This is a genomic window from Frigoribacterium sp. PhB116, from assembly GCF_004364285.1.
GTDB lineage: Bacteria > Actinomycetota > Actinomycetes > Actinomycetales > Microbacteriaceae > Frigoribacterium.
Genome location: NZ_SOBE01000002.1, coordinates 563288 through 619685, shown reverse-complemented (window position 1 = coordinate 619685; position 56398 = coordinate 563288). Strand labels below are relative to the sequence as shown.

Below are 56398 nucleotides of genomic sequence, written 5' to 3'. Positions count from 1 at the left end.
GGAGTCGAAGTCGATGTCGAGCTCGTCGTGCACGACGATCAGCCGCGACACGTCGAGGTCGTAGTACTTCAGCAGCGCGGCGACGGGCCCGCCCGACAGGTTCATGAAGCTGCGGGGAGCGGCGAGGACGAAGCGGGGGCCGCCCGGCTGGGGGCGGCCCTCCGCGACGCTCGCGTTGGTGCGGTGGTTCTTAAAGCTCGCCGACAGGCGGTGCGCCAGCTCGGCGAGCACCATCTGTCCGACGTTGTGCCGGGTGCCGGCGTAGTCGGGCCCGGGGTTGCCGAGCCCGACCACGAGCCACTGCGAGTCGTCCACGGGATGGTCCTCCTCGGGAGACACGCGGGGCTGTCAGGCGGTCGGCGTCGCAGACGACGCCGTGGTGCGGTGGTGCGGTGGTGCGGTGGTGCTGGTGGTGCTGGTGGTGCGGGTGCTCGGACCGGTCGTTACTCGGAGCGCTCTTCGTCCTCGATCGAGGGCACGTCGCCCTCGGCCTCGGCGGCCTCGCCCGACTCGTCGTCGACGGCGTCGGTGGTGAGGTCGAGCTGCGGGACGGAGACGCTCGTGATGAGCACCTCGGCGTCGGTGACGAGCGAGGCGCCCTCGGGGAGGACGACGTCGGAGGCGTGCACCTGCGCGCCGTCCTCGAGGCCCTCGATCGAGACGACGACCGACTGCGGGATCGCGGTGGCCGAGACCTCGAGCGTGATGGCGTTGAGCTCGACGACGTGGATCGTGCCAGGAGCGGACTCGCCCTCGATGTGCACGGGGACGTCGACCTCGACCTTCTCGCCCTGGCGGACGACGATGAGGTCGATGTGCTCGATGACCTGCTTGACCGGGTCGCGCTGGATGTCCTTGACGAGGGCGAGCTGCTGGGCGCCCTCGATGTCGAGGGTGATGAGCGCGTTCGAGCGACGCGTGATGAGCATCGTCTCGTGGCCGGGCAGCGTGACGTGCTGGGGGTCGGTGCCGTGGCCGTAGATGACCGCGGGGATCTGGTCGTTCGCGCGGATCTTGCGGGCCGCGCCCTTGCCGAAGCTGGTGCGGACGAGAGCGGACAGGGTGTTGTCGTCAGCCATGGATGTCTCCGTTTCTGCGGGCCTGGCGGCCCGGGATGTGTGGGTCGATGTCAACTCGAACGCAGATCGCGTGAGGAGGGACCTCGCAGCCGTGGGGACGATGTCACGAGACCGAGTGCCTGCCTACCGCGTCGATAACGGGTGCCGGAGCACCCCTCGCCGAAGTCGACACCCAGGCTACAGGCCACCCGGGCGTGTCGCCAACCCCGGCGCCGTCACGGGTCGTCAGCGTCCCGTGCCGACGGACGTCAGCGTCCGTCGAGACGAGCCAGCGCCTCCGCGACGATCTCGTCGGGACCCGCGGACACGTCGACGCCGAAGCCCGGCTCGTCGTCGCCGAGCGGCTCGAGGGTCGCGAACTGCGACTCCATCAGCCCGGGCGGCATGAAGTGCCCCTTGCGTGCCTTCTGCCGCTCGGCGACGAGCTCGCGCACGCCGGTGAGGTGCACGAACCGGAGGCGCGGGTCGCCGCCGCGGAGCACGTCCCGGTAGCGGCGCTTCAGTGCCGAGCAGGCGACGACCACGCCGTCCTCCCCGGCGTCGCGGATGCGCTGCGCGACGATCTCGAGCCAGGGCGCACGGTCGTCGTCGTCGAGCGCGTGGCCGGCGGCCATCTTGTCGCGGTTGGCCTGAGGGTGGAGGTCGTCGGCGTCGACGAAGGGGACGCCGGCCGTCCGCGCGAGGAGCTCGCCGACGGTGGACTTGCCGGAGCCGGACACCCCCATCACGACGACGGGCGGGATCGGGGCGGGCAGCTGGGTCTCAGGCACGGGGACCTCTCGGTGTCGGGGACGGCGGCGTCCGGACCAGCGTAGACGCGCCTCCTCGTGTCGTCCGCGCCCCGGAGGGCACCGACGGTGCCTGTCGGGGGCGCAGGACGGAGGAATAGTGTGCGGGGGTCATCGACCGCAAGGAGGCACCGTGACCGACCACGGAGAACAGTCCACCCCCACCGCCCAGGCGAACATCGGAGTCGTCGGCCTGGCCGTCATGGGATCGAACCTGGCCCGCAACCTCGCCAGCCGCGAGGGCAACACCGTCGCCGTCTACAACCGCTCCCCCGGGCGCACGGACACCCTGATGGACGAGCACGGCGACGCCGGCTTCGTCGCCTCGAAGTCGATCGAGGACTTCGCCGCGTCGCTGCAGAAGCCGCGCACCGCGATCATCATGGTCCAGGCCGGCAAGGGCACCGACGCCGTCATCGACCAGCTCGCCGACCTCTTCGAGGAGGGCGACATCATCGTCGACGGCGGCAACGCGAACTTCCAGGACACGAGGAGGCGCGAGGCAGCCCTGAAGGAGCGCGGGCTGAACTTCGTCGGCGCCGGCATCTCCGGGGGCGAGGAGGGCGCCCTCAAGGGCCCGTCGATCATGCCCGGCGGCTCGAAGGAGGCGTACGAGACCCTCGGCCCGATCCTCGCGTCGATCGCCGCGGTCGCCGAGGGCGAGCCGTGCGTCACGCACATCGGCTCCGACGGCGCGGGCCACTTCGTCAAGATGATCCACAACGGCATCGAGTACGCCGACATGCAGCTCATCGCCGAGTCGTACGACCTGCTCCGCCGCGTCGGCGGGCACGAGCCGGCCGACATCGCCGCCGTGTTCGAGGAGTGGAACAAGGGCGAGCTGGAGTCGTACCTGATCGAGATCACCGCCGAGGTGCTGCGCCAGGTCGACTCCAAGACCGGCGGACCGCTGGTCGACTCGATCGTCGACGCAGCCGGCTCGAAGGGGACCGGCGTCTGGACCGTGCAGAACAGCGTCGGCCTGGGCGTGCCCGTCGGCGGCATCGCCGAGGCCGTCTTCGCCCGGGCCGTCTCGTCGAAGCCCGACCAGCGCGCCGCGGTGCAGGCGACCCTGCAGGGTCGCCCCGAGGTGCAGGAGGCGGGCGACGGCTTCGAGGACGACGTGCAGAAGGCGCTCTACGCCTCGAAGATCGTGGCCTACGCCCAGGGCTTCGACGCGATCATCGCGGGCGCGCTCGAGTACGACTGGGACATCGACAAGGGCGCCGTGGCGAAGATCTGGCGCGGCGGCTGCATCATCCGTGCGCAGTTCCTCAACCGCATCGTCGAGGCGTACGAGAAGGACAGCACCATCGCGACGCTGCTCGAGGACGACTACTTCGCCGCCGCCGTCCGCGACGGCGAGCAGGCCTGGCGCCGCATCGTCGCCAAGGCGGCCCTGTCGGGCATCCCCGTGCCCGGGTTCGCGTCGGCGCTGTCGTACTACGACTCGCTCGCGTCGGAGCGCCTCCCCGCCGCCCTCATCCAGGGCCAGCGCGACTTCTTCGGCGCGCACACCTACGAGCGGGTCGGCGAGGACGGCGTGTTCCACACGCTGTGGTCGGGCGACCGCTCGGAGATCGAGACGGAGCCGTCGACGCACTGAGACGGTGACATCGAGGCGTCTAGACGACCGGGCGTCGACAGGCAGAACGGCCGTGGCCGGGTCCAACCCGGTCACGGCCGTTCTGTTCGCGCAGGTGCCGCGGTGCTCGGGGCGCCATCGGCTGTGCCGTCTGGTTCGACGGGTCGGCTACGCCGCCCCGTCGAACATCGACGTGACCGAGCCGTTGTCGAAGACCTCGTGGATCGCGCGGGCGATCAGCGGGGCGATCGGCAGGATCTCGAGCTTGTCGAACTTCTGGTGGTCGGTCAGCGGCAGGGTGTCCGTGACGACGACCGAGTCGATGAAGTCGCTGCTCAGGATCTCGGGAGCCGGGTCGCTGAAGACCGCGTGGGTGGCGGCGACGACGACGCCGATCGCGCCGGCGGCCTTGAGCGCCTCGGCGGCCTTGACGATGGTGCGGCCCGTGTCGATCAGGTCGTCGACGAGCAGGCAGACGCGACCCTCCACCTCGCCGACGATCTCGTGCACCGTGACCTGGTTCGGCACCAGGGGGTCGCGGCGCTTGTGGATGATGGCGAGGGGCGCGTCGAGCTTCTCGCTCCAGATGTCGGCGACGCGGACGCGGCCCATGTCGGGCGACACCACGGTCAGTGTGCTGTTGTCGAGCTTGGTGCGGAAGTGCTCGAGCAGCACCGGCATGGCGAAGAGGTGGTCGACCGGGCCGTCGAAGAAGCCCTGGATCTGCGGGGCGTGCAGGTCGACGCTCATGATGCGGTGGGCACCCGCGGCCTTGAACAGGTCGGCGACGAGACGGGCCGAGATCGGCTCGCGACCGCGCCCCTTCTTGTCCTGGCGGGCGTACGGGTAGAACGGCGCGACCACCGTGATGCGCTTCGCCGAGGCGCGCTTGAGGGCGTCGACCATGATGAGCTGCTCCACGAGCCACTCGTTGATCGGGGCCGAGTGCGACTGGATGACGAACGCGTCGGCGCCGCGGACGCTCTCGTCGTAGCGCGCGTAGAGCTCGCCGTTGGCGAAGGTGCGGGCGTCGGTCGGGATCAGCTCGGAGCCGAGCTCCGACGCGATCTGGTTCGCCAGCTCGGGGTGCGCACGCCCCGAGACCAGAACGAGTCGGTTCTCGCCGGTGATCTTGATTCCGGACACGTCACTCGCTCTCCGGCCCCGGGGGGCCAACCCGACAGGGGTCAGTCGGTCGTTCGTTCGGCGCGGGCGGCGGCCTCGGCCGCCGCGGAGCCGGGGCGGTTCGCCTCGACCCATCCGCTCGCATTGCGCTGTGGGGCGATGCTCAACGCCAGCGCGCCGGCCGGCACGTCCTTGCGGACGACCGTCCCTGCGCCTGAGTACGCTCCGTCGCCAATCCTAACGGGGGCGACGAACACGTTGTGCGACCCGGTGCGCACGTTCGACCCGACCTCGGTGCGGTGCTTGTGCACGCCGTCGTAGTTGGCCGTGATGGTGCCGGCGCCGATGTTGCTGTCGATGCCGACCTCGGTGTCGCCGATGTAGCTGAGGTGCGGCACCTTCGAGCCCGCGCCGATCTCGGCGTTCTTGGTCTCGACGAAGGTGCCGATCTTGCCGCCCTCGCCGAGGACGGTGCCGGGACGCAGGTACGAGAACGGCCCCACGGAGGCGTGGGCCCCGATCACCGCGAGGGTCGCGTCGGTGCGCTTCACGACCGCGCCCTCGCCGACCTCGGTGTCGACGAGCGTCGTGTCGGGCCCGACGACGGCGCCCGCCGCGACGTACGTGGCGCCCTTCAGCTGCGTGCCGGGCAGCAGCTCGACATCGGGGCTGAGGGAGACGTCGCGGTCGATCCAGGTGGCCTGCGGGTCGACGATGCTGACGCCCTCGCGCTGCCAGTGCTCGACGATGCGGTCGTTCAGGCGGCGGGCCGCGGCGGCCAGCTGGACGCGGTCGTTGATGCCCTCGAGGCGCCAGGTCTCGTCGACCGCGCGCGCCGAGACGCGCTCGCCGGCCGCCGTCAACAGCCCGACCACGTCGGTCACGTACTTCTCGTTCTGCGCGTTGGCCGAGCCGACGCGGGGCAGGTGCGTGCGCAGGGCCGCGACGGTGAAGGCGTAGGTGCCGGAGTTGATCTCGCGCAGCTGCCGCTCCTCCTCGCTGGCGTCCTTGTGCTCGACGATGCGGTCGACGTCTCCCGACGAGCGCCGGACCACGCGGCCGTAGCCGTGGGCGTCGGGGAGGACGGCCGACAGCAACGTCGCAGCCGCCGCCTCCTCGCGGTGCTGCTCGAGGAGCGCGCCCAGGGTGGCGTGGTCGAGGAACGGCACGTCGGCGCTGACGACGACGACGTCGCCCTCGAAGTCGGCGGGCAGCGCCTCGACGGCCTGCTCGACGGCGCGGCCGGTGCCGGGCACGTCGTCCTGGTCGACGATCACGGCGCCGGGCGTCGTCTCGACGATGCTCGTGACGACGAGGTCACGCTCGTGCCGCACGACGGCGACGAGGTGCTCGGGCTGCAGCGCCCCGGCGGTCTCGAGCACGTGCTGGATCAGCGGCAGGCCGGCCAGCCGGTGCAGCACTTTCGGCGTCGAGGACTTCATGCGCGTGCCCTGTCCTGCGGCGAGGACGACGACGGCGAGGCTGCGTTCGGGCATGGGGCTCCTAGGGGTGGGGGCGTGCGGCGATCATCGGCGATCCTCCCACGGGCGCCGGAGGAGGCGCGGGTCGAGCACGCGTGTCCGGTGCGGCGGGCGGGTCGGCCGGGCCCTGTGGAGGGCAGACGTCAGCTGCGGGCGGCGCGCACGACGGCGGCGGTGCCGCCGACCGCGACGGCGTCCTCGAGCAGGGCGACGACGAGGTCGGGGAGCCCGGTCTTCTCGACGAGCGCCTTGCGGCCCAGGTAGCCCGCGAAGCTGCCGACGACGGCCCCCGCGGCGCCGATCAGCGCGCCTTGCACGCCGCGGTCGGCGCGGAGGTCGGTGGTGCCCATCGCGAAGCCGACGACGGCACCGGCGGCGACGCGTCCGAAGATCGCGCCGCCCGAGATGCGGCTGGGCGTCGAGGGCAGCTTGTCCCCGACGAGCTCGCCCGCGCCGGCGGCGACGAACACGGCACGGCCGATCGACGAGCGGACCACCGCCCACTCCTGCCAGCTGCCGGTGAGGGTGCGACTGTCGCGGCTGAGGGCCAGGGCCGCGAGGGGCGTCGCCGAGCGGGAGCCGGTGAGGACGCCGAGCAGGGCGGCACGGGCGAGCGGGGAGAGCGTGGTGGTCGACATGGCCGCAGGCTATCGAGAGCCGAGGCCGCCGGTCCGGATCGGGCGCCGGACGGACGCCTCCGTCGGCTCTCAGCTCGTCAGCTCCGCCACCAGGACGGGCGGACGCGCCCCGGAGTGTCTTTGCTCGCGGAATCGTCGCCTTTCGTCACTCCAGGAGAGCGGCGGTCCGTTCCTGAAGCCGGACGGAGACCAGATGGCGCTGACACAAGTCGAGGCTGTTCGCGACACCCGTCGCTGGCTCATCACACGGTGCCCCTAGGGTGCCTGGCCCGTAGCAGCCGAGTGAACCGCGGACAGCCAGCTGCTTGGCGACATCCCGACCGGCCACCCTGCGATCTTTCGTCCGCCTCTTGGGTGTCTTGCTGGATCCGGGGCTCGTACGGGCACGATTCTTCGGGTGCCAGAGACCCCACAACGGAGAGCGGTCATCGCTGCCCCAAGTCGAGAGCTGAGTACCGACGATGGCTTCGATCTCCTCGCGGTCTCGAAAGCCGTTCGCCCAACCGTAGGCGATCCTGATCTGCGGCCCGCCGTCCTGTCGGGACGCGATGACGTATCCCGTGGTCTGCTCGTAATGGTCGATGCCGATCGCGGCCGTGTACGCCTCCACCGTTCGCCTGTTCTCCACAGGCATGCGCAGGACACGGAAGACTTCTGCCAGCGACTCGAGCCGCTGGAACCGACCCTGCCCCTGGGGCGTCATCGGAGGCCGCCCTCGACAGCGTCCCGAGCTCGACCGAGGACTTCGGCGTAGGTCACATCTTCGATCCCGTACACGGGACGACCCGTCTGAGGATCCGATCTGAATCGCCACGACGCCACGAACCCGACCTTCCGTCCCTTTCGCGATGACCATGACAACGCGCCGGGGATCTCACGGGCATTGGCGAGACTCAGCTCGCTCACGATCTCGTCCGCGGCGACCATCCGAGGGGCGGCGACAATCCACATGTTCCAGATCTCACGCTCCTTGGGACGGAGGAGCTTCCAGAACTCGACGGCAGCGAGGAAGACGTCCTTCTCGCTGTCCGGAGAGACCTCGCCTTGCCCAGGACCCGAAGCGCCCCTCTCGCTCAGGCGTCCATCGCTCCAATCTGCGAACCATCGGTAGAAATCCGTCAACCGATCCGGTGAAACCAGCACTTTCACTTCTTCCATCAACTGTCGTCCCGTCGCTCGTCGTCCTCGCATTACTATAGATAGCTAAACGCTACCTATAACGATTTCTGCCGAGATGGCTCAGGTCGATGCCTGATCGCCGACGATGCACCAGGGACGGGCCGGCCAAGTCAGGTGGCGGCGAAGGCGCCGCCCCCGGCACACCTCACCCTGGCGTGATGAACCGGTGAGCGAGGGCCAGCGCTGCGATATCGACCCGGGCCCGAACGTGAGCGCAGGCGAAGCCAGATCGTGCCAGGAACCGGCCACTGAGCTGTCGCGCAACGGCATCGTTGAGGAAGTCGGCTCCGCCACCAGGATTCGAACCTGGACCTAACAGCTCCAAAGGCTGTCGTGCTGCCGTTACACCATGGCGGACCGCGCCCGAGGCGCAGGGTCGATTCTGTCAGACGCCACCTCGGCCGTGGCTGCCGCTCCCGCCGTTGCTGGCCCTGCCGCCGTCGCCGTCGCCCCGTGGCCGCGCCTCTTCAGGTCGAGGGCGGGTCAGCGTCGTCCAGGGCGGGTCGACGCGGACCCGCCCTCGACCACGCTGACCCGCCCTCGGCCGACGGGGAGGAGGTGCGCTGCCATGATGAGCAGATGCCCGAGGCCGATCAGGACGACGAGCGCGACCAGCGCGACTCCGGCGAGCGCAAGCTCGAGCGAGGGCCGCAGGGCGGGACCGAGCCGCGCGACGAGGTCGACCGGATCGTCGCGGCCTGGTCGCACGAGCGTCCCGACCTCGACTTCGCCCCTCTGCACGTGCTCTCGCGCGTCGGCCGCCTCGCGAAGCACCTCGACCGCGCCCGACGCGATGCCTTCGTCGCCAGCGATCTCGAGCAGTGGGAGTTCGACGTCCTCTCCGCGCTCCGCCGGGCGGGCGGGCCCTACGAGCTGAGCCCGAAGGCCCTGCTGCAGCAGACGCTCGTCTCGAGCGGCGCCATGACCAACCGCATCGATCGGCTCGTCGCGCGCGGGCTCGTCGAGCGGCGCACCGACCCGAACGACGGTCGTGGCGTGCGGGCACGGCTGACCCAAGCAGGGGGCGACGCCGTCGACGTCGCGATCGAGCGCCTCCTCGCTGCCGAGCGCCGCCTCCTCGCGGACCTCGGCCCGGTCGATGAGCAGCGGCTCGGCGACCTGCTGCGCCGTCTCAGCCTGACGCTCGGCGACTGATGGGAGCTGATCGCTTGCCCACGAAGGGGCCGACCTCGTCGTTCGAGAGGCTGGCCGATTCCTGGCGACTCGAGCCGCTGCCATCGGGACGGCTTGGGGTCAATGAGGCCCTCAGAGCTCCAGTGGTGTGGATGTCGGGGCTCCTCGTCATCTTTGCAGTGGCGGGTGCATGCGTTTCCAGCATCACTACTGACAGGTTCGGGTTCATAACGGGAGCCCTGATCGCCGTCGCCGCGGGAGCTGCACTCGTTCTGACCGCCAACATGAGACGGCGGACTTTCGCGAGGACGTTCAGAGCGATGACGGCGGTTACGAAAGGAGCGTTCATCACCTTTGTCCTCACCTCCATTGCTTCGACTAGCGCACTAACCGTCATCGGCGTGGCTGCGAGCTCATGGAATCTCGACGGGCAACAAGCCAACCTTCTGGTCCTCAGCCTGAGTGTTCTGTCAGTCACGCTCACTGCCGGGTACGTGACAGCCATGCCGCCGGCTGTCTCCTTGGATTGGCGGGGTAGCCGCCTTCCACGGCTCATCGCTGTGTCAGCCGGCGTCGTTCAAGCCTCAGCCATTCTGGTCCTCGTCACCTCTTATGCGAGCGCTTCGCCCGTAGCCGCCGTCGCCGGGCTTCCCGTGGCGCTCGGCCTAGCAGGCCTCACAGCAGCGTTCGGCCTGGCCAGTCGTTCGCGGAGGCAGCGCGCAGAACTTGCCGATCTGCTGCAGGACCCACAGCGGCTGCTGGCGCGTGCGCCGACTGAGGACGGTTCGAGATCGTGGGCAGAGGTCGAGACGTCCCTGCTCGTCAGCGCCTTCTCATTCCATCCCGTATCGGTGGATGTTTTCCTCCGCGACGCACTCTTCGCGCTCCACGATGTCCTGAGCGACACCGACAGGACCTTCGTCTCGCCGGGTGCGGAACGCCACTTCGCGCGAATGCTCGAGGACTTGGACGAGTCCGAAATTCTGGCCTTGTTTGAGGACGGCTGCGCGTACATCCGTGGACGCCTCCTGCGTGCCATGCCCCGTGTCCGCGACCAGATGCTTCAACGTTCTCCGCCGAGTACTCAGGACTGAGATCACGACGGTAGGGCGAAATACGAGTCGAGCCTCACGACCAGAGCTGCATGACTGCGCGGCGCAGGGCTCTGCGCGACTGCACCGGGTTTCGAACACTGCACCGGGTCTAGACGCGGTGCAGTGTACGAAAGCCGATGCAGTGAACGCGGCGGGCCGCAGGCCGGCGACCCCGCGGCGCCCTACGCCAGCAGCTCGCTGAGCTCGAGCCAGCGCACCTCGAGCTCGGCCGTCTTGTGGTCGAGCGCGGTGAGCTTCGCCTGCAGCGCCGCGAGGCCGTCGAAGTCGGACTGGTCGAAGCCCGCGAACTGCTCGAGCAGGCCGCTGCGCTCGGTCGCCGACTTCGCGAGCTTGCGGTCGATCGACCCCAGCTCCTTCTCGGCGTTGCGCTTCTCGGCGCCCGAGAGGCCCGACGCGGCCGCCGCGGCGGCGACCGACGACTGGGCGCCCTGCACCGCGGTCGGGCGGTCGGTGGCGCCGCCCTGAGTGTCGGTGGCCTGCTTGCGCAGGGCGAGGTACTGGTCGACGCCGCCGGGCAGGTGACGGAACTGCCCGTCGAGCACCGCGTACTGCTGGTCGGTGACGCGCTCGAGCAGGTACCGGTCGTGCGAGACGACGAGCAGCGTGCCGGGCCAGCCGTCGAGCAGGTCCTCCATGGCGGCGAGCATGTCGGTGTCGAGGTCGTTCGTGGGCTCGTCGAGGATGAGGACGTTCGGCTCGTTGAGCAGGATCAGCAGGAACTGCAGGCGGCGCTTCTGCCCGCCCGACAGGTCTTTGATGGGCGTCTGCAGCTGCGCGCTGGTGAAGCCCAGGCGCTCGAGCAGCTGCCCGGGCGTCATCTCCTTGCCGGCCGTGACGTAGGAGGTGCGCTGCCGGCCGATGAGGTCGTTCACCTTCTCGTTCGCCACCTCGTGCAGGTCGGCGAGCTGCTGGTCCAGGATCGCGAACTTGACCGTCTTGCCCTGCTTGACCCGCCCCTCCGTCGGCTGCACCTCGCCCGTGACGACCTTGAGCAGCGTCGACTTGCCGGCCCCGTTGACGCCCAGCACGCCGGTGCGCTCGCCGGGGGCGATGCGCCACTCGACGCCGTGCAGCACCCGCTTGTCGCCGAACGAGACGCCGACCTCGACGAGGTCGACCACGTCCTTGCCGAGCCGGGCCGTCGCCATCTGCGACAGCTCGACGGCGTTGCGGGCGGGCGGCTCGTCGGCGATCAGCTCGTTCGCCGCGTCGATGCGGAACTTGGGCTTGGTCGAACGGGCGGGCGCACCACGACGGAGCCACGCCAGCTCTTTCCGCATCAGGTTCTGGCGCTTCGACTCGGACGCCGCGGCCGAGCGGTCGCGCTCGACGCGCTGCAGCACGTAGGCCGCGTACCCGCCCTCGAAGGGCTCGACGATGCCGTCGTGCACCTCCCACGTGTCGGTCGAGACCTCGTCGAGGAACCACCGGTCGTGGGTCACGACTACGAGCGCGCCCGACGAGGGCGACCAGCGGCGACGGAGGTGCTCGGCCAGCCAGGCCACGCCCTCGACGTCGAGGTGGTTGGTGGGCTCGTCGAGGAACAGCACGTCCCAGTCGCCGACGAGGAGGCGCGCGAGGGCCACCCGACGACGCTGGCCGCCCGAGAGGTCGCCGAGCCGCGCCTCCCACGGGATGTCGGTCGCGAGGCCCGAGATGACGTCGCGGATGCGGGCGTCGCCCGCCCACTCGTGCTCGTCGCGGTCGCCGACGATCATGCGGCCGACCGTGTCGTCGTCGGGCAGCACGTCGCGCTGGTCGAGCATGCCGATCGTGAGGCCGCGGCGGGTCGTGACCCGGCCGTCGTCGGGCTCGAGGCGGCCGGCGAGCACGGACATCAGGGTCGACTTGCCGTCGCCGTTGCGGCCGACGACGCCGATGCGGGAGCCCTCGTCGATGCCGAGCGTCACCCCGTCGAGGACGACCTTGGTCGGGAATTCGAGCTTCAAGTTTTCTGCGCCGAGGAGATGTGCCACGTCAGAAGGGTAGGCGACGGCGGCTGACCGGGCGGACCGCGTCAGCAGCGCCGCCCGGCTGCACTCAGCCCAGCGACGCCGTCCACTCGTCGGGGCCGTCCGTGAACGCCTGGCGCTTCCAGATCGGCAGTCGCTCCTTGACGAGGTCGACGAGCGCCGAGCAGGCGGCGAAGGCCTCGGCGCGGTGGGGCGAGGCGACGGCGCAGGCGAGCGCGACGTCGCCGATCTCGAGGTCCCCGACGCGGTGCTGCACCGCGATCGTGACCGCGGGGTGCTCCGCCGCGATCTGCTCGGCGACGGCGCCCATCACGTCGCCCGCCGACGGGTGCTGCTCGTAGTGCAGCGCGGCCACGTCGCGGCCGCCGTCGTGGTCGCGGACGACGCCCTCGAACGTCACGATCGCCCCGGAGGCGCGGCTCTCGACGATCACGGAGCACTCGGCGGCCGAGAGCACCGTCTCGACCACCTCGGCGAGCAGCACCCGCCCGCTTGGGCCGGTCGGGGTCGCCACCGCGTCGGGGTCCCCTCCCTCGGCCTCGAGGACGGCGTCGGCGGCTGCCTCTTCTCCCGCGGCGCTGAGGGCAGGGCCCTCGACGGGTCGTGCGCTGTCGAGGGAGTCAGTCATGAGCGCCTCCGGAGAGCTGGTCGAGCAGGTGGCCGATCAGGGGGTCGAGGACGGCGAGGCCGTCGCGCACTCCCCCGCGGGAGCCGGGCAGGTTGACGACGACCGTGCGGCCGGCGACGCCGGCCAGCCCCCTCGAGAGCAGGGCCGTGGGGGTGGCGGCCGTGCCGCGCCTCCTCAGCTCCTCGGCGATGCCGGGGATCTCGCGGTCGAGCAGCGGGGCGGTCTGCTCGGGGGTGAGGTCGGTGGGCGTGAGGCCGGTGCCGCCGGTGGTGAGCACGACGTCGACTCCCTGTGCCAGGGCCGCGGCGAGCGCCTCGCCCACAGGGGCGCCGTCGGCGACGACGACCGGCTCGTCGGCGAGCCAGCCGCGCGCGGCGAACCAGTCGCGGATCACCGGGCCGGTGAGGTCGGGCGACGTCCCGGCGGCGGCTCGGGTAGAAGCGACTACCACGACGGCGCGACGCGGGACGTCGGCAGGCCCGTCCCCGGCGGACGGCTCGGCGGCGGGCGACGACGTCATCGTGACCAGGCCCCGCTCTTGCCGCCCGACTTCTCGAGCACCTTGACGTCGCCGATCACGGCGAGGTGGTCGACGGCCTTGACCATGTCGAAGAGGGTGAGGGCCGCCACGGTCGCCGCGGTCAGCGCCTCCATCTCGACGCCCGTGACGCCTCGGGTCCGGACGCGGGCGACGACGGTGACCGACGCCTCCTCGGCACCGGTGTCGGCCCCATCGGTCTCGAAGTCGACCGTGATCGCGCCGAGCGGCAGGGGGTGACAGAGCGGGATGAGGGCCGGGGTCTGCTTCGCGGCCATGATGCCGGCGATGCGCGCGGTGCCGAGCGCCTCGCCCTTGGGCAGCGTGCCGTCGACCAGGCGGGCGACGACGTCGGGCCGGGTCGTGAGCACGGCCTGCGCGGCGGCCTCGCGGCTGGTCTCGGCCTTGCCGGTGACGTCGACCATGTGGGCCGATCCGTCGGGGCGGACGTGGGTCAGGTCGCCGACCGGCTGCTGCCCGGTCGACGCGGGCGGGTCGCCGTGCGCGTCGTCACTCATCGAGCGTCCAGACTACGACCTCGTCGCCCACGTCCAGCCGGTCGACGCCGACCGGGACGTGCACGAGCACGGTCGCCTCGGCGTGCGCGGCGAGGAGGTGCGAGCTCGGCCCGCCGACGAGCACGACCCTGCCGTCGACGTCGAGTCGTCCGCGCCTCAGCTGGTGCTTGCCGACGGGCGAGTCGGCGGCCTCCCCCATCGGCGCCCTGCGGTGCAGCCGTGCCGGGCCGACGCCGGTCGCGTCGTGCAGCACCGGCCGGAGGAACGCCTCGAACGAGACGAGCGCGCTGACCGGGTTCCCCGGGAAGCAGACGACGGGCAGGTCGTGGTCGCGGAGGGCGAGCGTGCCCCAGCCCTGCGGGCCGCCGGGCTGCATCGCCACGTGCCCGAAGACGACGCCGGCCGGCTCGAAGGCGTCGCGGACCACCTCGTAGGCGCCTGCGCTGACGCCTCCGGTCGTGAGCACGAGGTCGACGGACCCACCGTGCCGGGCCACCACGGCGAGCAGGGCGTCCGCGTCGTCGGAGACGCGCTCGACGACGACGTCGGCGCCGACGTCGACGAGGGCCGCGGCGAGGCCCGCGCCGTTGGCGTCGTGGATCGTGCCGGGGGCGAGCGCGGCACCGGGCGCGCTCAGCTCTTCGCCGGTCGAGACCAGCAGGACGCGCGGGCGGCGGACGACCTCGACGGTCACCAGCCCGGAGGCGGCCAGCACCCCCCAGCGCGCCGGGGTCAGCACCGTGCCGGCGCGCAGCAGGACGCTGCCGACGGAGACGTCGCTGCCGGCGGCGCGGACGAAGGTCCCCTCGGCCACGGGGCCCTGGAGGCCGACGCGGGCCGTGCTCCCGGCGGCGGGGAACGCGGGCGGGTCGGCCCGCTCGATCGGGACCACCGCGACGGCGCCCTCGGGGACGGCGGCGCCGGTCATGATCGGCGCGGCGGTGCCGGGGCGGAGCGCCGGACCGGTGCGGCCGGCCGGGATCGGGTCGACCACCACCAGGTCGAGGTCGCCGGAGCGGGCGGCGTCGGGGGCGGCGAGGGCGTAGCCGTCCATCTGCGAGTTGGCGAAGGGGGGCAGGTCGAGCGGGGCGACGACGTCGGCCGTGAGCACCCGGCGGCGGTGCCGGTCGGGCTCGGCCGCGATGCGGACCGGGTCGACGAGGAGGGCCTCCCCAGGACGCCGCGCCAACGCCTCCTCCACCAGCGCCCGGACGGCGATCTGGTGCTGCTCGACTGTGCGCACGGGTTCCTCTCACGGCGGTCGTCGATAGCGTAGCGAGCGTGACCGACACCTCCTCCTCCTCCTCCTCGTCCCCCGGCCTCCCCCGCGTCGACGTCGCCGTCATCGGCGGCTCCGGCCTGTACTCGCTCTTCGCGCCCGGCACGGCGACGAGCCACGTCGTCGAGACGCCCTACGGGCCGACGTCGAGCGAGGTGACGATCGGCGAGATGGGCGGCAAGACCGTCGCGTTCCTCACCCGGCACGGCAAGGGTCACTCCGTGCCGCCGCACCGCATCGACTTCCGCGCGAACGTCTGGGCCCTCGCCTCGCTCGGCGCGAAGGCGGTCGTCTCGTCGTCCGCGGTGGGCGGGGTCAGCCCCGAGTACCCGCCGGGCACCATGGTCGTCACCGACCAGTTCATCGACCGCACGTGGGGGCGTCCCGACACCTTCTTCGACGTCGAGGGCGGGGTGCAGCACCTCGTCGCCGCCGACCCGTTCGACCCGGTGCTGCGGGCCGCCGCCGTCTCGGCCCTCGAAGCACAGGGCGAGCCGTTCGCCCCGACCGGTACCTGCGTCGTCATCCAGGGCCCGCGCTTCTCGACCCGGGCCGAGTCGCTCTGGTTCCGCGCGGCCGGGGCGCACACGATCAACATGACGATGTACCCGGAGGTGCCCCTCACGCTCGAGCTCGGCATGGGCGCCGTCAACATCTCGTTCGTCACCGACAGCGACGCCGGCCTCGCGCCCGAGGAGGGCGAGGAGGGCACCGACGACGACGCGGTCAGCCACCAGCTCGTGATGGACCGCCTCGCCGCGGCCCAGCCGCGAATCGTCGCCGCCATCGAGGCGATCGTCGCGGGGCTGCCGGCCGACTACGCGCCGCGCGAGCTCGTCCCGGCAGCCGCGACAGCGGCGGTGCTCGCGCGCCCCGTGCGGTCGGCGACGTCGTGAGCGACGCGACGGGCGCCTCCGGGGCGACGATTCCCTCCGACCCGACGAGCGCCTCCTCGTCGCCCGGGCTGCTGCTCGTGACGGGCGGCGCCGGCTTCATCGGCTCGGCCGTCGTCGAGCAGGCGCTGGGCCGCGGCTGGTCCGTGCGGGTGCTCGACTCGCTGCGGCCCGACGTGCACGGTGGTCCCCCGACGCTCGACCCCCGGGTCGACTTCGTCCACGGCGACGTGCGCGACGCGGCGGTCGTCGACGCGGCGCTCGTGGGCGTCGACGCGGTCTGCCACCAGGCGGCCAAGGTCGGCCTCGGCGTCGACTTCCAGGACGCGCCGGACTACGTCGACAGCAACGAGCACGGCACGGCCGTGCTGCTCGCCGCGATGGACCGGGCGGGCGTCGACCGGCTCGTCGTCGCCTCGTCGATGGTCGTCTACGGCGAGGGCAGCTACCGCACGGGCGCGGGCGAGACCGAGCGACCGGCCCCCCGTCGCGTCGCCGACCTCGACGCCGGCGTCTTCGACCCGCGCGACGCCGAGGGCGAACTGCTCGAGCCGCAGCTCATTGCGGAGGACGCCCCGCTCGACCCGCGCAACGTCTACGCGATCACGAAGCTGACGCAGGAGCACCTGTCGACCTCGTGGGCCCGCAGCACCGGTGGTCGCGCCGCCGCCCTGCGCTACCACAACGTCTACGGGCCGGGCATGCCGCAGAACACCCCCTACGCCGGGGTGGCGTCGTTGTTCCGCTCGGCGCTCGAGCGCGGCGAGGCGCCCCGCGTCTACGAGGACGGTGCCCAGCGGCGCGACTTCGTGCACGTGCGCGACATCGCCTCGGCCAACCTCGCGGCCCTCGACTGGACGGGCACGCAGCAGCCCGACTCGTTCCGGGCGTTCAACGTCGGCAGCGGCACCGTGCACACGATCGGCGAGATGGCGGAGGCGCTGGCCCGTGAGGCCGGCGGGCCCGCCCCCGTGGTCACCGGCCAGTACCGCGCGGGCGACGTGCGGCACGTCACCGCGTCGTCAGCCCGCCTCCGGGACGAGCTCGGCTGGAGCCCGGGGGTCTCGTTCGAGGAGGGCATGCGCGAGTTCGCCACGGCGCCGCTGCGGGCGGCCGTCGGCGGCTGACGCCGCACCGCACCGCGCCTTCACGTCCAGAGGCAGCACGGGCGAGTTCGTCACCGACGGTCCGTCGACACGGACCGAGCCCGACGGACCCGCCCGTGTTCCCGGCCCGGGCCGGTCGGGCGGACCGAGCAGGGCCGGCGACCCCCCGTCCGGGGCGGGCACGGCCCCTCCCAAGGCGGTGTCCGTATCGTCGACAGGATGAGCAGTCCCCAGGTCGACGTCGTGCTCCCCTGTCTCGACGAGGCGGGGGCTCTGCCGTGGGTGCTCGGACGCCTGCCCGAGGGCTGGCGCGCGATCGTCGTCGACAACGGCTCGACCGACGGCTCGGCCGACGTCGCGCGCGAGCACGGCGCCCTCGTCGTCGAGGAGGCGCGTCGCGGCTTCGGCGCGGCCGCCCACGCCGGTCTCGAGGCCGCCACGGCCCCGTTCGTGGCCTTCTGCGACGCGGACGCGTCGATGGACCCCGCCGACCTGCCGACGCTCGCCGCCCCGGTGCTGGCGGGCGAGGCCGAGCTCGTGCTCGGCCGACGCCGTCCGACCACCCGCGGCGCCTGGCCGTTCCACGCCCGCGTCGCGAACCGGGTGCTGGCCCACCTGATGCGCCGCGCCTCCGGCGTCGCCCTGCACGACCTCGGCCCGATGCGCGTCGCCAGCCGCGAGGGGCTGCTCGGCCTCGGGCTGCTCGACCGCCGGAGCGGCTACCCGCTCGAGATGGTGCTGCGCGCCTCCGAGGCGGGCTGGCGCATCCACGAGCTCGACGTGCCGTACTCGCCGCGCGTCGGCCGCAGCAAGGTGACCGGCACCATCCGCGGCACCGCACGGGCCGTCGAGGACATGTCGCGGCTCCTGAGGGAGGCAGGCCGATGACGACCGTCGTGGTGATCTGCAAGGAGACCCTGCCGGGCAAGGTCAAGACGCGCCTGCACCCTCCCCTGACCCTCGAGCAGGCCGCCGAGGTGGCGGCCGCGGCGATCCAGGACACCCTCGCGGTGGTGCGCCGGCTGCCCGCAAGCCGACGCGTCCTGCTCTTCGACGGCAACCGAATGCCCCCCGGCTCCGAAGACTTCGATGTGATCCACCAGATCGGCGGCGGCCTCGACGCACGGCTCGGAGCCCTCTTCGACGAGGTCGACGGCCGTACCGTGCTCGTCGGCATGGACACCCCGCAGCTCACGGTGGCGGATCTCGCCCCTGCCTTCGACGAGCCAGCCGACGACGTCGACGCCTGGTTCGGCCCGGCGAACGACGGCGGCTTCTGGGCGCTCGGCCTCGAGCGGCCCACCGGCGACCTTCTCCGCGGCGTCCCGATGTCGCAGGACGACACCGGAGCCCACCAGCTGCGCCGCCTCGCCGAGGCCGGGCTGCGTGTCCGCACCCTGCCCGAGCTCGTCGACGTCGACACGATCGACGACGCGCGCCTCGCCGCGGCCTCCGGCCCCGACACCCTCTTCGCGCAGGCCCTGCGCCGACTCGACCCCATCACCGCAGGCGGTCCCGACGCCTCCCCGCCCACCCCCGAGGAGACCCTCTCGTGACCATGACCGCCGACCCCCAGCCCACCTTCGGCTCCGGAGGCGCGGAGCCGTACGCCCGCGCCCTCCGCCGCGAGGGGCGGCTCCAGCTCGTCCGCTCGGACGCCCCCGACGTCGCCGATCTCGCCGCAGCGGATCTCGACGCGTTCGACGTCGCCCGCTGGAGCCGCGGCGCGGACGTCGCCGACCTCAGCACCATCCTCGACGCGTCCTCCGTGCTCGACATCGGCTGCGGCCCCGCCCGGATGGTGCGCGCCGCCGTCGACCGCGGGCTCGGCGCCCTCGGCGTCGACGTCTCCGTCACCGCGGTCGCCATGGCGGTCGACGCCGGGCTCCCCGTCGTGGCCGGCTCGGTCTTCGACGCGCTGCCCGGCGAGGGGACGTGGGACGTCGCCCTCCTGCTCGACGGCAACATCGGGATCGGCGGCGACCCGACCGCGCTCGTAGCCCGCGCCTCCTCGGTGGTCGCCCCCTCGGGGTCCGTGGTCGTCGAGACCGCGACCGACCCGGCTGTCGACGTCGCCTACGACGCCCAGGTCGTCGACGAGCAGGGCCGCGCGAGCGCGACGTTCCCGTGGGCCGAGGTCGGCCGCGAGGCGCTCGGCCGGCACGCGGCCGCCGCGGGGCTGCGCGTGTCGCAGACCTGGTCGGTCGGCCGCCGCACGTTCTGCCGGCTCGTCCGCGCCTCCTAGGCCAGGAACCGACCCGGGAGCGACGAACCGACGCGCGAGATCACGTCGGTTCGTCACTTCGGCGTCGCCTGAGCGAAGCGCAGGCGGAGGCGGAGGCCGTAGTCGCGGGCCGGGTCAGGCCGCGCGGCGCGCCTCGCGTCGGCGCGCGAGCACGGTCCACGCGACCACGGCGAGCGCCGTGAGCACGACGACGACCAGCCAGGCCACTCCGAGCCGCGCGCCGTAGTCGAACGGCAGCACGGTGTCGTTCTTCGGCCCGCGTGCCTTCGCGATGATCTCGGGCACGACGACCAGCGTCAGCACGACCCCGACGACGATCCCGACCTGCACGATCGCGAGCACCGCCGGGCTGATGCGCCGCCCCGTCCGCCCGACGAGCAGGGCGATCCCGGCGACGACCGGGGCGATGATCGCGTCGTGCGCGATCACCGCGCCGATCAGCCAGACGAGCAGCCCGCCGTATCGGGTGGGCGAGACGGTCTCGGTGAGCACCCAGCCGCCGAGGCCGATCAGGGCGACGCCGAGGACGACCAGCACGGCCCGGGCGACGCGGACGCCGCGCCCGGAGGCGCCGGACCCGGAGGCGGCGGAGGAAGGGACGGCGGGGACGGCCGACGAGCGCGTCATCAGATCACCTCGATCAGGCTGAGCCACTTGGTCTGCAGGACGCCGGGACGCCCGGGGGCGATCATCCGGGCAGGGTAGCCGTGCTCGATGTCGAGCCGGCCGCCGTTCACCTCGAGGGCGACGAGCGTGGTGGGGTCGTTCGCGTACTCGGGGCCCATGAGCATGACGCGGTAGCCGCCCTTCTCCTCGAGGCTCGTGACGCGCAGCGATCGGTCGGACGGCGCCCCCACGAGCGCCATGAGCTCGACGAGCCGAGGGCCGCGCCAGTGCGCGGTCTGGCTCCAGCCCTCGACGCACGAGATCGGGAGGCGCTCGTCGCCCTGGGCCATCGCCTCCAGGTCCGAGGCCGTGAAGGCCATCGTCCGCTCGCCGTGGGCGATCGTGAGGGTCCAGTCGGGGTCCATCGCGGTCTCGAGCACCTTGGCGGCCGAGGCCGTCCGGTTAACCGGCAGGTCGTTCGGCCCGATGCCGCGCTGCCGGGGGCCGAAGGCGTTGAGCGGCTCGAGCGGCGTGAAGGACTGGCCGGCGGTGAGCGCGACGACGCCGACGGTCGAGGCGCCGACCGCGCCGAAGAAGCCTCGGCGCGACACGCGGCTGCGGGCCGGGTCGCGCTCGGGCTCGCGGGCGTCGTCGATCCAGCGCGTGACGCGGCCGACCAGCCCGCGGGGCTGCGGGGCCGAGTGCACGGCCGCGGCGGGCTGCGAGGTCGAGGTCGAGGTCGAGGTCGAGGTCGGAGCGTCGTCGCGGCGCATGCGGGCGAGCTCGCGCACGGCCTCGTGCTCGGCCCGCGCGGGGTCGAGCCCGCCGGACGGCTCGACGAACCGGCCGTCGGCGTCGTAGCTGTCGCGGGCCCGCCAGAACCGGGTGATCAGCGGGAGCTTCACCGCGATGTGGACGGCGAGCGAGCCGATGATCACGAACGACAGGGCGAAGTGCACCTGCTTGAACGGGAACGGCCACGGGTACCACTGGTACGTGTTGAGCAGGCCCGTGACGAGCTGCAGCACCGACGTCGAGATGAACAGGGCGATGGAGGCGCGCTCGAGCGCCTGCACCGGGTGCCGCACCGGGGGGTGCTGGAACAGCTGCGGGAACACGGCGTGCAGCTTGCCGAGCAGCAGCGGGATCGAGGCGATGCCGGCCGTGATGTGGATGCCCTGCGTCACCTGGTAGAGCCAGACGGGCGAGGTGGGGAACCGCATCCACGATGCGGGCTCCTGCAGGAAGTGGCTGTAGAGGCCGGTCAGCAGGCAGACCAGGAACGCGGCGGCGAGCAGCCGGCCGAGGACGGTCGCCGAGCGCGCGTTCCGCACCGGCGACGACGCCGCGGTGCGGAGGGTGAGGAGCAGGCGTCTCATGGGCTTCATCTCGGCTCGGCCGTGCGTGGTCGCGGACTCCCAGGCCGGTGTCGACCAGACTGGACAGGTGCGTACTCTATTCGCGGCCGTCGCCGTCACCGGATTGGCGGCGTCCGTGGCGTGGGGCGTTCTCGAGCTGGAATTCCTGCGGGAGGAGCTCCGCGCCTCCTACGTCGTGTGGACGGCGGTGTGCTGGGCCGTCTTCGTCGTGGCCCTGCTGCTGCTGCGCCGGGTGCCTGCCCGGGCGGTCACGGCCCTCGTGCTCGCGGGCACGGCCCTCGTCGGCGGCGCGGCCCTGACGGGCGACCCGAACACGAGCACGGACCCCGCCCGGTACGCCTGGGACGGCATCGTGCAGGTGAACGGCATCTCGCCCTACGCGCACACCCCGGACTCTGGCGAGCTGCGTGACCTGCGCCCCGACTGGATCTTCCCGGAGGCGGCGCCCTTCACCCGAGACGACGGCACGATCGGCGAGCGGTGCAGCCAGCCCGACCGGCAGATCCACCGCGCCTACGACACCGAGACCGGCGACGTCGTCTGCACGGCGATCAACCGGCCGGAGGTCCCGACGATCTACCCGCCCGCCGCCGAGCTGTACTTCGCGGGCGTACGGGCCCTCGTCGGCCCCGAGGTCGGGTTCTTCCCCCTGCAGCTCACCGGGGCCCTGCTCGTGTTCGGCACGACCGCCGCACTGCTCGTGACGCTGCGCCGTCGCGGGCTCGACCCGCGCTGGGCGGCGCTCTGGGGCTGGTGCCCGCTCGTCGTCGGCGAGGGGATCACCAACTCGCACGTCGACCTGCTGGGGGCCGTGCTCGTCGTCGCCGCCACCCTGCTCGTCGCGACCGGCCGGCGCTGGCGGGGCGGCATCGCGCTCGGCGCCGCCGTCGCGACGAAGCTCATCCCGGCGATCGCCGCCCCTGCCCTGCTGCGCCGCCAGCCGGCGAAGGTCGTCGTCGCCTCGATCGTCACCTTCGCCCTGCTCTACGTGCCGTACGTCGCCACGACCGGCTGGCAGGTGCTCGGCTACCTGCCCGGCTACCTCACGGAGGAGGGCTACGAGGACGGCTCCCGGTTCGTCTTCATGTCGGCGTTCCTGCCCGACGCGTGGACGACGCCCGTCGTCGCCCTGCTGCTGGCCGTGACGGCCGCCCTCGTCTGGGTGAAGACCCCGGTCGACAGCCCCTGGCTCGGCCAGCTCGTGATGATCGGCGTCGTGCTCGTGGCCGTCAGCCCGCGCTATCCCTGGTACGCGCTGCTGCTCGTGCCGTTCGTCGCGCTGACGGGGCGGTGGGAGTGGCTCGCGATCCCGCTCGCCCTGCTCGTGCGGCAGCTCGAGCCGTACATGGCCCTGCAGCGGGCGTCGCTGGCGACGGCGGTGCTCGTCATCCTGCTCGTGTCGATCTGGCGGGCCGGGCCGGGCTGGTCCGAGCGGCTGGGGGACGTCGTCGTCTCCGACGCCCGTCGACTGCGACGACTCGTCAGCCGTGGACCCGCACGTGCGGCGGCGACTGTCGACTGAGGCCGCACGTGCGGTACGGGGACGCTAGGCTCGACGCATGCCAGAGACCCTGTACCGCGTCAGCGAGGCCGCCGCGCTGGTCGGCGTCTCGGACGACACCGTCCGCCGCTGGGCCGAGGCCGGACGCCTCGTGCTCGTCCCCGGCCCCGGCGGACGCCTCGCGGTCGTCGGCTCGGAGCTGGCCCGCGTCGCGAGCGAGCAGGCGGCGCACGCCGCGCCTCCTCGCGGCGGTTCCGGGAGCGACGCCTCGGGCGTGGTCGTCAGCGAGCGCAACCGGTTCACGGGCATCGTCACGGCGATCGTCCGGGACACGGTCATGGCGCAGGTCGACGTCCAGGCCGGACCGTTCCGGGTCGTGTCGCTGATCAGCAGGGAGGCGGCCGACGATCTGGGGCTGGAGGTCGGCAGCCCCGTGGTCGCGAGCGCGAAGGCGACGAACGTGAGCGTGACGCTCGGGCGGCTGGGCGAGACGGCGCCCGCGCCCGCCGAGACCGAGGGCGAGACCGCTCGATGAGGAGTGCATGCCGCACCCGCGCCTCCTCCGCAGGCACGCCCTCTGCCCGCACGCCCTCCGCCCGCGTGCCCCTCGCCCTCGCCGCCGGCGCTGCCGCTCTGCTCCTGCTGAGCGCGTGCTCCTCCGGGAGCGCGGCCGAGGACCCGACCGCCTCGGGCACCCCCGTCGCGAGCCCCGCCGCCGCGCCGACCGGCGAGATCACGGTGCTCGCCGCCGCCTCCCTGACGGAGACCTTCGACGCCCTCGCCGCCGACTTCGAGGCCGCGAACCCCGGCACCACCGTCACGATCAGCTACGGCGGCAGCTCGGTACTCGCCCAGCAGATCGTCGCCGGGTCGCCCGTCGACGACTTCTTCAGCGCCAGCGCCGCGACCATGCAGACCGTGACCGACGCGGGCCTCGCCGAGGGCGAGCCCGCCACGTTCGCGCGCAACGCCCTGCAGATCGCCGTCCCCGTGGGCAACCCCGGCGACGTGACGTCGCTGGCCGACCTCGCCTCGCCCGACGTGAAGGTCGCCCTGTGCGCCGCCGAGGTGCCCTGCGGCGCGCTGGCCACGACGGTGCTCGAGGCCGAGGGCGTCAGCGTGACCCCGGCGACGCTCGAGCCCGACGTGAAGAGCGCCCTCACGAAGGTCGAGCTCGGCGAGGTCGACGCGGCGCTCGTCTACGAGACCGACGTCGCGACAGCCGGCGACTCGGTCGAGGGGATCGCGGTGGGCGACGCGTCGACCCCGACCACCTCGTACCTCGCCGCTCGCCTCGCCGACGCCCCGGACCCCGACCTCGCGGAGGCGTTCCTCGCCTTCGTGCTGTCGTCGACCGGTCAGGACGCGCTCGCCGACGCCGGCTTCCGGGTCGGCTGACCCGGTCGCCGTGCAGCTGCTCCCCGACCGGCGCGACCGTACCGGTCGACGCGACCGCCGCCTCCCCCGTGATCCGCGCCCGCCCCGCGGTGCGCGTCGACCGCAGGGCCGCGACGCGCTGCGCGACCGGCGCCTGCCCGTCGCCGTGCTCGTGCCGGCGCTCGTCGGGCTGGCGCTTCTCGTGCTGCCGGCCGTGGCGCTGCTCGTGCGTGCCCCGTGGTCGACCCTCGGTCAGCGGCTCGCGAGCGAGACCGTGCTCGACGCCCTGCGGGTGTCGGTCACGAGCGCGCTGCTCGCGACCGCGATCAGCCTGCTGCTGGGCGTCCCGCTGGCGTGGCTGCTCACGGCCAGCGACACCTGGCCGGTCGTCTGGCGGCGGCTCCTGCGAGCGGTCGTCACGGTGCCGCTCGTGCTGCCGCCGGTCGTCGGCGGCATCGCGCTGCTCTACCTGCTCGGGCGCAACGGCCTGCTCGGCCGCCCGCTCGACGCGGCCCTCGGCATCACGATCCCGTTCACGCTCGCCGCCGTCGTGATCGCGCAGACGTTCGTCGCGATGCCGTTCCTCGTGCTCAGCGTCGAGGGGGCGCTGCGCGGCGTCGACCGCGGGCTCGACGACGCGGCCGCCTCGCTCGGGGCGTCGCGCTGGTACGCGTTCCGGCGGGTGACGGTGCCCCTGGTCGCCCCCGGCGTCACCGCGGGAGCCGTGCTCTGCTTCGCCCGGGCCCTCGGCGAGTTCGGCGCGACCATCACCTTCGCGGGGACGTTCCCCGGACGCACCCAGACCCTCCCGACGAGCGTCTACCTGGCCCAGCAGAGCGATCCCGAGACGGCGGTCGCGATCTCGCTGCTGCTGCTGGCGGTCGGGGTCGGGGTCCTGTTGCTGCTGCGCGACCGGTGGCTGACGACGGGGGCGCGGTGAGCGAGGGCGGGCTGAGCGCTCGGCTGCGGGTGGCCCGCGGCTCGTTCGCGCTCGAGCTCGACCTCGACGTGGCCCCCGGCGAGGTCGTCGCCCTGCTCGGCCCGAACGGCGCGGGCAAGTCGTCCGCGCTCGGGGCGCTCGCGGGCCTGCTGCCCGCCGACGGGTCGCGGGTGGTCGTCGACGGACACGTCCTGGACGGGTACGGCCTCGACGGGCCCGGCCTCGACGGGCCCGGCCTGGACGGGCCCGGTGCCGACGACGGGCCGGCCGCCCGGGTCCCTGCCCGCGACCGCCGCGTCGGCACCGTCTTCCAGGACCACCGCCTGTTCCCGCATCTCACCGCCCTCGAGAACGTCGCCTTCGGTCCCCGCAGCCGCGGCGTCCCCGCCCGTGCGGCCCGCGAGCTGGCCCAGGTCGAGCTCCGCAGGGTCGGTCTCGCGTCGCTCGCCGGTCGCCGGCCCTCGGAGCTCTCCGGCGGCCAGTCGCAGCGCGTGGCGGTGGCGCGGGCGCTGGCGGCCGACCCGCGCCTCCTGCTGCTCGACGAGCCGCTCGCGGCCCTCGACGCCGAGCAGCGCCCGGCCGTGCGCACGGCGCTCGCCGACGTGCTGCAGGAGGTGCGGGTCGCGACGCTGCTCGTCACGCACGACCCCGTGGACGCCGTCGCGCTCGCCGACCGCGTCGTCGTGCTCGAGGGAGGGGTCGTCGTCCAGCGCGGGATCCCGACCGAGGTGCTCACCGACCCCCACACCTCGTACGTGGCCTCGCTGACCGGGGCCACCGTGTGGACGCCGACGGACTCATCGGCGACGAGCCTCGGAGCTCGCGCCCTGCTGCCGGGCGGGCTCACCGTGTCGTCGACACGGCCGCCGGCGGACGGGCCCGCGCGGGTGTCGGTGCCGGTCGAGGCCGTGACGCTGGTGGGGCTCGGCGGGCCCGGCGATCAGGCAGGGGACGCCGGGCGGGCCGGGCAGTCCGGCCAGGCCTGGGACGACGGACCTGGTGAGCCTGCAGGAGGCGCCCTGCACGTCCCGATCCCGGCACGCGTCGTGAGCGTCGAGCAACGCCTCTCGCGGCTGGCCGTGACCGTCGTCACCGACCAGGGGTCGCTCTCGGCCGTCGCCGAGCTGCCCCTCGCGACCGCCGACGGGGCCCGGCTCCGGCGCGGCGACCCGGTCGGGCTGCTGCTCGACCCGGGGCGCGTCACGATCGCGTGAGCGTGAGCGCGAGCCCGCCGGGCCCGCACGGTGCGATGAACCCCGGAGTGGACGATGCACCGACACGACGGGGTGCATCGTCCACTCCGAGGTTCGTGACGCCCGCACCTCCTGCGGAATCGACCTGCGGAGCGCAGCGGCGCGCGCCGGCGTCGCCTACTCTCAGGGGATGACGGTCTCGCTCGGTCTGCCCACGATCCCCCGCCGTCTCGCGGCGGGCGAGACGGGCGCCGCGTTGCCGCCGCGTCCCGGGCCGGACTCGGCCCCCGGCCTGCTCGACCGCTTCGGCCGGACGGCGACCGACCTGCGCGTGTCGCTCACCGACCGCTGCAACCTCCGCTGCACCTACTGCATGCCGGCCGACGGCCTGCCCTGGCTGCCCAAGGACCAGGCCCTCAGCGCCGACGAGATCGTCCGCCTGGTGAGCATCGGCGTCCGTGACCTCGGCGTCCGCCAGGTGCGGTTCACCGGCGGAGAGCCGCTGCTGCGCGCCGATCTCGTCGACATCGTGCGGCGGGTCGCCGCCCTCGAGCCGCGACCCGACATCTCGCTGACGACCAACGCCATCGGCCTCGCGCAGCGTGCGCGCGCACTCAGCGACGCCGGCCTCGACCGCATCAACGTGTCGCTCGACTCGCTGCACGCCGAGACGTTCGAGACGCTCACCCGCCGCCCGTTCCTCGACAAGGTGCTCGCCGGAGTCGACGCCGCGGCGGCCGCGGGGCTCACCCCGATCAAGATCAACGCGGTGCTGCTGCCCGGGGTCAACGACCACGAGGCGGCCGACCTGCTGGCCTGGTCTCTCGACCGGGGGCACGAGCTGCGCTTCATCGAGCAGATGCCGCTCGACGCGGACCGGACCTGGCACCGCGCCTCCTTCGTGACGGCCGACGACATCCGGGGACGACTCGCCGAGCGCTTCGTGCTGAGCCCGCATGCGGCTCCCCGCGACGGTGCGCCCGCCGAGAGGTTCGACGTGGTCGGCCTCGGCGCTGAGGCCCACCTCGTCGGCACCGTCGGCATCATCGCGTCGGTCAGCGAGCCCTTCTGCGGCGACTGCCGTCGCACCCGCCTCACCGCCGAGGGAGGCGTGCGCAGCTGCCTGTTCGGCGACGCCGAGACCGGCCTGCGCGACCCGCTGCGGACCGGGGCGAGCGACGCCGAGCTCGCCGACCTGTGGCGCGGCGCGATGTGGGCGAAGCCGGCCTCGCACGGCATCGACCGCGACGACTTCGTCCAGCCCGTCCGCACCATGAGCGCCATCGGAGGCTGACCGTGACCCGCACGACCCTGAGGTTCTTCGCCGCCGCGCGCGCCGCCGTCGGCCGGGACGAGCAGGTCGTCGACGTGCCGGACGGCGAGAGCGCGACGATCGGGCGGCTGCTCACCGAGGTGCGGCCCGTCGAGGGCACGTCGGCGGCCGACTGGCGCGACGTGCTGCTGCGCTGCTCGTTCCTCGTCGACGGGCTGACGACGCGCGACCGCGAGCAGGTCGTGGGCGACGGCGACGTGGTCGACGTCATGCCGCCCTTCGCCGGCGGCTGAGCCCGCAGTCCGAGACAGATCCACGATCATGGCGCCGCTCTGCCGCGCCTCGGCACTCGTGTGAGGCGGATCACTCTCAAATTACGGGCCTCACCCGGCGAAACGGCGCGGTCAGGGGCGGGCGGCCGAGGAGGCGCGCAGCTGCCAGCCGAGCATGCCCCCGTCGAGCACGGCCACGTCGAACCCGTCGGCGACGAGCAGCTCCGCGGCCGCCCGGGCGCGCGGGCCGCGGGCGCAGTACGCGATGACGGGGCGCTCCGGGTCGAGCTCGGGCCTCTGACGGGTGCGGACCCCGAGGCCCGCCGCGAGCACGTCGCCCGGCAGGTGCGCGAAGTCGTGCTCGTCGGGCTCGCGCACGTCGAGCAGGGTGAACGCCGCCTCGCCGACGTCCCGCGCGGCGAGCAGCTCGGCGAGCTCGTCGGCGGACACGTCGGGGCTGCGGGTGCCGCGGGGCTGGTCGGCGAGCGGTGTCGGCGAGCCGGCCCGCGCCTCCTCGTGTCCGCCGTGCGACGCCCCGGAGACCCTGGCCGTCCGCACCTCGTTCGCCGCCGCCCGCTCCCGGGCCCGGTGCGGAGCGCGCCGGAGGCGGCTCTCGCGCCACGAGGCGGAGCCCGCGTCGATCGTCACGACGCGGCCGAGCAGGGGCTCGCCGACGCCCGTGACGAGCTTGACGACCTCGCTGGCCATGACCGCGCCGACGGTGCCGCAGAGCGGTCCGAGCACCCCGACGTCGGCGCAGGACTCGTCCCAGCCGCCCGACGGCGGCGACGGGTGCAGGTCGCGGTAGTCGACGTCGCGACCGTCGGGCGCGGCGTCCCAGAAGACGCTGACCTGGCCGTCGAGCCGGGCGACGCTGCCCCAGACGACGGGCAGCCCCCGAGCCGCGGCCTCGTCGGCGACGACGTAGCAGGTGTCGAACGAGTCGCTGCCGTCGACGACGACGTCGTACCCGTCGAGGATCGAAGCGGTGTCGGCCGAGAGCCGGACGGGGTGCACGACGACGTGCGTGTCGGGGGCGGTCGCCCGCACGCGCTCGGCGGCGATCCGCGCCTTCGGCAGGCCCACGTCCCCAGGTCCGAAGAGCACCTGACGCTGTAGGTTCGACCGGTCGACGACGTCGTCGTCGACCACTCCCAGCGTCCCCACACCCGAGGCTGCGAGATATTGGACAGCCGGAGATCCCAGACCGCCGGCGCCGACGACCAGCACGCGAGCCGCGCGCAGTCGGGCCTGGGCCTCGAGGCCGAAGCCCGGCAGCCGCACGGTGCGCGACCAGCGCTCGTCGGTCTCGTCCCCGGCCACCGGCCCCGACGAGCCCGACGCGACCGAGACGAGAGGGGGCAGTGACGACATGGCAGACCTCCGGAGAACGGCCGCGGACGACACGACCCCGCCCACAGTAACCCGCGACGCGGAGCCCGAGCAGCCGCGGACGCCTTCGTCGCCCGCGCGCCTCCTGGGCCGTCGCCACACCGACGCGGTGCTGATCGGCGTGCTCGCGACGCTGGTCTCCGGTGCCTTCCTGTGGGTCCCGTCGGTCTGGTACGACGAGGCCGCGACGGTCGTCTCGGCCACCCGCACCTGGGGCCAGCTCTGGGCCATGATCCACACCGTCGATCTCGTGCACGCCGCCTACTACGCGTTCATGCACCTGTGGTTCGACGTGTTCCCGTACTCGCCCACGTCGCTCCGGGTGCCGAGCGCCCTCGCCACCGGCGTCGCGGCCGGCCTCACGGTGTCGTTGACCCGCATCCTCGTCGACCGGCGCACCGCCGTCGTCGCGGGCCTGCTCTTCGTCCTGCTGCCGCGCGTGACCTGGATGGGCGGCGAAGGTCGCTCGTACGCCCTCTCGGCGCTCTTCGCCGTCGCGCTCACGCTCGTGCTCGTCGTGGCCGCCCGGCGCACCGCCGAGGACGGCCACGCCCGCACCCGCCGGTCGATCACGCTCTGGTGGGTCGGCTACGCCCTGCTCGCCGTCGTCGCCTGCGCCTTCTTCCTCTACATCGCGCTGCTCGTCGTGGGGCACGCCCTGACCATGCTCGTCCGCGTGCTGCGCGACCGGCGCGACCACGCCGCCGAGCGCTCGGCCGTCGACGAGTGGGCACGCACGGGCGCCGTCGCCGTCGTGCCCGCCTCGGGCGCCACCTCGGTGCGGTCCTCGCGCCGGGCGCTGCTCGGCTGGTTCGCCGGGGCGGGGGTCGCCGGCCTGGCGAGCCTGCCGCTCGCCTGGTTCATCGCCTCGCAGAACAGCCAGGTCAGCTGGATCGAACGGCCGAGCTTCAGCACGCTCCGCGGCGTGCTCGTGACGCAGTGGTTCCAGGGCAACGAGAACTTCGCGGTCTTCGCCCTCGTCTGCGCCGGCGCGACCCTCGTCGTGCTGTCGCTCCGCCTCGTGCCCGCCGCCCGCGGCTTCGCCGAGGTGGTGCTGCCGTGGATGGTCGTGCCGACCGTCGGCCTCGTGGGCGTCTCGCTCGTCGTCGACCCGCTCTACTCGCCGCGCTACCTGACCTTCGGCACGCCCGCCATCGCGATGACGATGGCCGTCGCCGTCGCGGCGATCCCATGGCGTCGCGTGATCGCGCTGGTGCTGCTCGTCGCCGTCGTGCTGACCTCGCCCACGTACGTCGAGCAGCGACAGCCCGAGGCGAAGGACTCGTCCGCGTGGGACCAGGTCGCCGACCTCGTCGCCGGCGAGCGGGCGGCCGAGGCCCCCGGCACCCGCGAGGGAGTCGTCTTCGGGCCCGTCCGACGCCACCCCAAGGCGACGTCGCGCATCATCCAGGACACCTACCCCGAGGCCTTCCGCGGGATGTCCGACTTCACGCTCGAGACTCCCGGCTACGAGACCGACGGCCTCTGGGAGACCCAGTACCCGCTCGGCGACGTGCTCGACCGCACCGACGACCTCGACGTCGTCTGGCTGATCACGAGCGACAAGCAGGACTGGCGGCCGCGCGTCACCGAGCAGCTCGGCTCGGTCGGCTTCACGCTCGACGAGGAGTGGGGCCTCACCCGCACCAACGTGCTCAAGTTCACGCGCTGAGCCGACGCGAGCCGAGGAGGCGCGGGTCGGCCGTCCGGACCAGGCGGGCCCTCCGAGGGCGCGAGCGTCGTGCGGTGCCCCGCCCGCGCCTCCTAGTCGGTGATGACGCGGGCGCCGTGCACGGGCCCCGTCGCCCGCACGACGGTGAGGCGGGCGGCGCTGAGCGCGATCTGCAGCTCGAGGGCGCCGTCGAGGTCGGGTGCGAGAAAGGCGACGGTCGGCCCGGAGCCCGAGACGATCCCGGCGAGGGCGCCGTTGCCCTCGCCGAGCTCGAGCACGCGGCCGAGCCCTGGCTCGAGGTGCAGGGCGGGCGCCTGGAGGTCGTTGTGCATCACGTCGGCGAGCAGCTCGGCGTCGCCGGCCCGCAGCGCCTGCAGCACGCCGGTGTCGACGACGGGCTGGCGCACGGGCGAGATGTCGCTCGAGTGGCGCAGCCGGTGCTCGTCCAGCTCGCGGTAGACGGTCGGCGTCGACAGCCCGAAGTCGGCCAGTGCCAGCACCCACTGGAACTGCCCCTTCGCGAGCGCGGGGCTGAGCTCGTCGCCGCGGCCGGTGCCGACGGCGGTGCCGCCCGCGAAGGCGAAGGGCACGTCGGCCCCCAGCTCGGCCGACAGCTTGAGCAGGTCGTCCCGGCCGAGGCCCGTGCCCCAGAGGGCGTCGCAGGCCAGCAGCGTCGCGGCCGCGTCGGCCGAGCCGCCGCCCATGCCGCCCGCGACGGGCACGGCCTTCTCGATGCTGAGGTCGACGCCGCCCCGGTAGCCGGTGGTCGTCGCGAGGAGGCGGGCGGCACGGACCGCGAGGTTGCTCTCGTCGGTGGGCACCCCCGAGACGTCGACGCCGGGGCCCGCGGTCACCCGGACGGTGAAGTCGTCCGCCTTGCGTGCCCGCACGTCCTCGTAGAGGGACACCGCCTGGTAGGCCGTCGCGAGCTCGTGGTAGCCGTCGTCCTGCAGGTCGCCGACGGCGAGGAACACGTTGATCTTGCCCGGGGCACGGGTGTGGACCACGGTCGGGCCGGCCACGGAGCTCATGGTCCCAACCTAGTCAGTTCTGTCGGTCCCCCATGACCCGGAATGCACGGGTCATGGCTTCGCGAGCGGGCTCGACCCGCTCGGGCAGCCGGAGACGGCTCTGGGTGAGGCTGACGCTGCACTTGCCGCCCGCGCCGGGCGAGACCATCAACTGCAGGCGTACGTCGCCGTCGAGGCGCCACCGGGCGGTCGGGTGCGCCGCGGCACGACTGGTCGAGTGGGGTTCTCCCCCCGCGAACTCTGCGAACCGTTCGACGCTGAGGTCGAGCAGCTCGAGGGGCTCGCCGCGGAGGCTGCGGCTCACGGCCACCGTGAAGGTGCCGTCGGGCTGTTGCCCGGGCAGTCGCATGCCCCGTGCCTGCTCGTAACGGACGGTGATCGACTGAGCCCACCACCCGGGCACCTCGTGCTCGTCGACGAGGAGGCGCGCGATCTGTGCATGGGACAGGCGCGTCGCGCCCGCCCCGTCGAGCAACGCCAACCACTGCTCGCTGCTGCGTCCGGTCCCCGACGCCAACCGGGCGTCGCTGATGACAGGACGTCGCCGTCGGTCGTCGCCGCCCTGCCCGTCCATCCGCCTCCCCTGTCCGGTCAGCGCGTCGCCCGTGCCAGCGCCAAGAAGTCGTCGACGGTCAGCTGCTCGCCGCGCTCGGTCGGCGGCAGGCCGGCGGCGACGAGGGCGTCGGAGGCGGCGGCCGACGAGCCGTAGACGCCCGACAACGACTGCCGCAGCATCTTGCGGCGCTGCTGGAACGCGGCGTCGACCAGCTCGAAGACGGCGAGGCGTTCTTCTTCGGTGCCCCGCGCCTCCTTGCGGTCGAAGGCGACGAGGATGCTGTCGACGTTCGGCACGGGCCAGAAGACCTGGCGGCTGACCTGGCCTGCCGTGGAGAACTCGCCGTACCAGGCCGCCTTGATGCTCGGCGAGCCGTAGATCTTGGAGCCGGGCTCGGCGGCGAGCCGCAGGCCGACCTCGGCCTGGACCATGACGAGGCCGCGCGTCAGCGTCGGGAAGTGCTCGAGGAAGTGCAGCAGCACCGGCACGCTGATGTTGTAGGGCAGGTTGGCGACGAGGTGCGTCGGCGCCGAGGGGAGCTCGACGACGCGCATGGCGTCGTCGACGACCACGGAGAGGTCGGCCGCGGGCTGCAACAGCGACACGGTCGTCGGCAGCTGCGCGGCGAGGCGCTTGTCGATCTCGACGGCGACGACGTCCGCGCCCGCCTCGAGCAGGCCGAGCGTGAGCGAGCCGAGGCCGGGCCCGATCTCGACGACGGAGGTGCCGGCCGACACGCCAGACGCGGCGACGATGCGCCGCACCGTGTTGGCGTCGTGGACGAAGTTCTGGCCGAGCTTCTTCGTCGGCTGGATGCCCAGCAGGTCGGCGAGGTCGCGGATCTCGGCGGGGCCGAGCAGGGTCGAGCGCGACATCAGCCCTCGACCGTCACGGGCTCGTCGGTCCACGAGCCGTAGACCAGCTCGGTGTTCGACGAGATCTGCGCCGCGAGCATCGAGACGTCGGTGCCGATGGTCTCGGCCATCGACCGGAGCGTGTGCGGGATGAGGTACGGCGCGTTCGGCCGGCCGCGGAACGGCGTCGGCGTGAGGTAGGGCGCATCCGTCTCGACCATGACCAGGTGGCGGGGCAGCTGCACGAGCGCCTCGCGCAGCGGCGCGGCGTTCTTGAAGGTGACGGTGCCGGCGAAGGAGGCGTACCAGCCGTTCTCGGCCAGGATGCTCGCCAGCTCCGGACCGCCGCTGAAGCAGTGGAAGACCGTGCGCGCCGGGGCGCCGACCTCGAGCAGCAGGTCGACGACCTCGTCGTGCGCATCGCGGTCGTGGATCTGCAGGGCCAGGTCGTGCTTCTTCGCGATCTCGACGTGCCGGGCGAACGACTCGAGCTGCGCGTCGCGGCCCTCGGCCCCCGTGCGGAAGAAGTCGAGGCCCGTCTCGCCGACGGCGCGGACGCGGGGGCGGGCGGCCAGCTCGTCGATCTCGTCGAGGGCGTCGGCGAGCTCGCCGCGGGCCGCCAGGAGGGGCGCCTCGTTCGGGTGGATCGCCACGGCCGCGAGCACTCGGGGCTCACGGGCGGCGATGTCGGCCGACCAGCGCGACGTCTCGAGGTCGGTGCCGACCTGCACGACGCCGCGGACGCCGACGCTCGACGCGCGGTCGAGGTGCTCGCGGTAGTCGAGCGCGTTCTGCCCGTCGGCGATCTCGAGGTGCGTGTGGTTGTCGTACACGGGCACGACGAGCGCCTGCGGGCTCGGCGGGTAGGTCAGGTCGCGGGCCTGCCCGCCCGACTCGGTGGACGAGCGGTGCCGGACGTGCGCGGGCGTCGCATCGCTGCCCTGGCCGTCGACGCTGCCGCCGCTGCGCTCGTCGGTCATGCGGCCGGCTCGGGCTGCTCGATGCGGGGGAAGAGCCCCGCGGCGAGGGGCTGCACGGTCGGGGCGCTCGACCACTCGGCGGCACGGTCGACGGGCTGGCTGGTCAGCTCGCCCTGGCCGATCGCCTCCCACAGGGTACGGGTCGCCGTGGGCATGAACGGCGACAGCAGCACCGTGAGCGTGCCGAGGCCGCGGAGCGCGGTGGCGAGCACGGTCGCGAGGCGCTCGCGCTGGTCGTCCTTCTTGGCGAGAGCCCAGGGCTCCTGTTCGGTGATGTAGCCGTTGAGCACGTCGACGAGCTCCCAGATCGACGAGAGCGCCTCGTTGATCGCGAAGCGGTCCATAGCGCCGTCGGCGGCGGCCGTGACGCGCAGCTCGGTCTCGCGGACGGCGAGGTCGGCAGAGGTCAGCTCGCCCGCGACGGGGACGGTGCCGTCGAAGTAGCGCGTGATCATCGCGATGACGCGGGAGGCCAGGTTGCCGAAGCCGTTGGCGAGCTCGGCCTGGTAGCGGGCCGAGATGTCCTCCCACGAGAAGTTGCCGTCCTGGCCGAAGGTGATGGCGCGCATGAAGTAGTAGCGGAACGCGTCGGCGCCGAAGACGTCGGTGATCTGCTGCGGCGCGATGCCGGTCAGCTTCGACTTGGACATCTTCTCGCCGCCGACGAGCAGCCAGCCGTGGCCGAAGACGGCCTTCGGCACGGGCAGGCCCGCGGCCATCAGCATGGCGGGCCAAATGACGGCGTGGAACCGCGCGATGTCCTTGCCGACGAGCTGCACGGCCGGCCAGCGACGGTCGAACTGCTCGTCGTCGACGCCGTAGCCGATGGCCGTGACGTAGTTGAGCAGCGCGTCGAACCAGACGTAGACGACGTGCTTCTCGTCCCACGGGACCTTGACGCCCCAGTCGAACGTCTGACGCGAGATCGACAGGTCGCGGAGGCCCTGCTTGACGAACTGCACGATCTCGTTGCGGACGTTCTCGGGCTGGACGAAGTCGGGCTGCGACTCGTACAGGTCGAGCAGGCGCTGCTCGAAGTCGCTCATGCGGAAGAAGTAGTTGCTCTCCTTCAGCAGCTCGACGGGCTTCGAGTGGATCGCGCAGACCTGCTCGCCCTCGAACGCCCCGGTGCCGTCGACGAGATCGCCCGGCTGCTTGTATTCTTCGCAGCCGACGCAGTAGTAGCCCTCGAACTCGCCCTGGTAGATGTAGCCGTCGTCGTGGAGCTTCTGCAGGAACTGCTGCACGCCCTTCTCGTGGCGCTCGTCGGTGGTGCGGATGAAGTCGTCGTTGCTGATGTCGACCGTCTCGAGCAGCGGCTTCCAGGACTCGGTGACGAGCTTGTCGGCCCACGCCTGCGGCGTCACGTCGTGGCTGGTCGCGGTGCGGAGGATCTTCTGGCCGTGCTCGTCCGTGCCGGTGAGCAGCCACGTGTCGTCGCCGCGCTGGCGGTGCCAGCGGGCGAGCACGTCGGCCGCGACCTCGGTGTAGGCGTGGCCGATGTGCGGCACGTCGTTGACGTAGAAGATGGGCGTTGCGATGAAGAAGGAGTCGCCGGCGGGCATGGGGACCATCTTAGGTGCGGCCGCCGACGCCGTGACGCGGCCCGCGCCTCCTCGGCTGACGCCCGTCTGCCGGGCTCAGGGCCCCGTCGCTCCCTGCTCTGGGTTCGGCGGGTTCCTGTCGCCCGCGGCGGGTCCGCGGCCACCCGCCTAGGGCGACGGCGACCCACCGAACCTCTGTCCTCGTCGCTCCACCCCACGTCCGTTCGCGCACGGATCCTCCACAGCTGCGCAGCCGACGGCCCACGTCGCACCTGAGGGCCGCGACGATCGCTCCGTGGACCCTTCCGAACTCCTCGTCTCGACCTCGCGCCAGCTCGCCCGGCGCGGGGTCGACCGTTCCGCACTCTCACGGCTGGCCGCTCGCGGCGACGTGGTCCGCGTGTCTCCCGGTGCCTACGCCGAACGCCGCGCCTGGGACGAACTGGACGACAGGCAGCGGTTCGTCGCCGCAGCGCGGGGCATCGTCGCGACGAGGCCGGGCGAGCTGCTCATCAGCCACCGGTCGGCGGCCGTGCTGCACGGACTCCCCGTCGTCGGCGGCCTGCCCAGGCGGCTCGACTCGCTGCGGTCGGACGTCGGCGGCGGCCGGTCGGAGGCAAGCATCAGCGCGCACCGCTCGACTGTGCCGTGCGAGCCCGTCGAGCTCGGCGACTTCTACCTCACCTCGCTCGAGCGGACCCTCGCCGACGTCGCGCTCGCGCACCCGCTCGTTGTCTCGGTCCCCATGCTCGACCACGCGTTGTTCCGCAGGACGACGACGCTCGATGCGGTCGAGGCCGAGCTCGAGCCGAGGAGGCGGCACCCGGGCTCGAAGAGGGCCCTCGCCGCGCTCGGTCTCGCCACCACCGCGTCGCAGTCTCCGCTGGAGTCGCTGGTGCAGGTGCGGTGCTTCGAGGGCGGGTGGGAACGACCCGAGCAGCAGGCCCGTCTCCCGCTCCTCAGCGGGAGGCGAGCGTTCGTGGACTGCTTGTGGCGCTGGCGGGCGCGGAGAGCAGGGCCCGGCCTCATCGTCGAGGCAGACGGCCGGTACAAGTACGGGCCCGTCGCTCAGCTCATGACCGGTGAGGAGCACTGGAAGGAGAAGGTCCGCGAGGACGACCTCCGCGAGCAGGGTTTCGAGTTCCGCCGTCCCACGTGGGACCGGGCCTGGAGCCGCACACAGTTCGAGGCCATGATGCGCGGAACCGGAGTGCGCCGCACGTGCTGATCAGGAGCCGCCCCGGGCCGGTCCCGGGAGCGGTGCGTGCACGCAGGTAGTCGGCGGGTTCCCGTCGCGTGCGGCGGATCCCAGTCCGAGCCGGCGGGTTCCCGTGGTCGGCGGCGGGTCACAGTCGGGGTCGGCGGCTTCCTGTCACCGGCGGCGGGTGGGCGGTGACCCGCCGCGAACTGCAGCAACCCGCCGACTTCGATCCATGCGGTAGGGATTGCCGGGCTCGAAGCGGGGCGGGTTCGCGTGGCCGGCGGCGGGTCACAGTCGGGGTCGGCGGGTTCCTGTCGCCGGCGGCGGGTGGGCGCTGACCTGCCGCGGGCTACGAGAACCCGCCGACATGGCAGCAGGGGCACCAAGCAGCAAGGGCAGCGGGCGCCGGGGGCTCAGGAGGGGCGGGGCGCCTTGGCCGCGAGGGCCGCCTGGTAGAGGTCGCGACGGGAGAGGCCGGTGGCGGCGGCCACGTCGGTCGAGGCCTCCTTGAGCCGGGCCCCGTCGGCGACGAGGGCCTGGACCTGCGCGAGGCCCGCCGCGAGGTCGAACTCGCGCTCGGGGGCGCCCTCGACCACGACGCAGATCTCGCCGCGCACGCCCTCGGCCGCCCAGGAGGCGAGCTCGGAGGCGGAGCCGCGCCGCACCTCCTCGTGCAGCTTGGTCAGCTCGCGGCACACGACGACGCGACGGTCTGCGCCGAGCGCCGTGACCACGTCGCCGAGCGAGTCGCCGAGACGGTGCGGCGACTCGAAGAAGACCATCGTGCGGCGCTCGTCGGCGAGGGCCCCGAGCACCCGGAGGCGGTCGCCCTGCTTGCGCGGCAGGAACCCCTCGAAGCTGAACCGGTCGGTGGGCAGGCCGGAGACGGCGAGCGCGGTGAGCACGGCGGACGGACCGGGGATCGCCGTGACGGTGACGCCCGCGGCCGCGGCCGCCTCGACGAGGGGGAACCCCGGGTCGCTGATCGCGGGCATGCCCGCGTCCGTGAGGACGATCAGGTCGGCCGTCCGGGCCAGCTCGACGAGCTCCGCCGCCTTCTCGCGCTCGTTGTGCTCGTGCAGGGCGATCAGGCGGGGACGGTTCTCGACCCCCAGGGCGCGCATGAGGTGGATGGCGGTGCGGGTGTCCTCCGCCGCGACGACCTCGGCGTTCGTCAGGGCCTCGACCAGCCGCCGGGAGGCGTCGCCGAGGTTTCCGATGGGAGTGGCGGCGAGGACGATCACCGGCCCATTGTCCCCTGACCGGGCGGCCGCCGCCGACGAGCCCGATGCGGGCCGAATACGATGGCCGGATGAGCAGCCAGGGCGATCGGGAGTTCGACGCCCTGCTCGACACCGGGACGGCCGCAGGGCGCGTCGCCCCGGCTGAGCCCGACGAGCGGGTCGACCTCGATGCTGCCACCGGAGGCGCGACGAGCGACGCGGCCGCAGCTCCGGTCGCCCCCCGCCCGCTGCTCGGGATCGACGCGTGGTGGGGCCGCCTCCTCTCGACGCCGGCCCGACGCCGGGCCTGGGCCTGGGGCGGGCCGCTGGTCGTCACCCTGCTCGCCGCCGCACTGCGCCTCTGGGACCTCGGCCGGCCCGGCACCCTCGTGTTCGACGAGACCTACTACGTCAAGGACGCCTGGAGCCTCTGGAACCTGGGCTATGAGGGCTCGTGGCCGAGCGACTACGACGCCGCCTTCGCGGCCGGCGGGGCGGACGGCTACCTGGCCGCCCCCTCCTTCGTGGCCCACCCTCCCCTCGGCAAGTGGCTGATCGGCCTCGGCATGTGGGCCTTCGGGCCCGACGACCCGGCCGGCTGGCGGATCAGCACGGCGGTCGCGGGCATCGTCGCCGTGGCGCTCGTCGCCGTGATCGGCACGTACCTGTCGCGCTCGACGCTGGTCGGCACGCTGGCCGGCTTCTTCATGGCGATCGACGGGCACGCGATCGTCATGTCGCGGGTGGCGCTGCTCGACAACTTCGTGATGCTGTTCGGCCTGCTCGCCTTCGGCGCCGTGCTGCTCGACCGGAGGCAGAGCGCGACGGCGCTCGACGGCTGGCTCGCGAGGAGGCGGGCCGCCGGCCGCGACACCGCCTGGGGCCCGTCGCTCTGGGGCCGCCCCTGGCTGGTGATGGCCGGGCTGCTGTGCGGCCTCGCGACGGGCGTGAAGTGGAACGGCCTCTACTTCCTGGCCGTGTTCGCCGTCTACACGGTCGTCGTCGACGTGCTCGCGCGTCGCCGGGCGGGCGTCGAGTTCTGGCTCTCGGGCACGCTGTTCCGCCAGGCGCCGGTGAGCTTCCTGCTCACGGTGCCGATCGCCGTCGTCGCCTACGTCGCGAGCTGGACGGGCTGGTTCGTCACCGGCGGCGGCTACTACCGCGCCTGGGTCTCCGAAGGAGGCGAGCGCTGGTCGGGCGTGCTCGCCTGGGTCCCCGACACGCTGCAGAACTGGTGGCACTACGAGGCCGGCGTCTACGCGTTCAACGTGGGGCTGCACACACCGCACTCGTACGCGGCGAACCCGTTCGGCTGGCTGCTCATGCTGCGGCCCACGAGCATGTACTACCAGGGTCTCGACCAGGGCCAGGGGGCCTGCGAGGTCGCCCGCTGCGGCATGGCGATCACCTCGATCGCGAACCCGTTCATCTGGTACGCGGCCGTCGCGGCCTGCGCGTACCTCGTGTACCGCCTCGTCCGCCGCCGCGAGTGGCAGGTCGGGGCCGTGCTGGTCGGCATCGCCGCGGGCTACCTGCCCTGGCTGGCGTTCTCGGGCCGGACGGTCTTCCAGTTCTACACGATCGCCTTCGAGCCCTACCTGCTGCTCGGGCTGGCCGGGGTGCTCGGCATCGTCCTCGGCCGACGGACGGACCACCCCGACCGACGGCTGAGCGGGATCGTCGTGACGGGCATCGTGGTCGTCGTCTCGATCGCCGTCACCGTGTTCTTCTACCCGCTCTGGACGGCGCAGCTCGAGGACTGGGAGTTCATCCGGCTGCACTACTGGATCCCCAGCTGGAAGTAGCGTCGCCCTCGGTCGTCCCTCCCCGCCGAGGAGGCGCGGCTCGTTCTGTGTAGCTGCGTTACGCACCGAGGCGTCCTGTGACGACCAGCGGCTAGCGTGGCCCGCATGGCAGATCGTGACTACGGCTTCCGCACGCGTGCGATCCACGCGGGCAACGTCCCCGACTCGGCGACCGGGGCGCGTGCGCTCCCGATCTACCAGTCGAGCGCCTTCGTGTTCGACGACACGGAAGACGCGGCGGCGCGGTTCGCGTTGCAGAAGTACGGGAACATCTACAGCCGCCTGGCCAACCCGACCACCGCCTCCTTCGAGGAACGCGTGGCGAGCCTCGAGGGCGGCCTCGGCGCGGTCGCGACGTCGAGCGGGCTGAGCGCGCAGTTCATCACCTTCGCCTCGCTGGCCGGCGCGGGCGACCACATCGTCGCTAGCGCCGCCCTCTACGGCGGGTCGGTCACACAGCTCGACGTGACCCTGCGGCGCTTCGGCGTCGAGACGACCTTCGTGCAGTCGAGCGAGCCCGCCGACTACGCCGCGGCGATCACCCCCGCGACCAAGCTGCTCTTCGTCGAGACCGTCGCGAACCCCTCCGGCGAGATCGCCGACCTCGAGGGCCTGGCCGAGGTCGCGCACGCCGCCGGCATCCCCCTGATCGTCGACTCGACCATCGCGACCCCGTACCTGAACCGACCGATCGAGTGGGGTGCCGACGTCGTGATCCACTCGGCGACGAAGTTCCTCGGCGGGCACGGCACCACCCTCGGCGGCGTGGTCGTCGAGTCGGGCCGCTTCGGCTGGGACAGCGAGCGCTTCCCGCTCTTCGACCAGCCCGTGCCGAGCTACGGCGGGCTCAACTGGTCGGGCAACTTCGGCGAGTACGCGTTCCTCACCCGGCTGCGGGCCGAGCAGCTGCGCGACATCGGCCCCGCGCTGGCGCCGCACTCGGCGTTCCTGCTCGCGCAGGGCGTCGAGACCCTGCCGTTCCGGATGCGCGCGCACGTCGAGAACGCGCGCGAGGTCGCCGAGTGGCTCGACGCCGACCCGCGGATCGACCGTGTGCGCTGGGCCGGGCTGCCCGGCCACCCGCACCACGAGCGCGCACAGAAGTACCTGCCGGAGGGCCCCGGGTCGGTCTTCACCTTCGAGCTGGCCGGCGGCCGCGCCGCAGGCAAGACGTTCATCGAGTCGGTCGAGCTCGCGAGCCACCTGGCCAACATCGGCGACGCGAAGACGCTCGTCATCCACCCGGGCTCGACGACGCACGCCCAGCTCAGCGAGCAGCAGCTCGTCGACGCCGGAGTGCTGCCGGGCTCGGTCCGCATCAGCGTCGGCATCGAGGACGCCGCCGACATCATCGACGACCTCGACCAGGCGCTCCGCGCCGCGACGAAGGAGGCGTGACGTGAGCACCAGCGACACGGTCACCACCCAGCTGGCCAACGGGCGCACCTGCGAGCTGCCGTCGAGCTCGCCTCTCGCCAAGCTGCTGAAGTCGCAGCGCACCTGGGTCGGGCCGGACGCCCGCGCGCGGCAGGCCATCCTCCGTTCCGCGAAGAGCGTCGCGATCGTGGGTGCCTCGCCGAACTCGACCCGCTCCTCCTATTTCGTCGGCACCTACCTGCAGCAGTCGAGCGACCTGCGCGTGTACTTCGTGAACCCGCGGGCCGACGTGATCCTCGGCGAGAAGGCCTACCCCGACCTGGCCTCGCTGCCCGAGGTGCCCGACATCGTCGACGTGTTCCGCAAGGCGAGCGACATCCCGTCGGTCGTCGACGACGTGCTCGCGAGCGGGGCCCGCACCATCTGGGTCCAGCTCGGCATCTGGAACGAGGAGGCGGCACGCCACGCCGAGGAGAAGGGCCTGACCGTCGTCATGGACCGCTGCATCAAGGTCGAGCACGCTCGGTTCAACGGAGGCCTCAACCTGATGGGCTTCGACACCGGCGTCATCTCGTCGCGGCGATCAGGGCGCTGAGCCCGGAGCGACCCTGGCGAGACGCGGCCTGACGCACGGCCGCGTGACGGATGCTCATGACGCGGTGTGAACGTGTCGCAGGCTCGATGACGGGGGCGGGCGCTACGGTGGCCCGCATGTCCCCCGTCATCACCTCCCCGCTCGTCTCCAGCCAGTGGGTGGCCGACCACCTCGGCGCCGACGACATGGTCGTGGTCGACGTGTCGGTGCTGCCCGTCCGCGACCGCGACGGGGCGGCGACCGGGCGGTTCACGACGGGCCGCGGCGACTACCTCGAGCAGGGGCACGTGCCCGGGGCCGTCTTCGGCGACCTGATCCACGACCTCAGCGACGACCGCGCGGCGCTCCCGTTCACCCGGCCCGACGTCGAGCGCTTCGCCGAGGCCGCCGGCGCGCTGGGCATCACGACCGGCACCACCGTCGTCGCGTACGACTCGGCGGGCGGCCCCTGGGCTGCACGGCTCTGGTGGCTGCTGCGCGCGGCCGGCCACGACGACGCGGCCGTCCTCGACGGCGGCTTCACCGCCTGGGCCGCCGAGGGCCGCCCCGTCGACGTCGGCGGTGTCGAGCCCGAGCCGTCGGTGTTCGTCGCGCACGAGCGTCCCGGGGTGTGGGTCGACAAGCCCTTCGTCGAGGCCGTCGTGCGCGGCGACGAGCGGGCGGCGCTGGTGTGCGGCTCGCCCCGTGCCGAGTTCGACGGCGTCGCGGGCGCGCGTCCCCGGCTGGGCCACATCCCCGGCAGCGTCAACGTGCCGTCGACCGAGCTCGTCGACGACGACCTGCACTTCGCCGAGGTCGACCAGCTCGAGGCGGCGTTCGCTCCGGTGCTCGAGGCCGAGAAGGTCGTCGTCTACTGCGGCCAGGGCATCGCGGCCAGCGCTGACGCCCTCGCGCTGGTGCTCGTGGGGCACGACGACGTCGCGCTCTACGACGGCTCGCTCGACGAGTGGACGGGCGACGACGATGCACCGCTCGAGTCGCTCGCGGCCTGACGACACGCTGCGGCAGTGCACGGCACAGCACGGCACAGCACGGCGCCGCACGGCGCCGCACGGCGCCGCACCACCGTCGAGGGCGGGCATTCCGGGTCGAGGGCGGGTCGGGTGGGACCCGCCCTCGACCCGGAAGACCCGCCCTCGACAAGATCTGCAGGCGAAGGCGCCTAGTCGTCCCGAGCCTGCGAGCGGGCCTGCTCGGCGAGGTCGCGATCGAGCTCCTCGACGCCCGTGACGGGCAGGCGGCAGACGAAGTCGTGACAGAGGTACGCGGTGGCGTGCCCCCGCACGGCGGTGCGCCCCGCGAAGAGCTCGAAGCCGGCGTCGGCCAGCGCGACCGCGGAGTCCTCGTCGACCACGCCGACGAGCACGCCGGGGCCGAGGGTCCGCCGAGCTCTCGCGCCGAGGTCGGCCACGACCGACTGCACCTCGGTCGCCGCAGGCGCAGCCGCAGCCGCAGCCGAGAGCTCGTCCTCGACCAGAGCTTCCGCGATCGACGGCTCCACGACGAGCAGCTGCGTCGACGGCGCCGCGAGCTCGGCGAGCAGGGAGAACGTCGTGCCGTACGCGACGGGCGAGTCGAGGGCCGCGTCGGCGACCGGCCCGACGGCTCGCTCGGCGGCCCGACGCCACCGCGCGTCTCCTGTGAGCCGGTGCAGCGTGAGCGCGGCGGCGGCCGCCGCCGCGACCCCGGACGGGTAGGCGCCCTCGGACGGGTCCGCCGCGAGGGCCGTCCCCTGCGCCCGCAGCACGGGATCCGGCCCGGCCGGCGCCGCGAAGGGCGCAGCCGTCTCGTCGTCCGTCAGGCACGACTCCAGCAGCGACCGCGCGGCCACCGCGTACCGGGGCAGGCCGGTCGCCAGCGTCAGCTGGAGCAGTCCCTCGGCGAACATGCCGTGGTCCTCGAGCGTGGCCACCGCCTCCGACACCCCGGTCGACGAGGAGGCGCGCAGCAGCCGCCCGTCGGAGGTCACGTGCTCGTCGAGCAGCACGTCCGCGGCCCCACGTGCGGCCGCCACCCAGTCCGGGCGGTCGTGTCGAGCCCCGGCCTCGGCGAGCGCCGCGATCGCCAGGCCGTTCCAGCCCGTCAGCACCTTGTCGTCGACGGGCGGCGCCTCGTGCCGAGCGCGCTCGGCGGCGTCCAGTGCGTAGAACCCGCCCTCCACACGGCGTCCGTCGATCGTGCTCTCCGAGTCCTGCGCCGAGCCGAAGGCGCCGCGCGGCGTCCGGAGGCGCGTGAGCAAGAACCCCGCGATGCCCGCCGCGACCTCGAGCGGTGCGAGCCCGGTCACCGGGACGGGGGCACCGCCTCCTTCGCCCTCGCCCGAACGGGGACGCGCAGGCTCAGCGCGCACGTCCGGCTCGAGCAGGGCCAGCCGCGAGTACGCGGTGAGCAGCAGCGCGTTGTCGTAGAGCATCCGCTCGAAGTGCGGGTCGCCCCAGTCGCGCCGTGTCGAGTAGCGGAAGAAGCCGCCCTCGACCGGGTCGCGCAGCGGGGACGACGCCATGCGCCGCAGGGTCCGGGAGGCGAGGGCGAGCGCGGCGCGGTCTCCCCCGGCCCCGAGCCCGAGCAGTGCCAGCTGGGCCGGCGCGACGGGGAACTTGGGCGCACCTCCGAAGCCGCCGTGCTCGACGTCCTCGGCGGCGGCGACGCGGGCGGCCGCGTGCGACAGTGCCGAGGCCGCGGGCAGCTCGACCGAGCCGGTCGCAGGAGGCATGGGCTGGGCCGCGAGCGCCGCCGCCACTCCGCGGGCGGTCGCGTCCACCTCGCCGCGTCGGCTCGTCCACGCCTCGGTGACGGCGTCGAGCACCTGCCGGAACGCCGGGTGGTCCTGGACCGGCTGCGGCGGGAAGTACGTGCCGGCGAAGAACGCCTGGCCGGCAAGCGTCGTGAAGACGGTGAGCGGCCAGCCGAGCTGGGGGGTAAAGGCCGAGGCGGCGGCCAGGTAGCTGGAGTCGACGTCGGGGTGCTCCTCGCGGTCGACCTTGATCGCGACGAACCGCTCGTTCAGGTGCGCCGCGAGCTCGGGGTCGCTGAAGCTCTCACGGGCCATGACGTGGCACCAGTGACAGGTCGAGTAGCCGATCGAGACGAGCACGGGGACGTCGCGCCGGGCTGCCTCGGCGAAGGCCTCCGGGCACCACGGCCACCAGTCGACGGGGTTGTCGGCGTGCGAGCGCAGGTAGGGGCTGACGGCGTCGGCGAGTCGGTTCGTCATGCCTCCACGCTAGGCGCGTGCCGGCCGTGCGGCGCGGGCCCGTCTTCCTCCACGATGAACGGTGTTCCGAACCATGAACCGCGATAAAACGCGGTTCATGGTTCGGAACGCGGTTCGCCGGAGCAGCCGCAGCCGCAGCAGCAGCAGCAGCGTGCGGCGGTAGCAGCAGCGTGCGGCCGTAGCGGCAGCGGCCGCGTGCGGCGGCAGCGGCCGCGTGCGGCTTGCGGCGTGCTGCTACGCGCGCGACGGCACGTCGCGCAGCGCCGGGCCGTCGTAGTGCGACAGCGGCCGGATCAGCGAGTTCGCCTCGCGCTGCTCGATCACGTGGGCACTCCAGCCGAGCACCCGCGACGCGACGAAGAGCGGCGTGAACACCGCCGTGTCGAAGCCCATCAGGTGGTACGCGAAGCCCGACGGCCAGTCGACGTTCGGCTTCAGCCCCTTGCGCTCGAGCACGCCCGCGGCCAGCGCGTCGTAGACGGCGGCGAGCTGGTCGACCCGGGAGTCGCCGGAGGCGCGGGCCCGGTCGACGAGGCCGGCCAGCGCCTCCTCCATGGTCGGCACGCGGCTGTCGCCGTTCTTGTAGACGCGGTGCCCGAAGCCCATGATCTTCTCGCGGCGCGAGAAGGCGCCGTCGAGCCAGGCGGCGGCGCCGTCGGCACCGCCCTCGTCGGCGACCCGGACGAGCAGCTCGAGAGCGGCCTCGTTGGCACCGCCGTGCAGCGGGCCCTTGAGGGCGCCGACCGCGGCCACGATCGACGAGTGCAGGTCGCTCAGCGTCGACGCGACGACCCTCGCCGTGAAGGTCGACGCGTTGAACGAGTGCTCGGCGTACAGCACCATCGACGTGTCGAACGCCCGCACGTCGAGGTCGTCGGCCTCGCGCCCGAACACCTGCCGGAGGAAGTCGGCGCTGTAGCCCAGGTCGTCGCGGGGCGCCACGGGAGGCAGGTCGCGCCTCCTGCGCTGGTCGTAGGCGATGACCGCGGGCAGGGCGCCGAACAGCCGCGTCGCGAGGCGCCGGGTGTCGGCGGGGTCGTGCTCGCCCGGGGCGCTGCTCGGCTCGGGCTCCGCGGCGCCGAGGGCGCTGATGGCCGTGCGGACGACGTCCATCGGGTGCGCCGACGTGGGGATCAGGTCGATGACGTGCTGCAGCCCCGGCGCGAGCGGACGCGCCGCCCGCAGCTCGGCGTCGAACACGGACCGCTGCTCGGGCGTCGGCAGCTCGCCGTGCAGCAGGAGGTACGCGACGTCCTCGATCTCGCACGAGGCGGCGAGCTGCTGCACCGGGTAGCCGCGGTAGAGCAGGGAGTTGCTGGCCGCGTCGACCGACGAGACCGCGGTCCGGTCGACGACGACGCCGGCCAGCCCCTTGTGCAGCTCGGGCGCGGGAGGTGCGGTGAGGGTGTCGCTCATGGTCACTCCTTCGTGAGGTGAGGCGAGGTGCGCCGGCGGCGGTGCCGGCAGGTGGTGCGGGTCGTGCTGCGGCTCAGCGCTCGACCGTGAAGTCGAAAACGCCGCCGTCGAAGGCAGAGTAGCCCTCGTAGTCGACGAGGTCGTAGAGGTCGGCGCGGTGCTGCATGCGGTCGAGGAGGGGCACCTGGGTGCCGGTCGCGGCGAGCTCGTCGAGCCCGCGCCCGGCCTCGCCCATCGCGAGGCGCAGCAGCGTCACCGGCCAGATGACCATCCGCACCCCCGCGCTCCGCAGCTGCTCGGTCGTGTGCAGCTCGCCCTTGCCGAACTCGGTCATGTTCGCGAGGACCGGCACGTCGACCGCCTCGGCCACGGCCTCGAACTCGGCCAGGCCGGTCAGCGCCTCCGGGAAGATCGCGTCGGCGCCCGCGTCCACGAGCGCCTTCGCCCGGTCGACCGCGACGTCGAAGCCCTCGACCGCGCGGACGTCGGTGCGGGCCATCACGAGGAAGTCGGGGTCGCGGCGGCCCTCGACGGCGGCGCGGACCCGCTTGACGGCCGTGTCGAGGCCGACGACCTGCTTGCCGTCGAGGTGGCCGCAGCGCTTGGGGTTCACCTGGTCCTCGACGTGCAGGCCGGCGAGCCCGGCGTCCTCCATCGTCTGCACGGTGCGGGCGACGTTCATCGGCTCGCCGAAGCCCGTGTCGGCGTCGACGAGCGTCGGCAGGTCGGTCATCCGCGCGATCTGGCCGGCCCGGGTCGCGACCTCGGTCAGCGTCGTGAGGCCGATGTCGGGCAGCCCCAGGTCGGCCGCGACGACCGCGCCCGAGACGTAGACGCCCTCGAAGCCCTTCCGCTCGATCAGCCGCGCGCTGAGCGGGTTGAACGCGCCGGGCAGGCGCACGAGCCGGTCACCGGCGAGCGCCTCGCGGAGCCGGCGCCGCTTCTCGGCCGGCGTCGTCGTCGAGTACAGCATCAGAACAGCCCGTCGGGCGAGGCCGCGTCGGCCTGGTCGAGCGAGCCCGCCGGGGGCGTGAGCGTCAGCCCGGCGAGCTCGTGCGGCTCGAGCGTGCGGAGGCGCGTCGCCAGCCCCAGGAACCGCTCCACCTCCTCCTGCGCCAGCACCCCCTCGGCCAGCGTGCGGAACTTCCGCACGTAGTCCTCGCGGGCGAACGGCCGCGCACCGAGCGGGTGCGCGTCGGCCACGGCGATCTCGTCGACGAGACGCGAGCCGTCGGTGAACTCGACCTCGATGCGCCCGCCGAACGCCTTCTCGGCCGGGTCGGCGGAGTGGTAGCGCCGGGTCCACTCGGCGTCCTCGGCGGTCGTGATCCGCCTCCAGAGCTCGACCGTGTCGGAGCGCTGCGCGCGCTCGGGCGCGTAGCTGCGCTCGTGGTGCCATTCGCCGTCCTGCAGGGCGACGGCGACGATGTAGGGGATCGAGTGGTCGAGCGTCTCGCGGCTGGCGGTCGGGTCGTACTTCTGGGGGTCGCCGGCGCCCGAGCCGATCACCACGTGCGTGTGGTGGCTGGTGTGCAGGACGATGCTCCGCACCGCGGCCGGGTCGCGCAGCTCGGGTCGTTCGCGGCCGAGACGGCGGGCGAGGTCGATCCAGGCCTGGGCCTGGTACTCGGCGCTGTGCTCCTTCGTGTAGCTGTCGAGGATCGCCCGCTTCGCCTCGCCGGGGCCGGGCAGCGGCACGGAGTAGCGCGCGTCGGGGCCGTCGAGCAGGCGGGCGACCACGCCGTCCTCCCCCTCCCAGATCGGGCTCGGGCTGGTCTGGCCGCGCAGCGCCCGGTCGATCGCCTCGATCGCCTGCTTGCCGGCGAAGGCGGGCGCGTAGGCCTTCCAGGTCGAGATGAGGCCCTTGCGCGACTGCCGCGTGGCCGTGGTCGTGTGCAGCGCCTGGGCGATCGCCTGTGCGGCGCGCTCGACGTCGAGGCCGAGCAGCGCCGCGATGCCGCCAGCCGCGCTCGGGCCGAGGTGCGCCACGTGGTCGATCTTGTGCGCGTGCAGGCTGATCGCGCGGGCGAGGTCGATCTGCAGCTCGTAGCCGGCCGCGATGCCGCGGACCAGCTGCTCGCCGTCGGCGCCGACGTGCTGCGCGACGGCGAGCACGGGCGGGATGTTGTCGCCGGGGTGCGAGTACTCGGCGGCGAGGAACGTGTCGTGGTAGTCGAGCTCGCGCACGGCGACGCCGTTCGCCCAGGCCGCCCACTCGGGCTGGACGCGCAGCTCGGGGTCGAGGCCGAAGACGGTCGAGCCGGCGCGCGGGCTGCGGGCGTCCGAGCTGGCGATGCCGGCCGGGCCCGCGGCGTGCAGGGTGCTCTCCGGGCGGTCGGCCGTGTCGGCGCGGCTGTCGCCGTGTCCGCTGCCGCCGTGTCCGCTGTCTCCCCGTCCGGCCCCGGCGTGCCGGGCGCGGTGCTGCAGCCGCGCGGCGGCCTGCGCCCGGGCCGCGACGACGGGCGCCCGGCCGAGGCTCGCGACGGCGACGGCCGCGTTGTCGATGACACGGTTGACCACCATCTCGGCCACGTCGTCGTCGACCGCCACGGGATCGACCGCGACCGAGGCCAGCCGGTGGGCCAGCTCGTCGTGCCGCGCGAGCGGGTCGTCGGAACGGTGGACGTGCACGTCGATGAGCATCACCCGACCCACCCTAGGCGTCGGAGCCGACCGACCGTCGAGGGGCATCGGGCTCCGGCGGCGTCGGCGGCATCGGCGGCGTCGGCCGTGACGTCACGACGGCCGCGACGCCGGCGAGGACGAACGCGAGGCCGAGCCACCCCGGCGGGGCCAGCCGCTCCCCCACGACGAGCACCGCGAGCAGCGTCGCGACGACGGGCTCGAGCAGCGTGACCGTCGTGGCCCGCGAGCTGGACACGGTGCGGAGCCCCGCCCCGAACAGCAGGTACGCGACGAACATCGGCCCGAGCGCGAGATAGAGGTGCACGCCGACCGAGCTGCCCGTCTCGACGATCGGCGCGCCCGTCAGCAGCAGCACCGGCAGCAGGACGACGGCCCCGGCGCCGAACTGCGCGGCCATCGAGCCGCGCGAGCTGTGCCCGAGATCGAGGAGGCGGCCCGCCGTGTACGTGTAGGTCGCGTACGCGAGACCGGCGAGCAGGCCGAGCGCGACCCCGGCCAGGAACGTCGACGTCGGCTGCAGGCCGGCGGCCGCAGCCTGACCGGGACCGGCGACGAAGCCGAAGTCGACGTCGCGGGGCTGCTCGTCGTGCCCGAACGCCGCGAGCAGTGCGACCCCGACGACGGCCGCGCCGGCCGAGGCCGCCCAGCGCCGGTCGAGCCGTCGCCGACGCACGGCCGGGTCGAGCAGCCGCTCGAGCAGCGCCGCGAAGAGAGGTGCCGTCCCGAGCGAGACCACGTTGCCGACGGCGACCCCGGCCAGCGACATCGACGAGTAGAACGCGAGCGGGTACGCGACGACCGCGAGCGCTCCCGGGACGATCCAGCGCCAGGAGGCACCGCCTCCTCGGAACACCGCCGCGGCCTGCTTCGGTGCGGTCAGCGCGAGGAGCAGGCCGCCGACGCACATCGTCGCCGCACCCGTCGCGAGCGGGCTGACCGACGCGGGCAGCAGGCTCGCCGCCGTGCCGGTGGTGCCCCAGAGCAGTGCCGCGAGCACGATGCCGATCACGCGCCGATCGTACCGACCCCGCCGAGGGCCTCGGACGGGACGTGCCGGGGGCGCGAGCGGTCAGGACGGCGTGACGGCCGCCTCCTGCGCCCCGAACCGCGCGACGAGGTCGCGCTTCAGCACCTTGCCGCTCGGGCCGAGGGGCAGGGCGTCGACGACGTGCACCACGCGGGGGAACTTGTACGCGGCGATCTCGTCCGAGACGAAGGCGACCAGCTCCTCGGGCGCGACGGTCGCGCCCGCGCGCAGCACGACGGCCGCCTCGATCTCCTGCCCGTGCGTCTCGTGCGGCACGCCGAAGACCGCGGCCATGGTCACGTCGGGGTGCTGGGCGAGCACCTCCTCGACCTGGCGCGGGTACACGTTGTAGCCGTTGCGGATGATCATGTCCTTGGTCCGGTCGACGACGGTGAGGTAGTCGTCGTCGTCCTTGGTCCCGAGGTCGCCGGTGCGGAACCAGCCGTCGACGATCGCCTTCGCCGTGTCCTCGGGCCGGTCGAGGTAGCCGTTCATCAGGTTGTGGCCGCGGACGACGATCTCGCCGATCTCGCCGTGCGGCAGCAGGACGATCCTGTCCTCGACCGACGAGTCGGCGACCTCGACGTCGACGCCCCAGATCGGGGTGCCGATGGTGCCGGGCCGCGGGGGCCGTCCCACGTGGTTGAACGTCGCCACCGGCGACGTCTCGGTCAGCCCGTAGCCCTCGTGCACCGGGGCGCCGTAGACCTGCTCGAACTTCGCCAGGACCGCCAGCGGCAGGGAGGCGCCGCCCGAGATCGCGTACCGGAGCGGCGGTCGCGCCTCCGACCGCGTCGCGGCGTCGAGCAGGGCCATGTACATCGTCGGCACGCCCATGAACACCTCGCAGCCGTGCTCGACCATGGCCGCGAGCGCCGCGTCGCCGTCGAACTTCGGCAGCATGACGATCGTCGCGCCGGCCCGGAACCCGGTGTTCATCGTGCAGGTCTGCCCGAAGGTGTGGAACAGGGGCAGGGCGCCGAGCAGCACGTCGCCCCGGCGCATGTCGAAAGTGCTCATCAGGTTCGTGTCGACCTGCTGCAGCAGCGCGAAGTGCGAGCCCTCGGCGCCCTTCGGCTGGCCGGTGGTGCCGCTCGTGTAGAGGATCGTCGCCGTGTCGAACGGGTGCCGCGGCACGTAGGTCGTCAGCGGCTCGGCCTCGGCGGCGAGCGACTCGAGGCGGTCGGGCGCCGGGGGCACGACGGCCGTGCCGGCGTCGGTCGCCGGAGGCGCGAGCACCGTCACGACGTCCACTCCCGCCAGCTGGGCCCCGGCCGCGCCCTCGGGCAGCAGCGGAGCCGCACAGACGAGCAGCGACGACCCGCTGTCGCCCAGCACGTACTCGATCTCGTGGCGCTTGAGCAGCGCGTGCACGGGCACGACCACCGCCCCCAGCGCGAGGGTCGCGTAGTAGACGCGGGCGAAGTCGGCGACGTTCGGGACGAGCATCGCGACCCGGTCGCCCTCGCCGACGCCGCGGGCTCGGAGCGCGCCGGCGTAGGCGAGCGACTGCTGCCAGAGCTCGCGGTAGGTGGTGCGCTGCGGGCCGACGACGACCGCGACGTCGTCGGGGTACCGGGCAGCCGCCTCGCTGAGGATCGCGGCGACCGAGGCCGTCGCGTAGCCGGTCGGGGTGGAAGGGCCGGTGGCTGGTGCGTTCGTGGCTGTGGCGTTCGAGGTCATGCCGGTGTGCTCCGTCTCCGTTGACGAGTGGTGATCCTGGTCGGATCATACGGCGCACCGCCGGGAGCCAGGCGGGGAGCCCGGTCGGGCTGCCCGCACACCTGCGCACCTCGCCGCTACCGCACCCCGCTGCGCACGAAGCCCTGCACGAAGAACCGCTGGAACGCCAGGAAGAGCGCCACCATCGGCAGCACCGAGATGACGGCGAGCGCCATGATGCCGTTGTAGTCGGGGTTGGTCTGGCCCAGCTCGGGGTCGACGCCGGGGGCCTGGCCCGCGCCGACGAAGCGGGCGTCGAGGTCGCGGAGGCGCACGCGGGCCCGGCGGCCGGTCCGCTTGACGCCCTGCCGCAGCGGGGCGACGGACGCGGGAGGCGGCTGGTCGTGCACCCGACGGACGACGGCACCGAGCTCGGCCCACTGGTCGAGGTCGAGGCCCCGGCCCTCTTCGGCGGCGTCGTCGCCGAGGATCCAGGGAGAGACCGAGACGAGCAGGCCGTCGCACTCGGCCCAGTGGTCGCCCGTCCGGGTGGGGAGCGGGGCGACGACGCCGGAGTCGGGACCGAGGGCGGCGGCGAGCGCGAGGCCGAACCGGCAGTCGCGCCGGGTCGCCTTCACGGCCCACTCGTCGCCGGAGCGGTCGCGGACCTGCCAGACGGCGGCGTCCGGGTCGAGCCCGCCGACGATCAGCAGCTCGTCGACGACGTCGAGCCCCCACGCGCCGAGGGACGGCGGCGCCACGGGAGGCAGGGGGGACGGCTGCGACGACGGTGACGGGAGCGTCGGGTGAACGGCTGACACCGGCTCATCATCGTCCCGACCGCGGACATCGGCCCGCGCCTGACGCAGAACACTCGGCCCCGGGCCACACGGCCGGCACCGGGACGGGACGCCGCTGCTCCGAGCCGGGCCGTCGGCCCGCGAGAGGAGGGGACTCTCTGCTGAGCCTGATCCGTCACGAGACGGAACCGCCCCTTCCCCCTGATCTCGGCCGCTCGCGGCCTGATCCGTCACGAAACGGAACGCAGCCTGATCCGCGACGGAACGGAACCCGGACAGGGCGGCGTCAGTCGAGGTCGCTGCTGCCGTCGGCGTCGTCGCTCCAGTGGCTCCGACCGACGCCGCGGGCACTGAGGTCGAGTCCGTTGCGTCCCCGCCTGGCATCCCGCAGCGGCGGCACCGGATCGCCCGGCTCCCTGAGGACGACGTCGCCCGACCGGATCCGTCGAGCAATCACTGCAGGACCGGCGCCCAGCTCTCGGGACGACGCGCCCTCGTCCCAGGCGTGTCGCAGCTCGTCGAGCCCTGCCGTGACGAGGTCGAGCCAGTCGTCGCGCAGGTGGTACCAGCGCCGGGGACCGTCCTGCTCGACGACGACGAAGCCCGACTCGAGCAGCACCCCGAGGTGCTGGGACACGCTCGACCACCCCACGGCGCGTCGCTCGTGGAGGATGCTCGCGAGGTCGCCTGACGTCTGCCGGCCGATCGCGAGCACCTCCACCAGTTCCCGCCTCGTCACGTCGCCGAGCACTTCGAACGGGTGCATCGCCCGCGCTCCGGCAGAGCGACGACCCGGGCGTCCACGACGCGCCGTGGGCGACGCACCGCGTTCGTCCTGCTCCTTGCCGGGCGGCCCGTCGTCGCGACGACGGGCCGCATCGGCGTCGAGAGTAGGACGGTTCACGTCGTCCATAGTCGCTCCGTCTCGTGACGGATCAGCACTCGCGGCACCTCGCCCCGCGGCATGGTCGCTCCGTCTCGTGACGGATCAGCACTCGCGGCACCTCGATCCGCGGCGTGGTCTCTCCGTTCCGTGACGGAACAGCCAGAGCGCGTTCACACCCCCACAGCCGAGAGTCCGCAGGCCGCCGCGGCAGCACACCGAAGCGAGAGTCCGCAGGCCGCCGCGGCAGCACACCGAAGAAGGGCACGCCTTCCCTCACCCGGCGGCGAAGGGCGAGCCCGGCTGGCCGAGCGTCCCCTCGGCGACTCGACGCGCGTGGCGGCGTCCTGCCTCGGACGCGCGGAACTCGTCGACGCCCCGGAGGCCCGAACGTCGGCCGTCGCGGGCGGCCCACGCGGTCTCGAGAGCATCGACGAGGTCCTGTTCCTGCTGCACGTCCCCGGCCTCGCGGACCTCGGCCACCGCCTCCGCCAGGGCGTCGAGCAGCTCGCACGACCGCCGCTCGGCGACGGACAGGACGGTCTCGGCCCCGGCGGCCGAGCCGGGCGGCGGCTCGCTGGCCTCCACGAAGCCCGACGCGACCAACAGCGCGACGCGAGAGGCGACGAACGCGGGGCCGCCCGCCGAGGGCCCGAGCCGTCGCGACGCCTCGGCGACGAGCTGCGAGGCCGCCCGCGCGCCGTGCTCGAGCACGTCGAGCACGCAGACGCAGAGCGGGTCGGTCATGACGGCGAGCGGGGAGGCCTGGCCGAGGGAGGCGGCGGACGAGGAAGCGGCGGAGGGCGAGGCTGCGAGCAGACGGTTCGTGGGGGGCATGGGAGCGAGGTTGCCCTGCCTGCCGACCCGCGCCTCCTCGTCCCGACCGGGGACGGGGACGGCGCCCCGCACGGGCGTCCCTGGGGAGGGACCACTGCAGGGAGCGCTCCCCCGCCGGTGCGGCTTACGATGGAGGGCTCATGTCGCCCACCATCACCTATCCCCCCGAGCTGCCGGTCAGCCAGAGACGCGACGACATCGCCGCCGCGATCCGCGACAACCAGGTCGTCATCGTCGCAGGCTCCACGGGCTCGGGCAAGACGACGCAGCTGCCGAAGATCTGCCTCGAGCTCGGCCGCACGAGCATCGGGCACACCCAGCCGCGCCGCATCGCCGCACGGACGATCAGCGAGCGCATCGCGGAGGAGCTCGGCGAGGAGGTCGGCGGGCTCGTCGGCTACCAGGTGCGGTTCACCGACAAGGTCGGCGCCGACACGCAGATCAAGCTGATGACCGACGGCATCCTGCTGAACGAGATCCACTTCGACCGCGAGCTGAAGCGGTACGACACGATCATCATCGACGAGGCGCACGAGCGCAGCCTCACCATCGACTTCCTGCTCGGGTACCTCAAGCAGCTGCTGCCGCGGCGTCCCGACCTCAAGCTGATCATCACGAGCGCGACCATCGACCCCGAGTCGTTCTCGCAGCACTTCGACGGTGCGCCCATCGTCGAGGTCTCGGGCCGCACCTACCCGGTCGAGATCCGCTACCGGCCCCTCGTCGCCGACGACACCACGGCCGACGACGACCGCGACGTCGACGACCTGGACGAGCTCGACGAGGCACCCGCGCTCTCGCGGCCGAACGCACGACGCGACGACTCCCGACGCGACGACGGGCGCCGCCGCGGCGAGCCCGGCCGCCCCGGCGCCGCCGCCCGGCGAGCCAAGGAGGCGCGGGCCGGCGACCCGAGGCAGCGCGCCGACGACAAGGACTACCTGCAGGGCATCAACGAGGCCCTCGACGAGCTGGCCCGGGAGAGCTCGGGCGACGTGCTCGTGTTCCTCAGCGGCGAGAACGAGATCCGCGACGCCGAGGACGCGATCCGGGCCCGGAACCTGCCGCAGACCGAGGTGCTGCCGCTCTACGGCCGCCTCAGCGCGGCCGACCAGCACCGCGTCTTCCAGCCGAGCAGCACGGCAGGGACCAGGCGCCGCATCGTCCTGGCGACGAACGTCGCCGAGACGAGCCTGACCGTGCCCGGCATCAAGTACGTGATCGACGCCGGCACGGCACGGATCAGCCGCTACTCGACCCGCGCGAAGGTGCAGCGCCTGCCCATCGAGGCGATCTCGCAGGCGAGCGCGAACCAGCGCTCCGGTCGCTCCGGCCGCACGAGCGACGGCATCGCGATCCGGCTCTACAGCGAGACCGACTTCGAGAAGCGCGACGAATTCACCGAGCCCGAGATCCTCCGCACGAACCTCGCCGCCGTCATCCTGCAGATGATCTCGCTGGGCCTCGGCGACATCGCGGCGTTCCCGTTCCTCCAGCCGCCCGACGGCCGCGGCATCAAGGACGGCCTCGACCTGCTTCGCGAGCTCGGCGCCGTCACCCAGGGCGGCCAGATCACCCGCGTCGGCAAGCAGCTGACGCGCCTGCCGATCGACCCCCGCCTGGCCCGTATGGCCGTCGAGTCGAAGGTGCACGGCACCACCCGCGAGGTGCTCGCGATCGTCGCGGCGCTCAGCATCCAAGATCCGCGCGAGCGCCCCCTCGAGCGGCGCGCCCAGGCCGACGAGGCGCACGCGCGCTTCAAGGACCCGCAGGGCGACTTCATGACGCTCCTCAACCTCTGGAACCACCTGGAGGAGAAGAAGGAGGAGCTCACCGGC

General features: G+C 73.2%; 53 protein-coding genes and 1 tRNA gene (2 of these 54 cut by a window edge). 22 read left to right on the top strand and 32 right to left on the bottom strand.

Features of this window, described 5'->3' with window-relative positions; genetic code table 11:
- The 3 genes from pth to EDF20_RS09385 all read right to left on the bottom strand — a co-directional run.
- Positions 1 to 315, bottom strand: the 5' portion of a protein-coding gene (gene pth / locus EDF20_RS09395) for an aminoacyl-tRNA hydrolase (protein ID WP_133738473.1). 273 nt of this gene lie to the left of the window's left edge; the window shows 315 of its 588 coding nt (coding positions 1-315); it begins with the start codon at positions 313 to 315; its stop codon lies beyond the left edge, outside the window.
- Between the two features lie 128 nt (positions 316 to 443).
- A complete protein-coding gene (locus EDF20_RS09390) occupies positions 444 to 1079 on the bottom strand; it encodes a 50S ribosomal protein L25/general stress protein Ctc (protein WP_133738472.1) in 636 nt (211 codons plus the stop codon).
- Positions 1080 to 1327: 248 nt separating this feature from the next.
- Entirely contained in the window at positions 1328 to 1849 is a 522-nt protein-coding gene (locus tag EDF20_RS09385; RefSeq protein WP_233569119.1) for a gluconokinase, read from the bottom strand.
- 151 nt (positions 1850 to 2000) lie between these two features.
- Between EDF20_RS09385 and gndA the strand changes: the two genes are divergently transcribed.
- Entirely contained in the window at positions 2001 to 3473 is a 1473-nt protein-coding gene (gene gndA / locus EDF20_RS09380; RefSeq protein WP_255416191.1) for an NADP-dependent phosphogluconate dehydrogenase, read from the top strand.
- A 147-nt stretch (positions 3474 to 3620) separates the two neighbouring features.
- On the opposite strand, the gene EDF20_RS09375 is transcribed toward gndA, so the two are convergent.
- The 6 genes from EDF20_RS09375 to EDF20_RS09350 all read right to left on the bottom strand — a co-directional run bounded on the left by EDF20_RS09375 (position 3621) and on the right by EDF20_RS09350 (position 8232).
- Positions 3621 to 4598 (bottom strand): ribose-phosphate diphosphokinase, encoded by a 978-nt coding sequence (locus tag EDF20_RS09375; RefSeq protein ID WP_133738471.1) that lies wholly within the window; start codon positions 4596 to 4598, stop codon positions 3621 to 3623.
- A gap of 41 nt (positions 4599 to 4639) precedes the next feature.
- A complete protein-coding gene (gene glmU / locus EDF20_RS09370; RefSeq protein WP_133738470.1) occupies positions 4640 to 6073 on the bottom strand; it encodes a bifunctional UDP-N-acetylglucosamine diphosphorylase/glucosamine-1-phosphate N-acetyltransferase GlmU in 1434 nt (477 codons plus the stop codon).
- A 128-nt stretch (positions 6074 to 6201) separates the two neighbouring features.
- Positions 6202 to 6696: a DUF4126 family protein gene (locus EDF20_RS09365; protein ID WP_123548048.1), complete on the bottom strand. Its 495-nt coding sequence runs from the start codon at positions 6694 to 6696 to the stop codon at positions 6202 to 6204.
- 145 nt (positions 6697 to 6841) lie between these two features.
- The gene (locus EDF20_RS09360; protein ID WP_133738469.1) at positions 6842 to 7399 is read right to left on the bottom strand and encodes a hypothetical protein; all 558 of its coding nucleotides are present in this window, start codon (positions 7397 to 7399) and stop codon (positions 6842 to 6844) included.
- Positions 7396 to 7854, bottom strand: coding sequence for a hypothetical protein (locus tag EDF20_RS09355; RefSeq protein ID WP_133738468.1), 459 nt, complete (start codon positions 7852 to 7854; stop codon positions 7396 to 7398). Before EDF20_RS09355 ends, EDF20_RS09360 begins: the two co-directional genes overlap by 4 nt.
- Before the next feature lie 306 nt (positions 7855 to 8160).
- Positions 8161 to 8232, bottom strand: a tRNA-Gln gene (locus EDF20_RS09350).
- Positions 8233 to 8454: 222 nt separating this feature from the next.
- On the opposite strand from EDF20_RS09350, the gene EDF20_RS09345 reads away from it, so the two are divergent.
- Positions 8455 to 9030: a MarR family transcriptional regulator gene (locus tag EDF20_RS09345; RefSeq protein ID WP_123548045.1), complete on the top strand. Its 576-nt coding sequence runs from the start codon at positions 8455 to 8457 to the stop codon at positions 9028 to 9030.
- Positions 9031 to 9161: 131 nt separating this feature from the next.
- Complete coding sequence (locus tag EDF20_RS09340) at positions 9162 to 10103, top strand: hypothetical protein (RefSeq protein WP_148050096.1); 942 nt, start codon at positions 9162 to 9164, stop codon at positions 10101 to 10103.
- A 182-nt stretch (positions 10104 to 10285) separates the two neighbouring features.
- Here the strand turns inward: EDF20_RS09340 and EDF20_RS09335 are convergent, their stop codons facing one another.
- From EDF20_RS09335 to glp, 5 genes are all read right to left on the bottom strand, one after another.
- Positions 10286 to 12100: an ABC-F family ATP-binding cassette domain-containing protein gene (locus EDF20_RS09335; protein WP_123548043.1), complete on the bottom strand. Its 1815-nt coding sequence runs from the start codon at positions 12098 to 12100 to the stop codon at positions 10286 to 10288.
- A 64-nt stretch (positions 12101 to 12164) separates the two neighbouring features.
- Positions 12165 to 12725: a molybdenum cofactor biosynthesis protein MoaE gene (locus EDF20_RS09330; protein ID WP_133738466.1), complete on the bottom strand. Its 561-nt coding sequence runs from the start codon at positions 12723 to 12725 to the stop codon at positions 12165 to 12167.
- Complete coding sequence (locus tag EDF20_RS09325; protein WP_133738465.1) at positions 12718 to 13245, bottom strand: molybdenum cofactor synthesis domain-containing protein; 528 nt, start codon at positions 13243 to 13245, stop codon at positions 12718 to 12720. Before EDF20_RS09325 ends, EDF20_RS09330 begins: the two co-directional genes overlap by 8 nt.
- Positions 13242 to 13781, bottom strand: a complete 540-nt coding sequence (gene moaC, locus EDF20_RS09320; RefSeq protein WP_133738464.1) for a cyclic pyranopterin monophosphate synthase MoaC — start codon at positions 13779 to 13781, stop codon at positions 13242 to 13244. The genes EDF20_RS09325 and moaC overlap by 4 nt, the downstream gene beginning before the upstream one ends.
- The gene (gene glp / locus EDF20_RS09315; protein ID WP_133738463.1) at positions 13774 to 15024 is read right to left on the bottom strand and encodes a gephyrin-like molybdotransferase Glp; all 1251 of its coding nucleotides are present in this window, start codon (positions 15022 to 15024) and stop codon (positions 13774 to 13776) included. The genes moaC and glp overlap by 8 nt, the downstream gene beginning before the upstream one ends.
- 38 nt (positions 15025 to 15062) lie before the next feature.
- Here glp and EDF20_RS09310 point away from each other — a divergent pair, with 38 nt between their 5' ends.
- The 5 genes from EDF20_RS09310 (at position 15063) to EDF20_RS09290 (ending at position 19304) form a co-directional block, all read left to right on the top strand.
- Positions 15063 to 15956, top strand: coding sequence for an MTAP family purine nucleoside phosphorylase (locus EDF20_RS09310; protein ID WP_133738462.1), 894 nt, complete (start codon positions 15063 to 15065; stop codon positions 15954 to 15956).
- 29 nt (positions 15957 to 15985) lie between these two features.
- The gene (locus EDF20_RS09305; protein ID WP_208292627.1) at positions 15986 to 17080 is read left to right on the top strand and encodes an NAD-dependent epimerase/dehydratase family protein; all 1095 of its coding nucleotides are present in this window, start codon (positions 15986 to 15988) and stop codon (positions 17078 to 17080) included.
- A gap of 198 nt (positions 17081 to 17278) precedes the next feature.
- The gene (locus tag EDF20_RS09300; protein WP_123548036.1) at positions 17279 to 17947 is read left to right on the top strand and encodes a glycosyltransferase family 2 protein; all 669 of its coding nucleotides are present in this window, start codon (positions 17279 to 17281) and stop codon (positions 17945 to 17947) included.
- Positions 17944 to 18615 (top strand): DUF2064 domain-containing protein, encoded by a 672-nt coding sequence (locus EDF20_RS09295; protein WP_133738461.1) that lies wholly within the window; start codon positions 17944 to 17946, stop codon positions 18613 to 18615. The genes EDF20_RS09300 and EDF20_RS09295 overlap by 4 nt, the downstream gene beginning before the upstream one ends.
- Positions 18616 to 18617: 2 nt before the next feature.
- Positions 18618 to 19304 (top strand): methyltransferase domain-containing protein, encoded by a 687-nt coding sequence (locus EDF20_RS09290; protein WP_133738728.1) that lies wholly within the window; start codon positions 18618 to 18620, stop codon positions 19302 to 19304.
- A gap of 114 nt (positions 19305 to 19418) precedes the next feature.
- On the opposite strand, the gene EDF20_RS09285 is transcribed toward EDF20_RS09290, so the two are convergent.
- Together EDF20_RS09285 and EDF20_RS09280 are read right to left on the bottom strand one after the other, a co-directional pair.
- Complete coding sequence (locus tag EDF20_RS09285) at positions 19419 to 19931, bottom strand: hypothetical protein (RefSeq protein WP_123548033.1); 513 nt, start codon at positions 19929 to 19931, stop codon at positions 19419 to 19421.
- Positions 19931 to 21289, bottom strand: a complete 1359-nt coding sequence (locus EDF20_RS09280) for a molybdopterin-dependent oxidoreductase (RefSeq protein WP_133738460.1) — start codon at positions 21287 to 21289, stop codon at positions 19931 to 19933. Before EDF20_RS09280 ends, EDF20_RS09285 begins: the two co-directional genes overlap by 1 nt.
- A gap of 67 nt (positions 21290 to 21356) precedes the next feature.
- Here EDF20_RS09280 and EDF20_RS09275 point away from each other — a divergent pair, with 67 nt between their 5' ends.
- From EDF20_RS09275 to EDF20_RS09245, 7 genes are all read left to right on the top strand, one after another.
- Positions 21357 to 22811, top strand: a complete 1455-nt coding sequence (locus tag EDF20_RS09275) for a glycosyltransferase family 87 protein (RefSeq protein WP_166644791.1) — start codon at positions 21357 to 21359, stop codon at positions 22809 to 22811.
- 37 nt (positions 22812 to 22848) lie between these two features.
- Positions 22849 to 23325 (top strand): TOBE domain-containing protein, encoded by a 477-nt coding sequence (locus EDF20_RS09270; protein WP_133738458.1) that lies wholly within the window; start codon positions 22849 to 22851, stop codon positions 23323 to 23325.
- Positions 23322 to 24188 carry a molybdate ABC transporter substrate-binding protein gene (gene modA / locus EDF20_RS09265; RefSeq protein ID WP_133738457.1) on the top strand — a complete coding sequence of 289 codons (867 nt, stop codon included), beginning with the start codon at positions 23322 to 23324 and terminating at the stop codon, positions 24186 to 24188. The genes EDF20_RS09270 and modA overlap by 4 nt, the downstream gene beginning before the upstream one ends.
- 10 nt (positions 24189 to 24198) lie before the next feature.
- Positions 24199 to 25107, top strand: a complete 909-nt coding sequence (locus EDF20_RS09260; RefSeq protein ID WP_123548028.1) for an ABC transporter permease — start codon at positions 24199 to 24201, stop codon at positions 25105 to 25107.
- Positions 25083 to 26321 carry an ATP-binding cassette domain-containing protein gene (locus tag EDF20_RS15890; protein WP_208292614.1) on the top strand — a complete coding sequence of 413 codons (1239 nt, stop codon included), beginning with the start codon at positions 25083 to 25085 and terminating at the stop codon, positions 26319 to 26321. The genes EDF20_RS09260 and EDF20_RS15890 overlap by 25 nt, the downstream gene beginning before the upstream one ends.
- A gap of 169 nt (positions 26322 to 26490) precedes the next feature.
- A complete protein-coding gene (gene moaA, locus EDF20_RS09250) occupies positions 26491 to 27594 on the top strand; it encodes a GTP 3',8-cyclase MoaA (protein WP_133738456.1) in 1104 nt (367 codons plus the stop codon).
- A gap of 2 nt (positions 27595 to 27596) precedes the next feature.
- Positions 27597 to 27866: a MoaD/ThiS family protein gene (locus EDF20_RS09245; RefSeq protein WP_233569118.1), complete on the top strand. Its 270-nt coding sequence runs from the start codon at positions 27597 to 27599 to the stop codon at positions 27864 to 27866.
- A 111-nt stretch (positions 27867 to 27977) separates the two neighbouring features.
- Here the strand turns inward: EDF20_RS09245 and EDF20_RS09240 are convergent, their stop codons facing one another.
- Positions 27978 to 29219: a ThiF family adenylyltransferase gene (locus EDF20_RS09240; RefSeq protein WP_133738455.1), complete on the bottom strand. Its 1242-nt coding sequence runs from the start codon at positions 29217 to 29219 to the stop codon at positions 27978 to 27980.
- Between EDF20_RS09240 and EDF20_RS09235 the strand changes: the two genes are divergently transcribed.
- The gene (locus EDF20_RS09235; RefSeq protein WP_133738454.1) at positions 29218 to 30909 is read left to right on the top strand and encodes a hypothetical protein; all 1692 of its coding nucleotides are present in this window, start codon (positions 29218 to 29220) and stop codon (positions 30907 to 30909) included. The two genes, EDF20_RS09240 and EDF20_RS09235, sit on opposite strands and share 2 nt — an antisense overlap.
- Positions 30910 to 31001: 92 nt before the next feature.
- On the opposite strand, the gene EDF20_RS09230 is transcribed toward EDF20_RS09235, so the two are convergent.
- From EDF20_RS09230 to metG, 5 genes are read right to left on the bottom strand one after another with little or no spacing between them, the layout of a single operon-like run.
- Positions 31002 to 31940, bottom strand: a complete 939-nt coding sequence (locus EDF20_RS09230) for a 4-(cytidine 5'-diphospho)-2-C-methyl-D-erythritol kinase (RefSeq protein ID WP_123548024.1) — start codon at positions 31938 to 31940, stop codon at positions 31002 to 31004.
- Positions 31941 to 31953: 13 nt separating this feature from the next.
- Positions 31954 to 32514, bottom strand: a complete 561-nt coding sequence (locus EDF20_RS09225) for a hypothetical protein (RefSeq protein ID WP_133738453.1) — start codon at positions 32512 to 32514, stop codon at positions 31954 to 31956.
- A 17-nt stretch (positions 32515 to 32531) separates the two neighbouring features.
- Entirely contained in the window at positions 32532 to 33371 is an 840-nt protein-coding gene (gene rsmA, locus EDF20_RS09220; protein ID WP_123548022.1) for a 16S rRNA (adenine(1518)-N(6)/adenine(1519)-N(6))-dimethyltransferase RsmA, read from the bottom strand.
- A complete protein-coding gene (locus tag EDF20_RS09215; RefSeq protein WP_133738452.1) occupies positions 33371 to 34330 on the bottom strand; it encodes a TatD family hydrolase in 960 nt (319 codons plus the stop codon). The genes rsmA and EDF20_RS09215 overlap by 1 nt, the downstream gene beginning before the upstream one ends.
- Positions 34327 to 35895, bottom strand: coding sequence for a methionine--tRNA ligase (gene metG, locus EDF20_RS09210; protein WP_133738451.1), 1569 nt, complete (start codon positions 35893 to 35895; stop codon positions 34327 to 34329). Before metG ends, EDF20_RS09215 begins: the two co-directional genes overlap by 4 nt.
- Positions 35896 to 36169: 274 nt before the next feature.
- On the opposite strand from metG, the gene EDF20_RS09205 reads away from it, so the two are divergent.
- A complete protein-coding gene (locus EDF20_RS09205) occupies positions 36170 to 37102 on the top strand; it encodes a type IV toxin-antitoxin system AbiEi family antitoxin domain-containing protein (protein ID WP_133738450.1) in 933 nt (310 codons plus the stop codon).
- 386 nt (positions 37103 to 37488) lie between these two features.
- On the opposite strand, the gene rsmI is transcribed toward EDF20_RS09205, so the two are convergent.
- Positions 37489 to 38319: a 16S rRNA (cytidine(1402)-2'-O)-methyltransferase gene (gene rsmI, locus EDF20_RS09200; RefSeq protein ID WP_123548018.1), complete on the bottom strand. Its 831-nt coding sequence runs from the start codon at positions 38317 to 38319 to the stop codon at positions 37489 to 37491.
- Between the two features lie 68 nt (positions 38320 to 38387).
- Here rsmI and EDF20_RS09195 point away from each other — a divergent pair, with 68 nt between their 5' ends.
- The 4 genes from EDF20_RS09195 (at position 38388) to EDF20_RS09180 (ending at position 43067) form a co-directional block, all read left to right on the top strand.
- On the top strand, positions 38388 to 40103 hold the full coding sequence (locus EDF20_RS09195) for a phospholipid carrier-dependent glycosyltransferase (RefSeq protein WP_133738449.1): 1716 nt from the start codon (positions 38388 to 38390) through the stop codon (positions 40101 to 40103).
- Between the two features lie 105 nt (positions 40104 to 40208).
- Positions 40209 to 41501 (top strand): O-acetylhomoserine aminocarboxypropyltransferase/cysteine synthase family protein, encoded by a 1293-nt coding sequence (locus EDF20_RS09190; RefSeq protein ID WP_133738448.1) that lies wholly within the window; start codon positions 40209 to 40211, stop codon positions 41499 to 41501.
- 1 nt (position 41502) lies between these two features.
- Positions 41503 to 42075, top strand: a complete 573-nt coding sequence (locus EDF20_RS09185; RefSeq protein ID WP_123548015.1) for a CoA-binding protein — start codon at positions 41503 to 41505, stop codon at positions 42073 to 42075.
- Positions 42076 to 42191: 116 nt separating this feature from the next.
- Positions 42192 to 43067: a sulfurtransferase gene (locus EDF20_RS09180; protein WP_166644790.1), complete on the top strand. Its 876-nt coding sequence runs from the start codon at positions 42192 to 42194 to the stop codon at positions 43065 to 43067.
- A 170-nt stretch (positions 43068 to 43237) separates the two neighbouring features.
- Here EDF20_RS09180 and EDF20_RS09175 read toward each other — a convergent pair whose 3' ends face one another.
- From EDF20_RS09175 to EDF20_RS09130, 9 genes are all read right to left on the bottom strand, one after another.
- Positions 43238 to 45289 carry a DUF255 domain-containing protein gene (locus EDF20_RS09175; protein WP_133738446.1) on the bottom strand — a complete coding sequence of 684 codons (2052 nt, stop codon included), beginning with the start codon at positions 45287 to 45289 and terminating at the stop codon, positions 43238 to 43240.
- 234 nt (positions 45290 to 45523) lie between these two features.
- Positions 45524 to 46705, bottom strand: a complete 1182-nt coding sequence (locus tag EDF20_RS09170; protein ID WP_133738445.1) for a bifunctional 2-methylcitrate synthase/citrate synthase — start codon at positions 46703 to 46705, stop codon at positions 45524 to 45526.
- A 73-nt stretch (positions 46706 to 46778) separates the two neighbouring features.
- Positions 46779 to 47678, bottom strand: a complete 900-nt coding sequence (prpB, locus tag EDF20_RS09165; protein WP_133738444.1) for a methylisocitrate lyase — start codon at positions 47676 to 47678, stop codon at positions 46779 to 46781.
- A complete protein-coding gene (locus tag EDF20_RS09160; RefSeq protein ID WP_243833458.1) occupies positions 47678 to 49348 on the bottom strand; it encodes an MmgE/PrpD family protein in 1671 nt (556 codons plus the stop codon). The genes prpB and EDF20_RS09160 overlap by 1 nt, the downstream gene beginning before the upstream one ends.
- A gap of 13 nt (positions 49349 to 49361) precedes the next feature.
- Positions 49362 to 50360: an EamA family transporter gene (locus tag EDF20_RS09155; RefSeq protein ID WP_133738443.1), complete on the bottom strand. Its 999-nt coding sequence runs from the start codon at positions 50358 to 50360 to the stop codon at positions 49362 to 49364.
- 60 nt (positions 50361 to 50420) lie between these two features.
- Positions 50421 to 52061, bottom strand: coding sequence for a long-chain fatty acid--CoA ligase (locus tag EDF20_RS09150; RefSeq protein WP_133738442.1), 1641 nt, complete (start codon positions 52059 to 52061; stop codon positions 50421 to 50423).
- Positions 52062 to 52177: 116 nt separating this feature from the next.
- Entirely contained in the window at positions 52178 to 52801 is a 624-nt protein-coding gene (locus tag EDF20_RS15885; RefSeq protein WP_208292613.1) for a hypothetical protein, read from the bottom strand.
- A 325-nt stretch (positions 52802 to 53126) separates the two neighbouring features.
- Complete coding sequence (locus tag EDF20_RS09135) at positions 53127 to 53744, bottom strand: ArsR family transcriptional regulator (RefSeq protein ID WP_166644789.1); 618 nt, start codon at positions 53742 to 53744, stop codon at positions 53127 to 53129.
- Positions 53745 to 53999: 255 nt separating this feature from the next.
- Positions 54000 to 54560: a hypothetical protein gene (locus EDF20_RS09130; protein ID WP_133738440.1), complete on the bottom strand. Its 561-nt coding sequence runs from the start codon at positions 54558 to 54560 to the stop codon at positions 54000 to 54002.
- Positions 54561 to 54700: 140 nt separating this feature from the next.
- On the opposite strand from EDF20_RS09130, the gene hrpA reads away from it, so the two are divergent.
- Positions 54701 to 56398, top strand: the 5' portion of a protein-coding gene (gene hrpA, locus EDF20_RS09125) for an ATP-dependent RNA helicase HrpA (protein WP_133738439.1). Its footprint extends 2286 nt past the window's final position; the window shows 1698 of its 3984 coding nt (coding positions 1-1698); its start codon is at positions 54701 to 54703; its stop codon lies off the right edge, out of view.

Excerpts from the sequence above, each read along its gene's own strand:
- EDF20_RS09190 (WP_133738448.1), top strand. The coding sequence starts at position 40,209 with ATGGCAGATCGTGACTACGGCTTCCGCACGCGTGCGATCCACGCGGGC.
- EDF20_RS09355 (WP_133738468.1), bottom strand. The coding sequence starts at position 7,854 with ATGGAAGAAGTGAAAGTGCTGGTTTCACCGGATCGGTTGACGGATTTC.
- EDF20_RS09300 (WP_123548036.1), top strand. The coding sequence starts at position 17,279 with ATGAGCAGTCCCCAGGTCGACGTCGTGCTCCCCTGTCTCGACGAGGCG.
- EDF20_RS09280 (WP_133738460.1), bottom strand. The coding sequence starts at position 21,289 with ATGAGACGCCTGCTCCTCACCCTCCGCACCGCGGCGTCGTCGCCGGTG.
- EDF20_RS09340 (WP_148050096.1), top strand. The coding sequence starts at position 9,162 with ATGTCGGGGCTCCTCGTCATCTTTGCAGTGGCGGGTGCATGCGTTTCC.
- EDF20_RS09230 (WP_123548024.1), bottom strand. The coding sequence starts at position 31,940 with ATGAGCTCCGTGGCCGGCCCGACCGTGGTCCACACCCGTGCCCCGGGC.
- prpB (WP_133738444.1), bottom strand. The coding sequence starts at position 47,678 with ATGCTGTACTCGACGACGACGCCGGCCGAGAAGCGGCGCCGGCTCCGC.
- EDF20_RS09235 (WP_133738454.1), top strand. The coding sequence starts at position 29,218 with ATGGCAGACCTCCGGAGAACGGCCGCGGACGACACGACCCCGCCCACA.
- EDF20_RS09290 (WP_133738728.1), top strand. The coding sequence starts at position 18,618 with ATGACCGCCGACCCCCAGCCCACCTTCGGCTCCGGAGGCGCGGAGCCG.
- EDF20_RS09180 (WP_166644790.1), top strand. The coding sequence starts at position 42,192 with ATGTCCCCCGTCATCACCTCCCCGCTCGTCTCCAGCCAGTGGGTGGCC.
- metG (WP_133738451.1), bottom strand. The coding sequence starts at position 35,895 with ATGCCCGCCGGCGACTCCTTCTTCATCGCAACGCCCATCTTCTACGTC.
- EDF20_RS09360 (WP_133738469.1), bottom strand. The coding sequence starts at position 7,399 with ATGACGCCCCAGGGGCAGGGTCGGTTCCAGCGGCTCGAGTCGCTGGCA.
- EDF20_RS09225 (WP_133738453.1), bottom strand. The coding sequence starts at position 32,514 with ATGGACGGGCAGGGCGGCGACGACCGACGGCGACGTCCTGTCATCAGC.
- EDF20_RS09130 (WP_133738440.1), bottom strand. The coding sequence starts at position 54,560 with ATGCCCCCCACGAACCGTCTGCTCGCAGCCTCGCCCTCCGCCGCTTCC.
- EDF20_RS09365 (WP_123548048.1), bottom strand. The coding sequence starts at position 6,696 with ATGTCGACCACCACGCTCTCCCCGCTCGCCCGTGCCGCCCTGCTCGGC.
- EDF20_RS09390 (WP_133738472.1), bottom strand. The coding sequence starts at position 1,079 with ATGGCTGACGACAACACCCTGTCCGCTCTCGTCCGCACCAGCTTCGGC.
- EDF20_RS09345 (WP_123548045.1), top strand. The coding sequence starts at position 8,455 with ATGCCCGAGGCCGATCAGGACGACGAGCGCGACCAGCGCGACTCCGGC.
- EDF20_RS09150 (WP_133738442.1), bottom strand. The coding sequence starts at position 52,061 with ATGACCTCGAACGCCACAGCCACGAACGCACCAGCCACCGGCCCTTCC.
- EDF20_RS09195 (WP_133738449.1), top strand. The coding sequence starts at position 38,388 with ATGAGCAGCCAGGGCGATCGGGAGTTCGACGCCCTGCTCGACACCGGG.
- EDF20_RS09240 (WP_133738455.1), bottom strand. The coding sequence starts at position 29,219 with ATGTCGTCACTGCCCCCTCTCGTCTCGGTCGCGTCGGGCTCGTCGGGG.
- moaC (WP_133738464.1), bottom strand. The coding sequence starts at position 13,781 with ATGAGTGACGACGCGCACGGCGACCCGCCCGCGTCGACCGGGCAGCAG.
- EDF20_RS09215 (WP_133738452.1), bottom strand. The coding sequence starts at position 34,330 with ATGACCGACGAGCGCAGCGGCGGCAGCGTCGACGGCCAGGGCAGCGAT.
- EDF20_RS09295 (WP_133738461.1), top strand. The coding sequence starts at position 17,944 with ATGACGACCGTCGTGGTGATCTGCAAGGAGACCCTGCCGGGCAAGGTC.
- EDF20_RS09175 (WP_133738446.1), bottom strand. The coding sequence starts at position 45,289 with ATGACGAACCGACTCGCCGACGCCGTCAGCCCCTACCTGCGCTCGCAC.
- rsmA (WP_123548022.1), bottom strand. The coding sequence starts at position 33,371 with ATGTCGCGCTCGACCCTGCTCGGCCCCGCCGAGATCCGCGACCTCGCC.
- EDF20_RS09160 (WP_243833458.1), bottom strand. The coding sequence starts at position 49,348 with ATGCTCATCGACGTGCACGTCCACCGTTCCGACGACCCGCTCGCGCGG.
- moaA (WP_133738456.1), top strand. The coding sequence starts at position 26,491 with ATGACGGTCTCGCTCGGTCTGCCCACGATCCCCCGCCGTCTCGCGGCG.
- EDF20_RS09285 (WP_123548033.1), bottom strand. The coding sequence starts at position 19,931 with ATGACGCGCTCGTCGGCCGTCCCCGCCGTCCCTTCCTCCGCCGCCTCC.
- EDF20_RS09170 (WP_133738445.1), bottom strand. The coding sequence starts at position 46,705 with ATGAGCGACACCCTCACCGCACCTCCCGCGCCCGAGCTGCACAAGGGG.
- EDF20_RS09270 (WP_133738458.1), top strand. The coding sequence starts at position 22,849 with ATGCCAGAGACCCTGTACCGCGTCAGCGAGGCCGCCGCGCTGGTCGGC.
- EDF20_RS09330 (WP_133738466.1), bottom strand. The coding sequence starts at position 12,725 with ATGACTGACTCCCTCGACAGCGCACGACCCGTCGAGGGCCCTGCCCTC.
- glmU (WP_133738470.1), bottom strand. The coding sequence starts at position 6,073 with ATGCCCGAACGCAGCCTCGCCGTCGTCGTCCTCGCCGCAGGACAGGGC.
- modA (WP_133738457.1), top strand. The coding sequence starts at position 23,322 with ATGAGGAGTGCATGCCGCACCCGCGCCTCCTCCGCAGGCACGCCCTCT.
- EDF20_RS09325 (WP_133738465.1), bottom strand. The coding sequence starts at position 13,245 with ATGACGTCGTCGCCCGCCGCCGAGCCGTCCGCCGGGGACGGGCCTGCC.